51 protein-coding genes (2 of these 51 running past the window's edge) are annotated in these 57,671 nt (G+C 52.3%); 23 read left to right on the top strand and 28 right to left on the bottom strand.

Annotated elements, in window-relative coordinates:
- A protein-coding gene (locus Q4563_RS09530) for a multifunctional CCA addition/repair protein (RefSeq protein WP_303604368.1) crosses the window boundary here: on the bottom strand, positions 1 to 461 show its start. Its footprint begins 778 nt before the window's first position; 461 of the gene's 1,239 nt are visible here — the first part of the coding sequence; it begins with the start codon at positions 459 to 461; its stop codon lies off the left edge, out of view.
- Between the two features lie 427 nt (positions 462 to 888).
- On the opposite strand from Q4563_RS09530, the gene Q4563_RS09525 reads away from it, so the two are divergent.
- A complete protein-coding gene (locus Q4563_RS09525; RefSeq protein ID WP_303604367.1) occupies positions 889 to 1,551 on the top strand; it encodes a TorF family putative porin in 663 nt (220 codons plus the stop codon).
- Positions 1,552 to 1,720: 169 nt separating this feature from the next.
- Here Q4563_RS09525 and purD read toward each other — a convergent pair whose 3' ends face one another.
- The 10 genes from purD to Q4563_RS09475 all read right to left on the bottom strand — a co-directional run bounded on the left by purD (position 1,721) and on the right by Q4563_RS09475 (position 13,171).
- Entirely contained in the window at positions 1,721 to 3,016 is a 1,296-nt protein-coding gene (gene purD, locus Q4563_RS09520; RefSeq protein WP_303604366.1) for a phosphoribosylamine--glycine ligase, read from the bottom strand.
- A 133-nt stretch (positions 3,017 to 3,149) separates the two neighbouring features.
- Positions 3,150 to 4,727, bottom strand: a complete 1,578-nt coding sequence (gene purH / locus Q4563_RS09515) for a bifunctional phosphoribosylaminoimidazolecarboxamide formyltransferase/IMP cyclohydrolase (RefSeq protein WP_303604365.1) — start codon at positions 4,725 to 4,727, stop codon at positions 3,150 to 3,152.
- 170 nt (positions 4,728 to 4,897) lie between these two features.
- Complete coding sequence (fis, locus tag Q4563_RS09510; protein WP_215976066.1) at positions 4,898 to 5,197, bottom strand: DNA-binding transcriptional regulator Fis; 300 nt, start codon at positions 5,195 to 5,197, stop codon at positions 4,898 to 4,900.
- Positions 5,194 to 6,183, bottom strand: a complete 990-nt coding sequence (gene dusB, locus Q4563_RS09505) for a tRNA dihydrouridine synthase DusB (protein ID WP_442903750.1) — start codon at positions 6,181 to 6,183, stop codon at positions 5,194 to 5,196. The genes fis and dusB overlap by 4 nt, the downstream gene beginning before the upstream one ends.
- Before the next feature lie 170 nt (positions 6,184 to 6,353).
- Positions 6,354 to 7,721 carry a DUF3426 domain-containing protein gene (locus Q4563_RS09500; protein WP_303604363.1) on the bottom strand — a complete coding sequence of 456 codons (1,368 nt, stop codon included), beginning with the start codon at positions 7,719 to 7,721 and terminating at the stop codon, positions 6,354 to 6,356.
- 62 nt (positions 7,722 to 7,783) lie between these two features.
- The gene (gene prmA / locus Q4563_RS09495) at positions 7,784 to 8,665 is read right to left on the bottom strand and encodes a 50S ribosomal protein L11 methyltransferase (protein ID WP_215976064.1); all 882 of its coding nucleotides are present in this window, start codon (positions 8,663 to 8,665) and stop codon (positions 7,784 to 7,786) included.
- Positions 8,666 to 8,707: 42 nt separating this feature from the next.
- Complete coding sequence (gene accC / locus Q4563_RS09490; RefSeq protein WP_215976063.1) at positions 8,708 to 10,051, bottom strand: acetyl-CoA carboxylase biotin carboxylase subunit; 1,344 nt, start codon at positions 10,049 to 10,051, stop codon at positions 8,708 to 8,710.
- Positions 10,052 to 10,134: 83 nt separating this feature from the next.
- The gene (gene accB / locus Q4563_RS09485; protein ID WP_215976062.1) at positions 10,135 to 10,599 is read right to left on the bottom strand and encodes an acetyl-CoA carboxylase biotin carboxyl carrier protein; all 465 of its coding nucleotides are present in this window, start codon (positions 10,597 to 10,599) and stop codon (positions 10,135 to 10,137) included.
- A gap of 41 nt (positions 10,600 to 10,640) precedes the next feature.
- Complete coding sequence (gene aroQ / locus Q4563_RS09480) at positions 10,641 to 11,081, bottom strand: type II 3-dehydroquinate dehydratase (RefSeq protein ID WP_215976061.1); 441 nt, start codon at positions 11,079 to 11,081, stop codon at positions 10,641 to 10,643.
- A gap of 314 nt (positions 11,082 to 11,395) precedes the next feature.
- Positions 11,396 to 13,171: a protein-disulfide reductase DsbD family protein gene (locus Q4563_RS09475; RefSeq protein ID WP_303604362.1), complete on the bottom strand. Its 1,776-nt coding sequence runs from the start codon at positions 13,169 to 13,171 to the stop codon at positions 11,396 to 11,398.
- Between the two features lie 158 nt (positions 13,172 to 13,329).
- On the opposite strand from Q4563_RS09475, the gene Q4563_RS09470 reads away from it, so the two are divergent.
- From Q4563_RS09470 to Q4563_RS09455, 4 genes are read left to right on the top strand one after another with little or no spacing between them, the layout of a single operon-like run.
- The gene (locus tag Q4563_RS09470) at positions 13,330 to 14,037 is read left to right on the top strand and encodes a hypothetical protein (protein ID WP_303604361.1); all 708 of its coding nucleotides are present in this window, start codon (positions 13,330 to 13,332) and stop codon (positions 14,035 to 14,037) included.
- A gap of 17 nt (positions 14,038 to 14,054) precedes the next feature.
- On the top strand, positions 14,055 to 14,519 hold the full coding sequence (locus Q4563_RS09465; RefSeq protein WP_215976059.1) for a copper chaperone PCu(A)C: 465 nt from the start codon (positions 14,055 to 14,057) through the stop codon (positions 14,517 to 14,519).
- A 17-nt stretch (positions 14,520 to 14,536) separates the two neighbouring features.
- Positions 14,537 to 15,610, top strand: coding sequence for a DUF2333 family protein (locus Q4563_RS09460; protein ID WP_303604360.1), 1,074 nt, complete (start codon positions 14,537 to 14,539; stop codon positions 15,608 to 15,610).
- Between the two features lie 27 nt (positions 15,611 to 15,637).
- Positions 15,638 to 17,995 (top strand): DNA polymerase II, encoded by a 2,358-nt coding sequence (locus tag Q4563_RS09455; RefSeq protein WP_303604359.1) that lies wholly within the window; start codon positions 15,638 to 15,640, stop codon positions 17,993 to 17,995.
- 23 nt (positions 17,996 to 18,018) lie between these two features.
- Here the strand turns inward: Q4563_RS09455 and Q4563_RS09450 are convergent, their stop codons facing one another.
- Positions 18,019 to 19,107, bottom strand: a complete 1,089-nt coding sequence (locus tag Q4563_RS09450) for a CAP domain-containing protein (RefSeq protein ID WP_215976056.1) — start codon at positions 19,105 to 19,107, stop codon at positions 18,019 to 18,021.
- Here Q4563_RS09450 and Q4563_RS09445 point away from each other — a divergent pair.
- The 3 genes from Q4563_RS09445 (at position 19,079) to Q4563_RS09435 (ending at position 21,556) form a co-directional block, all read left to right on the top strand.
- Positions 19,079 to 19,729 carry a hypothetical protein gene (locus Q4563_RS09445; protein ID WP_303604358.1) on the top strand — a complete coding sequence of 217 codons (651 nt, stop codon included), beginning with the start codon at positions 19,079 to 19,081 and terminating at the stop codon, positions 19,727 to 19,729. The two genes, Q4563_RS09450 and Q4563_RS09445, sit on opposite strands and share 29 nt — an antisense overlap.
- Positions 19,730 to 19,930: 201 nt before the next feature.
- Complete coding sequence (locus Q4563_RS09440; RefSeq protein ID WP_215976054.1) at positions 19,931 to 20,332, top strand: SMI1/KNR4 family protein; 402 nt, start codon at positions 19,931 to 19,933, stop codon at positions 20,330 to 20,332.
- A gap of 153 nt (positions 20,333 to 20,485) precedes the next feature.
- Positions 20,486 to 21,556, top strand: coding sequence for a hypothetical protein (locus Q4563_RS09435; protein ID WP_303604357.1), 1,071 nt, complete (start codon positions 20,486 to 20,488; stop codon positions 21,554 to 21,556).
- Between the two features lie 32 nt (positions 21,557 to 21,588).
- Here the strand turns inward: Q4563_RS09435 and Q4563_RS09430 are convergent, their stop codons facing one another.
- From Q4563_RS09430 to Q4563_RS09400, 7 genes are all read right to left on the bottom strand, one after another.
- Entirely contained in the window at positions 21,589 to 23,658 is a 2,070-nt protein-coding gene (locus tag Q4563_RS09430) for an FG-GAP repeat protein (protein WP_303604356.1), read from the bottom strand.
- Positions 23,659 to 23,794: 136 nt separating this feature from the next.
- Positions 23,795 to 25,675, bottom strand: a complete 1,881-nt coding sequence (locus Q4563_RS09425; protein ID WP_303604355.1) for an FG-GAP repeat protein — start codon at positions 25,673 to 25,675, stop codon at positions 23,795 to 23,797.
- A 166-nt stretch (positions 25,676 to 25,841) separates the two neighbouring features.
- Complete coding sequence (locus Q4563_RS09420; protein ID WP_215976050.1) at positions 25,842 to 26,399, bottom strand: PA14 domain-containing protein; 558 nt, start codon at positions 26,397 to 26,399, stop codon at positions 25,842 to 25,844.
- Positions 26,396 to 27,847 carry a phospholipid carrier-dependent glycosyltransferase gene (locus tag Q4563_RS09415; RefSeq protein ID WP_303604354.1) on the bottom strand — a complete coding sequence of 484 codons (1,452 nt, stop codon included), beginning with the start codon at positions 27,845 to 27,847 and terminating at the stop codon, positions 26,396 to 26,398. The genes Q4563_RS09420 and Q4563_RS09415 overlap by 4 nt, the downstream gene beginning before the upstream one ends.
- 115 nt (positions 27,848 to 27,962) lie before the next feature.
- Positions 27,963 to 29,846 carry a di-heme-cytochrome C peroxidase gene (locus Q4563_RS09410; protein ID WP_303604353.1) on the bottom strand — a complete coding sequence of 628 codons (1,884 nt, stop codon included), beginning with the start codon at positions 29,844 to 29,846 and terminating at the stop codon, positions 27,963 to 27,965.
- A gap of 92 nt (positions 29,847 to 29,938) precedes the next feature.
- Positions 29,939 to 31,105 carry an FAD-dependent oxidoreductase gene (locus Q4563_RS09405; RefSeq protein WP_303604352.1) on the bottom strand — a complete coding sequence of 389 codons (1,167 nt, stop codon included), beginning with the start codon at positions 31,103 to 31,105 and terminating at the stop codon, positions 29,939 to 29,941.
- A 145-nt stretch (positions 31,106 to 31,250) separates the two neighbouring features.
- The gene (locus Q4563_RS09400) at positions 31,251 to 31,583 is read right to left on the bottom strand and encodes a DUF1820 family protein (RefSeq protein WP_215975106.1); all 333 of its coding nucleotides are present in this window, start codon (positions 31,581 to 31,583) and stop codon (positions 31,251 to 31,253) included.
- A gap of 200 nt (positions 31,584 to 31,783) precedes the next feature.
- Between Q4563_RS09400 and miaB the strand changes: the two genes are divergently transcribed.
- The 5 genes from miaB to lnt all read left to right on the top strand — a co-directional run bounded on the left by miaB (position 31,784) and on the right by lnt (position 37,201).
- The gene (gene miaB / locus Q4563_RS09395; RefSeq protein ID WP_215975107.1) at positions 31,784 to 33,145 is read left to right on the top strand and encodes a tRNA (N6-isopentenyl adenosine(37)-C2)-methylthiotransferase MiaB; all 1,362 of its coding nucleotides are present in this window, start codon (positions 31,784 to 31,786) and stop codon (positions 33,143 to 33,145) included.
- 134 nt (positions 33,146 to 33,279) lie between these two features.
- A complete protein-coding gene (locus tag Q4563_RS09390) occupies positions 33,280 to 34,314 on the top strand; it encodes a PhoH family protein (RefSeq protein ID WP_303604351.1) in 1,035 nt (344 codons plus the stop codon).
- 1 nt (position 34,315) lies between these two features.
- Positions 34,316 to 34,822, top strand: coding sequence for an rRNA maturation RNase YbeY (gene ybeY / locus Q4563_RS09385; protein WP_215975175.1), 507 nt, complete (start codon positions 34,316 to 34,318; stop codon positions 34,820 to 34,822).
- Entirely contained in the window at positions 34,819 to 35,673 is an 855-nt protein-coding gene (locus Q4563_RS09380; RefSeq protein WP_215975108.1) for an HlyC/CorC family transporter, read from the top strand. The genes ybeY and Q4563_RS09380 overlap by 4 nt, the downstream gene beginning before the upstream one ends.
- The gene (lnt, locus tag Q4563_RS09375; RefSeq protein WP_303604350.1) at positions 35,663 to 37,201 is read left to right on the top strand and encodes an apolipoprotein N-acyltransferase; all 1,539 of its coding nucleotides are present in this window, start codon (positions 35,663 to 35,665) and stop codon (positions 37,199 to 37,201) included. The genes Q4563_RS09380 and lnt overlap by 11 nt, the downstream gene beginning before the upstream one ends.
- Before the next feature lie 35 nt (positions 37,202 to 37,236).
- On the opposite strand, the gene Q4563_RS09370 is transcribed toward lnt, so the two are convergent.
- Positions 37,237 to 38,145 carry a DUF2971 domain-containing protein gene (locus Q4563_RS09370; protein ID WP_215975109.1) on the bottom strand — a complete coding sequence of 303 codons (909 nt, stop codon included), beginning with the start codon at positions 38,143 to 38,145 and terminating at the stop codon, positions 37,237 to 37,239.
- Positions 38,146 to 38,430: 285 nt separating this feature from the next.
- Here Q4563_RS09370 and Q4563_RS09365 point away from each other — a divergent pair, with 285 nt between their 5' ends.
- On the top strand, positions 38,431 to 39,447 hold the full coding sequence (locus tag Q4563_RS09365) for an aspartate carbamoyltransferase (protein ID WP_215975110.1): 1,017 nt from the start codon (positions 38,431 to 38,433) through the stop codon (positions 39,445 to 39,447).
- A gap of 16 nt (positions 39,448 to 39,463) precedes the next feature.
- Here Q4563_RS09365 and Q4563_RS09360 read toward each other — a convergent pair whose 3' ends face one another.
- Together Q4563_RS09360 and Q4563_RS09355 are read right to left on the bottom strand one after the other, a co-directional pair.
- Entirely contained in the window at positions 39,464 to 40,729 is a 1,266-nt protein-coding gene (locus Q4563_RS09360) for a diguanylate cyclase domain-containing protein (RefSeq protein WP_303604349.1), read from the bottom strand.
- An 85-nt stretch (positions 40,730 to 40,814) separates the two neighbouring features.
- Entirely contained in the window at positions 40,815 to 41,219 is a 405-nt protein-coding gene (locus tag Q4563_RS09355) for a YchJ family protein (RefSeq protein WP_303604348.1), read from the bottom strand.
- 129 nt (positions 41,220 to 41,348) lie between these two features.
- Between Q4563_RS09355 and Q4563_RS09350 the strand changes: the two genes are divergently transcribed.
- The 4 genes from Q4563_RS09350 to Q4563_RS09335 all read left to right on the top strand — a co-directional run bounded on the left by Q4563_RS09350 (position 41,349) and on the right by Q4563_RS09335 (position 45,739).
- Positions 41,349 to 42,509 carry a 1-acyl-sn-glycerol-3-phosphate acyltransferase gene (locus tag Q4563_RS09350; protein WP_303604347.1) on the top strand — a complete coding sequence of 387 codons (1,161 nt, stop codon included), beginning with the start codon at positions 41,349 to 41,351 and terminating at the stop codon, positions 42,507 to 42,509.
- Positions 42,509 to 44,644 (top strand): ATP-dependent DNA helicase DinG, encoded by a 2,136-nt coding sequence (gene dinG / locus Q4563_RS09345; RefSeq protein WP_215975113.1) that lies wholly within the window; start codon positions 42,509 to 42,511, stop codon positions 44,642 to 44,644. The genes Q4563_RS09350 and dinG overlap by 1 nt, the downstream gene beginning before the upstream one ends.
- Positions 44,644 to 44,973 (top strand): YqcC family protein, encoded by a 330-nt coding sequence (locus Q4563_RS09340; RefSeq protein ID WP_303604346.1) that lies wholly within the window; start codon positions 44,644 to 44,646, stop codon positions 44,971 to 44,973. Before dinG ends, Q4563_RS09340 begins: the two co-directional genes overlap by 1 nt.
- A 79-nt stretch (positions 44,974 to 45,052) precedes the next feature.
- A complete protein-coding gene (locus Q4563_RS09335) occupies positions 45,053 to 45,739 on the top strand; it encodes a DUF3313 family protein (protein ID WP_303604345.1) in 687 nt (228 codons plus the stop codon).
- On the opposite strand, the gene Q4563_RS09330 is transcribed toward Q4563_RS09335, so the two are convergent.
- Positions 45,736 to 46,950 carry a multidrug effflux MFS transporter gene (locus Q4563_RS09330; RefSeq protein ID WP_215975116.1) on the bottom strand — a complete coding sequence of 405 codons (1,215 nt, stop codon included), beginning with the start codon at positions 46,948 to 46,950 and terminating at the stop codon, positions 45,736 to 45,738. The two genes, Q4563_RS09335 and Q4563_RS09330, sit on opposite strands and share 4 nt — an antisense overlap.
- A gap of 474 nt (positions 46,951 to 47,424) precedes the next feature.
- On the opposite strand from Q4563_RS09330, the gene Q4563_RS09325 reads away from it, so the two are divergent.
- On the top strand, positions 47,425 to 48,999 hold the full coding sequence (locus tag Q4563_RS09325; protein ID WP_303604344.1) for a chitinase: 1,575 nt from the start codon (positions 47,425 to 47,427) through the stop codon (positions 48,997 to 48,999).
- Positions 49,000 to 49,094: 95 nt separating this feature from the next.
- On the opposite strand, the gene argS is transcribed toward Q4563_RS09325, so the two are convergent.
- Positions 49,095 to 50,828: an arginine--tRNA ligase gene (gene argS / locus Q4563_RS09320; RefSeq protein ID WP_303604343.1), complete on the bottom strand. Its 1,734-nt coding sequence runs from the start codon at positions 50,826 to 50,828 to the stop codon at positions 49,095 to 49,097.
- A gap of 169 nt (positions 50,829 to 50,997) precedes the next feature.
- On the opposite strand from argS, the gene Q4563_RS09315 reads away from it, so the two are divergent.
- The 3 genes from Q4563_RS09315 to Q4563_RS09305 all read left to right on the top strand — a co-directional run bounded on the left by Q4563_RS09315 (position 50,998) and on the right by Q4563_RS09305 (position 52,979).
- The gene (locus tag Q4563_RS09315; RefSeq protein ID WP_215975119.1) at positions 50,998 to 51,780 is read left to right on the top strand and encodes an enoyl-CoA hydratase; all 783 of its coding nucleotides are present in this window, start codon (positions 50,998 to 51,000) and stop codon (positions 51,778 to 51,780) included.
- A complete protein-coding gene (locus Q4563_RS09310) occupies positions 51,777 to 52,595 on the top strand; it encodes an SDR family oxidoreductase (protein WP_303604342.1) in 819 nt (272 codons plus the stop codon). Before Q4563_RS09315 ends, Q4563_RS09310 begins: the two co-directional genes overlap by 4 nt.
- A gap of 141 nt (positions 52,596 to 52,736) precedes the next feature.
- Positions 52,737 to 52,979, top strand: a complete 243-nt coding sequence (locus Q4563_RS09305) for a hypothetical protein (protein WP_215975121.1) — start codon at positions 52,737 to 52,739, stop codon at positions 52,977 to 52,979.
- 33 nt (positions 52,980 to 53,012) lie between these two features.
- Here the strand turns inward: Q4563_RS09305 and Q4563_RS09300 are convergent, their stop codons facing one another.
- Positions 53,013 to 53,549: a DUF2058 domain-containing protein gene (locus Q4563_RS09300; protein WP_215975122.1), complete on the bottom strand. Its 537-nt coding sequence runs from the start codon at positions 53,547 to 53,549 to the stop codon at positions 53,013 to 53,015.
- 136 nt (positions 53,550 to 53,685) lie between these two features.
- Here Q4563_RS09300 and dbpA point away from each other — a divergent pair, with 136 nt between their 5' ends.
- Positions 53,686 to 55,077 (top strand): ATP-dependent RNA helicase DbpA, encoded by a 1,392-nt coding sequence (gene dbpA / locus Q4563_RS09295; RefSeq protein WP_303604341.1) that lies wholly within the window; start codon positions 53,686 to 53,688, stop codon positions 55,075 to 55,077.
- On the opposite strand, the gene Q4563_RS09290 is transcribed toward dbpA, so the two are convergent.
- The 3 genes in view from Q4563_RS09290 to Q4563_RS09280 are tightly spaced (at most 25 nt apart) and all read right to left on the bottom strand, a layout consistent with a single transcriptional unit that may run on beyond the window.
- Positions 55,074 to 55,439 carry a VanZ family protein gene (locus tag Q4563_RS09290; protein WP_215975124.1) on the bottom strand — a complete coding sequence of 122 codons (366 nt, stop codon included), beginning with the start codon at positions 55,437 to 55,439 and terminating at the stop codon, positions 55,074 to 55,076. The genes dbpA and Q4563_RS09290 overlap by 4 nt on opposite strands.
- Positions 55,440 to 56,294: a universal stress protein gene (locus Q4563_RS09285; RefSeq protein ID WP_303604340.1), complete on the bottom strand. Its 855-nt coding sequence runs from the start codon at positions 56,292 to 56,294 to the stop codon at positions 55,440 to 55,442.
- Between the two features lie 25 nt (positions 56,295 to 56,319).
- On the bottom strand, positions 56,320 to 57,671 hold the 3' portion of the coding sequence (locus Q4563_RS09280; protein ID WP_215975126.1) for a SulP family inorganic anion transporter. The gene runs 133 nt beyond the window's last position; 1,352 of the gene's 1,485 nt are visible here — the last part of the coding sequence; its start codon lies off the right edge, out of view; its stop codon occupies positions 56,320 to 56,322.

Raw genomic sequence — 57,671 nt, 5'->3', positions numbered from 1 at the left:
CTCGCCACCGTAAAACCCAAATGATGGTAGCGCGCGGCAAAGCGGGCCACGCGCAGTATACGCACAGGGTCTTCGGTAAAGGCTGCGCTGACGTGGCGCAGAACCTTTTGCTGAATATCTTGTGCTCCGCCGTAGGGGTCGATCAGTTCGCCCGACTCTGATTTAGCAATCGCGTTGATAGTGAGGTCGCGCCGTATTAGGTCTTGTTCAAGACTTATGTCAGGGGCGCAGTGAAATTGGAAGCCGGTATAGCCCTGGCCTGATTTTCTCTCAGTGCGCGCCAGTGCGTACTCCTCTTTGCTCTCGGGGTGGAGAAAAACGGGAAAGTCTTTTCCTACCGGTGTGAAGCCCAGTTGCTGCATGGCCTCGGGTGTGGCCCCTACGACGACCCAGTCTTGTTCACTATAGGGATAGCCCAGCAACTGATCGCGGACCGCTCCGCCCACAAGAAATGTCTGCATAAAGAGTATTCGCAATGCTGTTTAGGTGGTTAGTTAAGAGTAGGTGATTGTCGCATTAAATACCGATGGAGTAATACAGCGAGTGTAGCTGGTGTGAATTGCTCCCGTGGTTTCTTCAGGTGGAATCGGGTGAGTTGGGTGCCCACATTGGCGCTTATTTGATTGTATTTTACCTATTGAAATCGGGTGTTTCAATTTGGTGCGACCTGCAATGTTTGGCGATTATAAATGCACGTCTTTGGTGCTCTGACGCAGATGAAAGAATTGAATATTTTGTTAAATTCTCTCTATGTTGCTGAAAACATTGGAATTTAATAAGTTGGCGCGGTCTTCGCTATAACGTCAGCAAGCTTGTTCGGTGTGCTAATCGAGACAGCTAACAAAACAACATATTCGTTACTGCCATTAGAAACTAGAGGAAGATTTCATGAAGATGATTAACAAAAAAGTATTGGCCAGTGCTGTTGCCGCTACTGCTATTGCCCTGAGTGCTGCTGTACCAACCGCCAGTGCAGCCGAAGTGTCAGCATCGGTAGGCGCAGCCAATATGTACTACTGGCGTGGTCTGGACTTAGGTAATGGCGATCCAGCAATTTCTGGTGACCTGAGTGTTAGCGCTGGTGGCTTCTATGGCGGCATCTGGGGTTCTTCTGGTGATGCATCAGGCGGCCAAGAATATGACTTATTTGTGGGTTACGGCGGTGAAGCGGGCAGCTTTACTTACGACGTAAGCCTGTGGAACTACAACTACCCAAGTGCTACTGATCCTGTAACTGGCGACGACACTTCACCAGATATCGGTGATTCAACCGAAGCGGTTGTGTCTTTAGGATTTGGTCCTGTGGCAGTGACCTACTACCACGGCCTGGAAGATTTGGAAGATTACTGGTACACCACCATTGGTGCTACTTTTGACAAATTCAGCGTGACTTACGGTTTGCACGAAGACGACCTAGCCCATGTTGACCTAGGCTACTCGTTCAACGATAACGTGAGCTTCACCATTGGCCAAGTGGTTGATGATGTAGACGGTACTTTTGATGACGATACTAAGTTTATCTTGTCTCTGAGCCTGCCAATCGAATTCTAAGTCAGTCTTAGAACTCTGTTTCGCTGACAGATTAAACAGCGAGCATGAAGCGTTAGGGGCAAACCATAGGTTTGCCCCTTTTTTTTTGTGCGAGATGTGAGCGGTCAAAAAAAAGCGGGCATAGCGCCCGCTTGAGAGTTGCTTTACTGCTTGCGACTCTACTTTTTGTCTATGACTTTGCCGCTTGTTCGCGAGCAATGGCGCGATAGGCAATGTCACGGCGCAGAGAGACGTCTTTCCATTGGATTTTATCGGCCAATTGGTAGGCGCGCGCCTGAGCTTCGCTGACAGTATTGCCGAGCGCGGTAGCGCAAAGCACGCGACCGCCGTTGGTCACGATGGCTCCGTCTTTGTCGGCGGTGCCGGCATGGAAAACCTTTTCGCCGTCGACTTCGGTAGTGGGTAGGCCGCTGATGACATCGCCCTTGTTGTAGGCGCCTGGGTAGCCGCCGGCCGCGAGCACTACGCCGACACTGGCGCGCTCATCCCACTCGGCAGTGGCTTTATCCAGTTCCCCGCGGGTAGCCGCTAAACACAGCTCGACCAAATCAGATTTTAAACGCAGCATTATGGGCTGAGTTTCCGGGTCGCCAAAGCGGCAGTTGTATTCGATGACTTTGGGAGTGCCTTCGTCGTCAATCATTAGGCCGGCATATAAAAAGCCCGTGTAGCGATTGCCTTCGGCCTTCATGCCTTCGACGGTGGGGCGAATCACTTCATCCATAATGCGCTGATGCACCGCGTCGGTCACCACCGGTGCCGGTGAGTAGGCACCCATGCCGCCAGTGTTGGGGCCGGTATCGCCTTCACCCGCGCGCTTGTGGTCTTGGCTGGTGGCCATCGGCAGAATATTATCGCCGTCCACCATCACAATAAAGCTGGCTTCTTCACCGGTCAGAAACTCTTCGATCACTACGCGGCAACCGGCATCGCCAAAGGCGTTGCCCGACAGCATGTCTTTGACAGCTTCTTCGGCTTGCTCAAGAGTCTCGGCGACAATAACACCTTTACCCGCGGCTAGACCGTCGGCCTTCACCACGATGGGTGCGCCTTTCTCGCGTAAGTAAGCCAACGCTGGCTCCACTTCGGTAAAGTTTTGGTAGTCGGCGGTGGGAATATTTTGGCGTTCGAGAAAGTCTTTGGTAAATGCCTTCGAACCCTCTAATTGAGCTGCGCCTTTACTGGGGCCAAAACAGGTCAAACCGCGCTCGGCAAAAAAGTCGACCACGCCTTCCACCAGGGGGACTTCCGGGCCAACAATGGTGAGCTCGCACTGCTCAGCCTTGGCAAAGTCGGCGAGTTTGGCAAAGTCGCTGACACCGATGTCGACGTTTTTAAGTTTATCGTCCAGTGCGGTACCGGCGTTGCCGGGGGCGAGAAAAACGGTATCCACTCGTTTGCTTTGGGCCGCTTTCCAGGCCAGAGCGTGTTCGCGGCCACCGCCGCCAATGATAAGAATGTTCATAAACTTATGCCGTTACTTTGAGTCTCTGAAAGGGTGGTTATGCTATCGCTGAACGCTGAACGCTGAACGCTGAACGCTGAACGCTGAACGCTGAACGCTGCGTTTTGCGTGCCGCATTCAGCGTCCTGTGTCTTTAATGCCGGAAATGACGCATGCTGGTAAAGACCATGGCGATGCCGTGCTCGTCCGCCGCAGCAATCACTTCTTCATCGCGCATGGAGCCGCCGGGTTGAATCACCGCAGCAATTCCGGCCGCAGCGGCGTTGTCGATTCCGTCGCGAAATGGGAAGAAGGCATCGGAAGCCATCACTGAGCCAGGCACGGCCAGCCCGGCGTGCTCGGCTTTAATGCCGGCAATACGGGCGGAGTTGACGCGGCTCATTTGGCCGGCACCGACGCCCACAGTGGCGCCGTCTTTACCGTAGACAATAGCGTTGGACTTCACCATTTTGGCAACTTTCCAGGTGAACAACAGGTCGAGCATTTGCTCTTCAGTGGGCACCTGTTTGGTGACGACTTTTAAATCGGCTGCGGTAACGGTGCCATTGTCGCGGTCTTGTACCAGCAGGCCACCGGCGACGCGTTTGTAATCAAAGTCGCTCGGCGCAGCGCCCCATTCGCCACATTCAAGCAGGCGCACGTTCTTTTTGGCGCTAACGACTTCAACCGCTTCGCGGGCAATGCTGGGGGCAATAATCACTTCGACAAATTGTTTGTCGACAATGGCTTTCGCCGTGGCTGCATCCAGTGGGCGGTTAAAGGCGATAATGCCACCGAAAGAAGATTCTGGGTCGGTGTCGAAAGCGCGCTGATAGGCGGCTAATAAATTATCGGCGCTGGCCACACCGCAAGGGTTGGCGTGCTTGACGATGACGCAGGTGGGCGCGTCAAACAGTTTGACGGTTTCCAGTGCGGCGTCGGTATCGGCGATATTGTTGTAAGAAAGCTCTTTGCCCTGCAATTGCTTTGCGGTGGCAATGGTGCCGGGGGCTGGATTTTTCTCGACAAAGAACGCGCTTTTTTGATGCGAGTTTTCACCGTAGCGCAGGGTTTGTACCTGCTGGAATTGGCTATTGAAAGTGCGTGGAAAGTTTTCATTACCACCTTCGACCATACGGCCGAAGTAGTTGGCGATGGCACCGTCGTAGGCGGCGGTGTGCTCATAGGCTTTAATCGCCAAGTCGAAGCGTGTTTTATAAGTGGTCGAGCCGTTGTTGGCGGCGAGCTCACTCAGCACTGTTGCGTAATCGGAGGCGTTGACCACAATGTTGACGTGGGCATGATTTTTCGCTGCGGCGCGAACCATGGTGGGGCCGCCGATATCGATATTTTCAATGGCGTCGGCCAGCGAGCAATCGGGGTTGGCAACGGTGTTCTCAAACGGGTATAGGTTGACCACAACCATGTCGATGCCGCCGATGCCGTGCTCTTGCATGACGGCGTCGTCCTGACCGCGACGGGCCAAAATGCCGCCGTGTACTTTGGGGTGCAAGGTTTTTACCCGGCCATCCATCATTTCCGGAAAGCCGGTGTAGTCAGAGACTTCCACGGCGGGAATGGCGTTGTCTTTTAATAGACGAAAAGTGCCGCCCGTGGATAAAATTTCAACACCTTGCTGGTGCAGTGCGGTGGCAAATTCGACTATGCCGGTTTTGTCGGAAACACTAATGAGTGCACGTTTTACCGGTGCGAGGTCGGTAGGGTGGGTCATGGAGCTACGCATCCCGTTAAGTGTGGGCTGTTGTTCTGTTAGGCTGGAGGTCGTTGGGTTGGTGTCTGTTAAGACGCACAGGTCCAGTTAAGCTTGAGCAATCAGTCCGGTTAAAATAAAAGGGGTGGTAAAAACCACCCCAATCCCAAAATTTTCGTTGTACGCAACGCTTACAGTAGGCCGTACTGCTTGAGTTTTTTGCGCAAAGTGCCACGGTTTAACCCCAATACTTGAGCGGCGCGAGTTTGGTTGTGGCGGGTGTATTTAAGTACAACTTCTAAAAGCGGCGCTTCGACTTCGGCCATTACCATGTCGTAGACATTGCTAACCGATTGGCCGTCCAGGTGCTGGAAGTAATTTTCCATTGCCTGTTCAACGCTGCCGCGCAGGGATTGTCCCTGGGCGGGTTGTGCAACCTGTTCTTGGGGTGTGATAGGCGCATCAGTAATAAATGTTTCTGCTGAGTTCATGCCGCTTTTTCCTCTCGTTCTATCAGCGGTTCGAAGTATTGTCGAACGCTGGCATGTTGATCTTGTGGCGTTGCCAATTGGTTAAAATTGGCTCGAAAATCTCCTGTGTCGGCCAGTGTTTTTAGGTACCAGCCCAGGTGTTTGCGTGCTATTCGCGGCCCCATAACTGGGCCGTAAAAATTTGCCAACTCGGTGAGATGGCTTAACAGAATATCTCTGATTTCAATCAAAGACGGCTCCGGCAAATGTTGACCTGTACGTAAGTAATGGTCTATTTGCCGAAAAATCCAAGGGCGCCCCTGTGCGGCGCGGCCAATCATGACCGCTTGGGCCCCGGTGTGGCGCAATACCTGATCGGCCTTGTCGGCACTGTCGATATCGCCATTGCAAAACACAGGTATGCGACTGTGTGCGACAACATCCGCTATAGTGTCGTACTCGGCATTGCCTTCGAAGCGACAGGCTCGGGTCCGACCATGAATCGCTAAAGCGGCGATGCCTGCGTTTTGAGCAATATCGGCAATGCGACGGGCATTGCGTTGCTCCGGGCTCCAGCCTGTGCGTATTTTCAGTGTGACAGGCACCTCGACAGCGCTTACGACTGCCTCGAGAATATCCCCCACTAATTTTTCGTTCTGTAGTAGCGCTGAACCCGCGGCTTTTTTACAAACCTTTTTTGCCGGGCATCCCATATTTATATCGATGATTTGTGCGCCGTTGATCACGTTTAAACGCGCGGCATCGGCCATCATCTGTGGGTCACCGCCGGCAATTTGTACCGAAATTGGACCCACTTCCCCTTTGTGGTCGAGTCTCATTTTACTTTTGCGGCTGTGCCACAAACTGGTGTCAGAGGTGACCATTTCTGAAATAACCAGTCCCGCTCCCATGCGCCGGCAGAGCTGGCGAAAAGGTCGGTCCGTCACACCAGCCATAGGGGCTAAAATGACTTTGGAGTCGATTTGATAAGGGCCAATTTGAAACACTGTCAATTACCTAGCCGACTGTTACTTGAATGCTGATTTGGTCGCTTCTATACCGACATGGCCGGCCAAAAAGGGGGAGCTATGATACCTTTTTGTGGCGCGGTTGGGAACGCAGAAATTACACAGATTGGGCTTTTTTTAACCTAAATAATCCTTGACTTATGGGGGGATTATTGAATCTCTAGTCGATAGTTTACCGCCGCCTCACCCGGATCGGCCAGTTCTAAAGATAGGTGGATAGGTTGGTTTTTAGGCATAATCTTGCTGCCTGATAGTTCACCTTTTAAATATTCTTGCGGCTTGAAGATTCTGGACGCTACAGGCTTGTTGTTGATGTCGGTAAATGTAAGCTGCAAGTTGGGGTAAGCCTGATTGTATGTGGCGCCGTTGAGTACAATGGCATCCACTACCAGTGCGCGAGGGACATCGGGGTGGTTACGCACCACTAAATTAAACGTGCGAATGCTTTTATGGTCGCTCATTGCCGGCAGTTGGCAGCCCAGTAGTTCACAGGCGCTACTGTAGTAGGCGCGGTATGGTTCTTGTCGGCTGAAGCGGTCGAATTGCAGCCAGGCGACTTGTGCAAACAAGGTTAGCAGGGCGAGTACGATAGCGCTGCTCCACAGCAATTGTTTTTTCCAGTGTCGGGCGCTGGCCCCAGCCATTTCCACGGGCTCGGGGTCAATGTTGTACAACATACTGCTGCGATTGGAGTCAAAGGCGCTGAGCATTTCGTTGAAGTTGTCGTCCGGCTCTTCTTCACGGGTTAAGTGAAATTTAGGTGGAGGTGGCGCTTGATGTTGCGAGGGCTCGGATGACTGGGTGCCGTCCAGCGAGTCGTCGCCGGTTATAGTTTCGCTCTGCCAGGCGTCCTCATCGGTCTCATCTTCGGTTAGCGGGGCATCGTCAGTAGGTGGTTCGCCCTTGATTTGACTGATGGCGTTGGCGGCGTCCAGCGGTTGGTCATCGAGGTGTTCGTCGCCGACAATACTCAGGGGTGAGTCAAAGGTTGATTGGGCCGAGGAGCGAGGCTCTGGGTCGCTTTCGAGTAAGTTCTCTGCCCAGGACTCGTCGGTATCATCGATAAAATCGTCTGGCTTGTCGTCCAGTTTACGGTCAAACAGCGAATGGCCAGACTTTTTCTCTTCGATAAAGAACATCTCTTCATCTTCGGTGTCTTCGGCATCCATGTTGTCGCTAATCAGCTGGTTATCGTCCAGCTCGCTTTCGCGATTGATTTGCTCTTGGTCGAAGGCCAGCCCAGTTGAGGGGGTCGCCTGCTTGGTTGTTGGTTGTGGTGGCTCAGGCGGAGTGATGTCTAAGTGTTCTTGCTGAGGTGCGGGCTGTTTTTTGGTTTTGACTGTTTTGGCGCTGGCTTTTTTCGCCGCCGTTGGTTTGCCGTCCACCAAATGTTTTTGCGCATTAAAAATATGCAAACAAGAGCCGCAACGAACCGCACCACGCGCTTTTTGGATTTGCGCTTGGGTAATGCGAAAAGATGTGCTGCATTCTGGGCAGCGGGTCACCATCTCGGCCATTGGGCGTTTTGCGTCCTTTATGGGTGTCGGTTTGTCGGTTTTAAAGCGGACTAGCCACTATATTACTGTTTTTTTTGGCCTACCAGTCGAACCCATTCTTCCTTTTGTGCAATGGGTTCAAATTCAAAGTGTTCAGTATAGGCGTCCATAACAGCTTGTGCTTGTGTGTTCAGTATACCCGATAGGCAGATTTTGCCGCCGGGCCGGGTGAGTTGGGTCAGCTCTGAGGCGAGCTCTGCCAGTGGGCCGGCTAAAATATTGGCCAGAACGATATCGGCGCTGTTTCCCGGCGCTTTTTGCGGTAGATAAACAGGCATGGCGGTGTCGGCAAGTCCGTTGCGCTCGGCGTTGTCGGCCGTGGCTAGTAGCGCTTGAGGGTCAATATCCACCCCGACCACATGTCGAGCACCAAGCTTGAGAGCCGCAATACCCAAAATACCCGAACCACAGCCAAAGTCGATTAGTTCAAGATCGGTCAAGTTTTGCTGGTCGAGCCACTGCATACACAAAAAGGTTGTGGGGTGAGTGCCAGTGCCGAAGGCGAGGCCGGGGTCGAGCAGGATATTGATCTTGTCGGGCTCGGGTGGTTCGCACCAGCTGGGGCAAATCCAGAGGCGTTCGCCGCAGCAAATAGGGTGGAAGTTGCTCATCCACTCTCGCTCCCAGTCTTTGTCTTCTAGTTGCTCCCACTGTAGATGACTCAGGGAGTGCCCGAGCTGTTGTTGCAGCTCGCGACCTGTGCTCTGGGTGTCGATACCCGCTTCGTACAAGCCGGTGATTTTCACCTGATCCCACAGAGGGGTTTCCCCCAAGGCCGGTTCCAAAATAGGTTGGTCGGCGTTGTCTTCTAGGGTGACGGAGACGGCACCGCATGCCATTAAGGCGTCCTCAATGGCGGCGGTGTCGGCTCTGTTTGCAGTCAGTTTTAGTTGCAGCCAAGGCATAGAATGTTTGCACTGATGGCCCGGCTGGCGCCGGGCGTTAGATTAGTTTTCCAGCTTTTTTTCAAGGTAGTGAATATTGACACCACCTTCGCGAAAGGCCGTGTCACGCACCAGTCGTTGCTGCAAAGGAATGTTGGTGCGGATTCCGTCGATCACGGTCTCTTCCAATGCGTTGCGCATCCGGTTGAGGGCAATCTCGCGGTCTTCACCATGGGTAATCACTTTGGCGATCATGGAGTCGTAGTTTGGCGGTACGGTGTAACCACTGTACAGGTGTGAATCAACGCGTACGCCAAATCCGCCTGGAGCGTGGTAATTCTTGATCGTGCCGGGGCAGGGCATAAAGGTTTTTGGGTCTTCGGCGTTGATACGACACTCGAAGGCGTGGCCGCGAATGACAATGTCATCTTGAGTTAGCGATAATTTCTCGCCTGCGCAGACGCGAATTTGCTCTTTAATAATGTCGACACCAGTGACCATTTCGGTTACCGGGTGTTCAACCTGAACACGAGTGTTCATTTCAATAAAGTAGTAGTTGCCGTCTTCGTAGAGAAATTCAAAAGTACCCGCGCCTTTATAGCCGATATCAATACACGCTTGTACGCATGATTGAGCGGTGGATTCACGCACATCTTCGGGTATGCCCGGTGCTGGCGCTTCTTCCAGGACTTTTTGGTGGCGGCGCTGGAGCGAACAATCGCGGTCGCCCAAATGGATGGCGTTACCTTGTCCGTCGGACAGCACTTGTATTTCTACGTGTCGTGGATTTTGTAGAAATTTTTCCATGTACACAGTGTCGTCACCAAAGGCGCCTTTGGCTTCGCTTTGGGTGATGTGTATCGAGCTCATCAAGGACGCTTCGGTATGGACGACTCGCATGCCGCGACCACCACCACCGGCGGCTGCTTTGATAATAATGGGGTAGCCGATACGACGCGCAATTTCTTGGCAAGTGTCGCGATCGTCGGTTGGCAGCGGGCCGTCGGAGCCGGGCACAGTAGGGACGCCTGCCTTTTTCATGGCGGCAATGGCAGCCACCTTGTCACCCATGGTGCGAATAACGTTTGGATCTGGGCCAATAAATACAAAGCCACTTTTTTGCACTTGCTCGGCAAAATCAGCATTCTCTGCTAAGAAACCATAGCCTGGGTGTACCGCAATGGAATCGGTCACTTCCATGGCGCTGATAATGGCCGGAATGTTTAAGTAGCTTTGCGGCGACGGGTTGGGGCCTATGCATACGGACTCATCCGCCAGGCGCACGTGTTTTAAATCGCGGTCCACCTGGGAGTGGACGGCCACCGTCTTAATGCCCATTTCTTTACAGGCGCGTAGAATACGAAGCGCAATCTCGCCGCGATTGGCGATCAGGACTTTTTCAAACATAAACCAATTCCTCGAAATCTGTCAGCACGTTATTAGTGCTTTAGCCATTGGGCGTAAAGCATGCGTTAGTGGCAGATAAATATTTATACAATGGTCACTAGAGGTTGGTCGAATTCTACGGGTTCACCGTCATCTACGAGGATGGCTTCGATCACGCCAGACTTGTCGGCTTCAATCTGGTTCATCATTTTCATCGCTTCGATGATGCAGATAACGTCGCCCGCTTTAACGTGCTTGCCTACTTCGATAAAAGTCGGTGAGCCGGGGCTAGGTGAGCGGTAAAAGGTGCCGACCATGGGTGATTTCACCAGGTGGCCGGTGGGGGTGTTATCCGCTTCGCTGGCGCTCTCGGTGGCAGGTACTGGCGCGGCTGGCGCAGGGGCGGGCGCGACAGGCGCCTGCATAGGGGCGTAGGCTGGAGCGTTAAAGGCTACTTGGCCTGAGTTGCGGCTAATGCGCACAGACTCTTCGCCCTCTTTAATTTCCAGTTCGCCGATATCGGATTCTTCCAGAAGTTCGATCAGTTTTTTAATTTTACGAATGTCCATTGGACCCTCTCTTTATTTCGGGTGTTACTTTAATAGTTAGTTTATTCGCTTAAATGCGAAAGAGCTGCCGACAGTGCTAGTTGGTAGCCCTTAGGGCCAAGGCCGCAAATAACGCCCTCGGCTATATCAGAAAAATAGGATTTATGGCGGAATGCTTCACGTTTGTACACATTGGACAGGTGCACCTCGATAAAAGGGATGGCAACTCCCAAAAGTGCATCGCGCAGGGCGACACTGGTGTGCGTGAAGGCGGCCGGGTTGATGATAATGAAATCAACCCCTTCAGTGCGCGCATCGTGAATGCGTTCAATCAGTTCGTACTCGGCATTGCTTTGCAGGCACATCAAATGGTGGCCGTCATTGCGACACTGCTCAGTCAGGGCGCCATTGATGTCGTCCAGTGTATCGGCGCCATAGTGAGCGGGTTCACGCGTGCCCAATAAGTTCAGGTTTGGGCCGTGCAGCACTAATATGCTCGCCATGCTTTAATCCCTCGTTTGAACAGTGTTTGCCAAGTCAATCGGTTTGTTGGTCTGCGTTAATGCAGGTACAGGCCGCGAGTGTGCCGCAAAATCTTCGCGCTGTCCATGTAAAAGCCGCTTTTTCTCTACTTCGCCGACAATGGCTACACGTTTGCGGTTTTTTAAGGACTTTTACTCGCTCTAAAACATGCTGCCCGCTGCTGAGGTGAAGTTAAAATGACACGTTCGATACATATTCGCTGCCATTTCCTTCAAGTTAGCCGTTAAGTTAGCAAAACTCGCAGATTTTTCCACTAACATCGTAAAAAATGTCGCTATTTGTCTGTAAGTGGCGAAAACTTTTCCCGCAGATGCTCTTTACGTAACAGTTGTGGCAGTATTTCCCCAGGGCCTGAGCTGTTGGGAGAGAACCACAGATACAAGGGGACACCGCTGCGGCTGTAGGATTCGAGTACGCGGGTGATTTCTGGGTCCCTATTGGTCCAGTCGCCTTTTAAGGTAGCGATGTCTAATCGCTCAAAGGCTTCTTCAATTTCTTGAGTGTCGAGGGTAATACGTTCGTTGGCCAAACAGGTTATGCACCAATCGGCGGTAAAGTTCACGAAGACGGGGCGTCCTTGATCGCGCAGCTCTTGTAACCTTTGGTCGCTGTAAGCTTCCCAGCGCGAAGGCTCCGCTTGGCGGGTTAGACCCAGATAGGGAATCAGCAGCGCCGCGCACAGCGATAGTGTGCTGGTCAGCAGAATTAGGCCTCGCCACAAGGGTTGCTCTGGCCGGTACTGACGTAGCCAGAGGCCAAAGGCAAAGCAAACCAAACCCAGCATTAATAGAGCGATGGCATCGCTGTCTAATTGGCGGCCCAATACCCAGAGCAGCCAAACGGCCGTTAGGTACAGTGGAAAAGCAAGTGCCTGTTTAAGTACGTCCATCCAGCGGCCGGGCTGAGGCAGGTGCTGAATAAAGTAGGGGAAGTAGCACAGTAGCAATAAGGGCAGTGCCATGCCCAGCCCTAGGGCGACAAACACTGCCAGCGCTGCTGCCGCTGGTTGAGTGAGGGCGTAGCCCAGTGCGACCCCCATAAAGGGAGCTGTACACGGGCTGGCGACAACCGCGGCCAAAATGCCGGTAAAAAAGGAGCCGCTCAGTCCGCCACTCTCCGTCAGGTTTTGTCCGAGGCCCATCCAGCGATTACCAAAATTCAAAAATCCCGATAGTACGAGCCCCATCAGTAAAAACAGGTAAGCCAGTGCTGCCACTAATAGAGGAGATTGCAATTGAAACCCCCAGCCAATCGCCTCACCACCAGCTTTGGCAATCAACAGAGCGGCGGCAAAGCCAACAAAGCAGGTCACAATGCCCAGAGTGTAGGCCCAGCCGTGGAGGGGCAGACGGGAGCGGTCGGCGTGAGTAAGGCTGAGCACCTTGATCGATAGCACCGGGAATACACAAGGCATTAGGTTGAGAATAACCCCGCCAAGTAGGGCGAAGATTAAGGCAGTCATTAACATGCCGGAGTCTTTATTGATGGTGGCCGTCGCCGCCTGGTGTTGTTCAAAGGTTTCGCGGTCGATACTTTCGGTTAACTCGCGAGCCGGGTCGATGGTTAAGAAGTCATCGTAGGGTGGGTAGCATAAACCTGCATCGGCGCAGCCTTGCGAGCGAATTTTGAGGTTAAACGGCGCTTCAGAGGCGGGCAGAGCGACCGTTAGTGTGGCTTGTCCGTAGTGAACGGCCATATTTTTCTCAAAATACTCATCGAACTTCTCGATGCTGCTTGAGAATATAGGGGTAAGCTGGGTGCCATCACTGCGTATAAGCTGGAATTGCTCTTGGTACAAGTAGTAGCCGGGCTCAATGTCCCAGTGAATAATGAGGTTGCCGTCTCTGACCCAGGTTGAGAGGAGATAGGCCTCGGTGACCTCTAAAAACTCCTGCGGTGCATCGTCAGTCAGATAATTTGTATTTTGAACCGGTGACGACTCGGCATTGGTGCCGGGTATAAGGCTGGCGGAGTTTTTCGCGTTTACGGCCATTGGCAGGGTGCAAATGGCAATAATCAGAAGTAATAACAGGCGGTGCAATTTGGGCATGGTGTGTCAACGCTTGAGAGTGTGGGGGTATTTTGGCGATTATGCCTGATCTTTACAATTACTTTGAGACTTTGGCCTCAGTGATGAGTTCCCGATTGCTCATGCTTTCGCTATCACGATAAACTGGTCGGTGGCAGGTTGTTGAATTGGGGAGAGGTATGTTTACAGTTAAGAAAACGCTAGTGTGGGGCTGGATGTTGTGCGCCGCTTTAGCCGGGTGTGCAACCTCGCCACCTGAGCCAGTCGACCGGCCAGCTCCAGAGCCCAAGCCACAGCTGACAGAAGCGCAAAAGCGCGAGCGGTATATCGCCGACCTCTTGTATGGGGCGGAGCGAGCCCTTTCTCGTGATCGCCTAATGATGCCCGGCTACGATAATGCCTACGACCGTTACAGCTCGGTGTTAGCGCTGGAGCCGAATAACAGCGAGGCAAAGCTGGGTATGCAGGCCATTGTTTTGCGCTATTTAGACATGGCTCGCAATGCGGCTCAGCGCAGCTATTTTGACAAGGCGCAAGCGTATCTGGATCGTGCCTCTGGTGTATTACCGGATAATGCAGCGGTTCAATCGTTGGTCGATCAGCAGCGCGAGGCTTTGGCGAAGCCCGAACCGCGCCTTGAAGCGCAGAACGCTCACCGACTGAGCACCACAGCGTTGGCCAAGCGAACAGATGAAATTAAGCAGCAACTGGCGCACTTGGCGCAAACGGCAAAAGAGCATAACCATATGGTGCTTATTGTCACCGGCTCAGACGGTCAGGGGCGGTGGGTGTACCAGACCATGCGTAAAGCGGTTCCCGGCTATTTATTGCGCGGCGATATTCAAGTGGGGGCACCGGCTCGAATTGAGCTATTGCCCCCTTTGTAATTCATAAGGAGTTAAGTGTGACATTAAAGCTTTGGTTAGGTGTGTTGCTGGGGGTGTCTATGACACTGCCAGTTTTGGCTCAATCTCCGCTGCAGGTCAGCGACGGGCATGTACGTTTACCTGTGCCCGGGCAAACAAAAGCCGCCGCTTTTATGCAGATTCATAACGCAACTGCGAACGATATAGAGCTGAGCTCTATTCAGTGCCAGTGCGCCTCGCGGGTGGAAGTACATTCTCATCGGCACGAAAATGGTTTAATGAAAATGCGACGCGAAGAGTCCTTGCCCCTACCTGCCAATGCATCGGTCACTTTGGCCCCGGGTGGTTGGCATCTTATGCTGTTGGATTGGAATACCACGATTCGCACTGGAGAAGATGTGCAATTGCAGCTGACTTTTAGTGATGAATCTACCCAGTTGATAACATTGCCGGTAAAAAGTGTGTTTGATGGCGGCGAGCACCGTCACTCTCACCATCACTAACGCACAACGGAGGCCTTATGGCGCTGGAAAAAATTAAACAAGGTTGGCATAACATTACTCATCGAAAGAAAGCACAAGCTTATGGTGACAGCGGAGATTCCGAGTCGACGGCACGCTGGGGTTGGCTGCTGCTTCCTATCGTTTTACTTGGTTTAGCGTTGGTGGTGTTGGGTTGTTATTGGAGTTTTACCCCGACACTGTTTAATGTATCGGCTCGGACCGAGGCGGCCTTAGTTGAGTATGAACGCAAGTCGGTAGTGGGCGCGGCTACCACGGTAAGTTTAATTACTGTAGCCGATACCTTGCTGAACAAACCTGGCGGCTACCTAAGTAACGATGTCACTCCGCCCAGCTTGTGGCTGGATAATATGCCTCACTGGGAGTATGGCGTGATCATACAAGTGCGGGATATGAGTAAAGCAATGCGTGAGGCCTTCAGTCGCTCACAATCGCAATCGTTAGAAGATGAAAATTTAGCCACGGCCGAATCGCGTTTTAATTTTAATAATGACAGCTGGTTATTCCCGGCCACTGAAAAACAATACCGTGAAGGTATTACCCATTTAAATCGCTATTTGCAACGTCTGGCAGACCCAGCCGATAAAAACGCCCAGTTTTTCGCGCGAGCGGATAATTTACGGTATTGGCTTTCGACCGTTGAAACACGACTTGGCAATTTATCTCAACGCTTAAGCGCCAGTGTTGGCCAGCAGCGTATTAATACCGACTTGGCTGGTGACTCGGTCGCCAGCCAGGCTACCCCCGCGCCGGGTGATGACTTTGTGAAAACGCCCTGGTTGGAAATCGATGATATTTATTTTGAGGCGAGAGGCTCGGCCTGGGCGCTGATTCACTTTTTGCGGGCAGTGGAGCACGATTTTGCCGATGTGCTGGAAAAGAAAAATGCCCTGGTAAGCTTGCGTCAAATTATTCGCGAGCTCGAAGCGACTCAGCACCGCATTCACAGCCCCATGATTTTAAATGGTAGTGGTTTTGGTTTATGGGCTAACCACTCACTGGTGATGGCGTCTTATATTTCACGTGCCAATGCGGCGATTATCGATTTGCGCGAACTTCTGGCTCAAGGATAAGTGCCTGGGGCCAAATAGAGGTAGCGTGTGCACAACGCATTTTTATTAACTCGTCACTGGCGCGACACCCACCGTGGTTTGGAGTTAGATTTGTGGTGGTCCACCGATACCGGGCCACTACAAACCCGTCACACCGCGCAAGAGGCGGTGTTTTTTATTCCTGAGCATAAACTGCAGTCGGCCCGCCAAATTCTCGCCACGCTGACCGGTTGGCACAGCAAAAGCGTGGCTTTAAAAAATCGCGATGGCAAACCGGTTGCGGCTCTGTATTTTCGTACGGTAAGCCTGGCTCGCGAAGCTGAAAAGCGCCTAACTTCTCATGCCATTCCTTGTTGGGAGGCCGATATACGCCCGCCTGAGCGTTTTCTTATGGAGCGCTTTATCAATGCCAGTGCTTGTATTGATGCATCGGGTGAGTCAGCTACCAAGCTGGTTAACCCGCGCCTGATGCCGACACAATATCACCCGAGCTTGCGGATGGCCTCGATTGATATAGAAACCTCGATGGATGCCCAGTCGCTGTATTCAATTGGTGTCTGGTCCGATCAAACCCAATGCGTTTTTATGGTGGCTTCTTACTCCACAACCCATGTGCTGAAGTCTGGGGTCGATGTGGTGGTTTGTGACAGCGAAAGAGCGTGCCTTGAGGCTTTTTTAAACTGGCTTGCGCGCGAAGACCCAGATGCTTTAATTGGCTGGAATGTTATTCAGTTTGATTTGTGGGTGCTGCATAACATTGCCAAGCGCTTAAAAATTGAGCTGCGTTTGGCGCGAGGTGGCGGGCGCGTGTACTGGCGCGAAGAGAAAGGCGAAGGAGGGCGGCGCTTTATCAGTGTTCCCGGGCGGGTAATGCTCGATGGCATTGACTTGTTAAAAGCTGCCAACTATCAGTTTGAAAGCTTTAGCTTGGATTTTGTCGCCAGCCAGCTTTTGGGTGAGGGCAAGTTATTGCACGGCGCCGGTCGCGGTGAAGATATTACCCGTTTATTTGAGCAAGATAAATTGCAGCTCGCGCGTTATAACATCAAAGACTGCGAGCTGGTGTGGGACATCTTTGTGCAACAGCAACTGCTTGCATTTGCTGTTGCACGCAGCCAACTGACCGGTTTGTTGCTGGATCGGGTGGGTGGATCGGTAGCCGCTTTTGAATACAGCTACCTGCCGAGGCTGCACCGGCAGGGTTACATTGCCCCCAATTTAGGTGAGTTGCACACAGACATTGTCAGTCCCGGCGGTTATGTAATGGATTCCAATCCTGGGCTATACGATCATGTTTTGGTCTTGGATTTTAAAAGTCTGTACCCGAGCATTATCCGAACGTTTTTTATCGACCCCTGCGCTTTTTGGTCTACTCAGCAAACTCAATATAAAGGTAAAGATACCGTCCCCGGTTTTAATGGCGCTGAGTTTGATCGCCAGTGCGCTATTTTGCCCAGTATGATTGAAACCTTATGGCAGGCACGGGATGAGGCTAAAAAATCTGCTGATCTTCCGCTGTCCTATGCCATTAAAATCATTATGAATTCTTTCTATGGTGTCTTGGGCTCCAGTGGGTGTCGTTTTTTTGATCCACGGGTTGCCAGCTCCATCACTTTGAGAGGGCATGAGATTATTCAGCGCAGTAAGCAATGGATTGAATCTCAGGGGTATCAGGTGATTTATGGTGATACCGACTCGGTATTTGTTTGGCTGGCTACAAACGAGTCCGAATTGACCGATGACGCGGCTCGGAAAATTGGACATACTTTGGCCGAGGGGTTAAATCAATGGTGGCAAGACCTTTTATTGGCAGATTTCAAATTGCAAACCGCGTTAGAAATTGAGTTTGAAACCCATTATAAAAAGTTTCTAATGCCTACGATTCGCGGTTCGGAGGAAGGCAGTAAAAAGCGTTATGCCGGAATGGTCGCGGAGAGCGGACAGCAAACGTTAGTGTTTAAAGGCTTGGAGTCGGTGCGCACCGATTGGACTGAGTTAGCGCGCAAGTTTCAAACCCAGCTGTACGAAAATATTTTTTTAGCCAAGCCCTACAAAGATCTGGTAGTGAACACACAGCAAGCATTAATGGCCGGTGAACTGGATGAACAGTTGGTTTATCGTAAACGACTGCGCCGACGTCTTAATGAATATGAAAAGAATATTCCCCCCCATGTGCAGGCCGCGCGCAAGTTAAAAGAATGGACCGGTGAAACCGTGCAACGTGGCGATTGGATTCGCTATGTGATTACCACCCAAGGGGCGGAGCCGGTCAGTGCCAGACACCACCCGATTGATTACGACCACTACCGCGAGCGGCAATTGGCACCGGTGGCCGATGCCATTCTTTACTTTCTCGATGATTCTATGGCGGCTATTACCGATCAGCAGTTGTCTCTGTTTGGCTGAGCACTAGATTCACGGATAGGCTATTACCAAGTGTTGATAGTTGCATTGGCACCGTCGACGATAACATCAAACTTAATGTTGGCTCCGTCAATTTCGATAGTGTCCGAGACGCTGCCGCCGGGAATGCCAGTACCGGTAACTGTGACGGTATAGGAACCATCGCTTTTGGCAATGCTATAGGCACCCGTGCTGGTGGTGGTTTCATCATCTCCGCTGACATCTACGTCAATATTATCCAAGCCTTCACCCACATCGTAAAAAGAATCGCCGTCGCTGTCATTGTAAACGACACCGGTAACAAAATAGTTATTGCCCGATTTGGCAAAATTTTGCGTCATCATGGACGATAAATACCAATCTTCACCGGTACCACTAAAGTCAAAAGTACCCACCATTTGCCCGGTGCCAACCTCGCGAAATTCAGGCCTAAGGATGTTTTCCCGATGGTATGCGGATTGAAAGAGCCCGGTGTTAGTCGGAGGGTTTCTACCCTCGTGGTGGAAGGTGATTTGCTGGGTTAAATTAATGCTCGTGCCACTGGTGCCACTGACGGCGATATTCTCCCCCGAGCGCCAGCTGCCAGAAAAATTGTAGCCCGCGGCGTTCATTCTTTGGGTGGCGCTACTACCACTTTCACCGGTGTGGGAGAAGGTGTCGGCATTAAGCATCCACTGACTGTGGTCGCGTGCGGCGTGCATCAAATCGGTGTTGAATGCCAGGGGCTGTTTCTGGTCGGGGCTTATTGTTCCCGGGGCTAAGTCATCGTTAAGGTCGATGCCATAGCGATCGGCCTCAGCCTGCGGGTCAAATCGAGCGCGGTTAATGAGCTCTACCATTAGCACTTCTTGGGCGGTAAAGGCATTTCTTTGGCTGCTGGTGCGCGGTGTTGCTGAGACTTCGGCGCTGTCGTCCGATTCCAGCGAGTCGGTGGTGGCTGTGACCACAAAGTAGTAGGTTGAATTGTTGGTTAGTCCGGTCACATTATGGGGTGAACTAACGTCTTCTTCCCAGTCGCCTCCGGTATAGGCGCCAATATTATCACTGGCAATATAGGGCTCGCGGGCCCAAAAAATATTGTAGCCAGTGGCGCCAGCGACATTTTCCCACTCCACGGTTACCGCTGCTGAGCTGGCATCAGTAGCGAGACTTGCTACGGCTGCCAAGCTGGAAATGGAGCTGGAGCTGGCTGAGCTTAAAGACGAACTACTGGGGCTGGAAGAACTGTTTGAGCTTGATGATGAATTGCTGGAGCTGGAAACGTCACTACTGCTGCTAGAGCTTTGCGCGCTCGATGACGAATTGCTGGAGTTACTGGAGGCAATACTGCTCGATGAGCTACTGGAGATCGGCGCACTGCTAGCGCTGGATGAGGCAGGCTCGCTGCCTGCGGAGCTTGAGCTGCTAGGCACAGCGGTATTTGTCGAGCTGCTACTCGAGAGATTCGACGTGCTAGAGGCGCTGGCAGAGCTGGGCGTTGAGCTGGCGCTCGAACTCGGAGGTGGGTTTGGTGTGGAATTGGCCGTCGAACTAACACTGCTGCTGGAGACCACTGGGCTGGAAGAGCTACCTAGGCTGCTAGAGGAAATGACAGAGGCAACACTGGATGAGCTGGTTACAGGAGTCGATGAGGCAGAGGGGGAGTCGTCACCCTCATCCTGTGCACCGCCACAAGCGCTGAGCAGTAGCAATAGGCCGATACCGGCGATGTTTTTCATTGTGATCAATACCTTTTAAGCCTCAGAGTCTATTGATTCAGATTAGTACGTCTCGGCTCAAAACTAAAGCATCATTTCAAAGTTCGCTGGCAGGGTGTGAAATGCGACAATCTATTTAATATGGCGTTATATCCAGCGGGGATAATTGGCTAAGGGGCTTGTCACATTGGAAGCTCAGGGGTAGTCTAGACGGCCCTATTTTTGTGAGTATGAAAAATCGATGGAAGAGGTCATAGACGAGCTTAAAAGCAGCGCCGAGTCCGTTCCGGTACCTTTAGAGTTGCCCGAGGAAGAGACTTTGGTGACGGTAGAGGAGGAGATTCTCCTGCCTATTCCGCGGGAAATGCGTCAATTTTTGCTTCATGCCAGCGATGTGGTTTACGGCTCCATCGAGCCGGTAACCGCGGCCGACCCTTATTCACACACCTATTTGCCTGAGGTGGCAGCGCAAGCTTGGGCCAATGGCGTGCCGCGTCATTTGGTACCACTGTGCGAAGCTAACGGGCACTATTACTGCGTTGAGCCCGAAGGTGAAGTGGTTTTTTGGCGCGATGGCGACTTAACCGATGAGCGTTGGCCCTGCGTTTGGGATTGGGCTCGAGAGGTTTGGCTGGAAAGTTAGTCATAGCAACGGTTAACCAAGTTACCTCTAGCAGCCTGCTAGAGGTACTCTTAGAATAAATTGATCTTAACGCGGCGCATATCCCGGTCGAAAGCCTGAGTAGATAATGGTTTTTTAACCGCCTGCTAGGTGTAGCTGCCGTCGAGATCAGCCATGTATATTCGCGATGCCAATCTGCAGCTTGAGGCGAGCCATAGTGCTCGCACTCGGGTTGAGACTCAGGAACATTTTGCTCTGCACTTTGCCAGTCCTGGCAAGGCCCCCGAGCGAATACCGAATCCATCAGCCATTTCTGCAAGCTCACCTTTACCTGCCTCCCCGCCTGATTTATCCCGAGCTGGAGCCTTGCTGCGGCTGGAGCGTCAAGAACTATCCTTTACAAACAGGCCCCTAACCGCTCAAGATCAATTACAAATTCTGGTTGTCGAGCAGCTTTACCGGCAAGCGACCGGCCGAGAGATGACTCTCAGTTTGCCCGAGCTGACTCAGCCTGGAGCCACTTTCACCCTCGAGATTCCCATCGTTGCCCCTCGTGTAGCCGATACACAAAGCGCCCAGTTTGGCATGATCTACCAGAGAACGCAGCTCACCCAGGAGTCTGCCAATCTGCAGTTTCGTGCCACCGGTGAAGTGACCACACGGGAAGGGCGAACCATCAATATTGAAGCTGTACTCACCATGCAGCGCGACTATATACGGCGCGAGTCAGTGACCGTACGCGCTGGTAGTGCTGCTTTAATTGATCCTTTAGTGATTAATTTTGATGGCTTGGGAGCACAATTGAGTGATCAGCGTTTTGCATTTGATCTCGACAATAATGGTACTCGGGAGCAAATTGCCAGCTTGCATGCCGGCAGTGGCTATCTCGCCTTAGATCGCAATCAAGACGGCAAGATTAATCATGGTGGTGAGCTGTTTGGGCCGAGTAGCGGCCAGGGGTTTAGAGAGCTGGCTGAATTTGACGCGGACGCAAATGGATTTATCGACGAGGGTGATGCGATTTACGATAAATTGCGAATCTGGCGGCGATTTGACGATGGCACTGAGCAATTAATGGCGCTGGGACAAGCCGGCGTCGGAGCTATTTATTTGGGCCATGTTACCTCGCCATTTAGCCTTAAAGGTACCGATAATCAAACCTTGGGAGAAGTTGCCAGTACAAGTATTTACCTGCGTGAAGACGGCAGTGTGGGGGCGGTACAGCAGGTGAATTTGGCGGTGTAGGTTAGGCCCCGCGTTGCGGGGCCTGTTGCCATTTAATACAGCAGTACTGCCCCTGAATCGGGTGCACTGTTATCGGCAGCATCACCGTCGACACCTGTTGCGGCACTGTCTTCGCGAATGCTTGCAATCGCGAGCGTGGCGCTTATGCCGTCCATCGCCAGTGAGTCGCCCCAACGATCGTTCGACTCGGCAGTTTTCCCCTTAATGTAGCGGGCTTGCTGCCAGCTGGTGTCAGTGCGTTTAAAGAGATAAACCGCGCCGCTGTTCGTGACGCTGTTGTCGGCCGCATCGCCCTCAATGCCGGTGGCCTGGCTGTCTTCAAGGTGTGCGCTGACCGCTAAGTATTGCCCATCGGCGGTCATGGCCAGGTCGTGGCCAAACTCGTCGTAAGCATCGGGGTGGCTGGCCTTGAGGTAAGCCGTTTGACTCCAGCTGTCACCCTGGTAGCTAAACACGTGTACCGCGCCGGATTTGTAGGCTGTATCTGGCTGTGTCTCTCCATCGCTGAGGTCTACCAACTCGGCGTAGTCTTCCGGGTCGCCATCAATACCGGTGGCACGGCTGCCATCACCCGGGGCCGCGGCGGCCAAGGTGTTGCCATCCGCCGATATGGCTAGAGCTGAGCCCAGAAACTGGCTGGTGTAGGTAAATGTGCTTTTGAGGTAGGCCTCTTGCGCCCAGGTTGTATCACTGCGGCGGAAGACATAGACCGCCCCCGAGGAAGATGCAATAGTGTCTTCGGGGGGCTCTTGGTTAATGCCGGTAGCGGCGCTGTCTTCACCGATGGCGCCCACTGCCAGTACATCGCCCGCTTGCGACAGCGCAATGCTGGAGCCAAATCGGTCGCCTGCCACGGGTGTTTCTGCTTTGACAAAAGCTTGCTGAGTCCAGTTGCCGTCGGTTTTGCTGAATACATAGACCGCACCCGCTTGGGGTAAGGTATTGTCGCTCTCATCTCCGTTGATTCCGCCCAAGGCACTGGCTTCATAGAGGGCGGCTACCGCCAGAGTGGTGCCGTCACCCGACAACTTTACCGCGTTGCCAAAGCGGTCTCCGGTGGTGTCGGAGTACTCGCTGGAGCTGGAGCTGCTGGTATTGGAGGCTGAGCTTTCACTGGAAGATGAACTGCTCTCCTCCTCTGGGGTGTTGGACGCCTTAATATAAGCCGACTGTACCCACGTGGCTTGGGAGCGCTCAAACAGGTAAACCGCCCCGGCATCTGTAGCAGAATTGTTATCCTGCTCGCCGTTTATGCCGCGTGCGTTACTGTCTTCACGAATAGCGCTCACCGCTAGCGTATTGCCATCATCGGAGAGGTCAATGGAGTAGCCAAAGCGATCTTGAGTAATATAAAAATCGAGCTGGTTGCCGCTATCATCTTCCAATGAGCGCTGTTGTTCAGTATTTGAAGCTTTAATATAGGCCTGTTGGGACCAACCCGCATCGGATAAATTGAAAACATAAACAGCACCGGTAGATACGTTGTTGTCGTTATTTTGGTCGCCATTAATACCGCGGCTGACTGAGTCCTCTTGGGTGGCACTAACCGCCAGAGTCATGCCGTCAGCGGACAAGGCGACATCCCAGCCGAACCAGTCGCCGGCTTCTGTATTAGACGCTTTTGCGTAGCCAATACTGTCGGCCATGGCATTGATGGCAATAGATTGGTCAGAGTTAGTGCAGTCGTTAGCACTGACGCAAGCCTCGACCATATAGCGTGCATTGGCCCAGTCGTGCAAATGAACGCTGACAGTATCAAACAGTTCGGGCGCGGTGGTGTCAGCTCCTACTTGGGTGTAACCGCTGTTGCCGTCCGGGTCTTTGTATACCCGGTAAAAAGCGGCGTTCTCGACGGCGTCCCAGTGTATACGCAGCGTTTTGGCCGCAGCCCCTTCAATATTAATGCCGGGCCAGGCGGCTACACTGCTACTCGAAACACTGGATGAAACTGAGGAGCTGGACGAGGTCGTTGTGCTACTGGACGCGCTGGATGAGGTTTCTGAGTCGTCGCTGTCACTGCCGCAACCGGTTAGCGCCAGACAAAGTAGTAGGCTTGTCGTGACACTTGTGTATTTGGTGGGGGTGAAAAACTCGTCTCTCATGCAGCTCGATTCCTGAAATTGAAGGTAAGCGGGGGATTCTGTCTGCGTTGGCCTCGCGTGTCAACGCTATACCGGCCTAAGACCACGAGAAGAGGGAAGAATTCCCCCGCAATAAAGTATTACGGGGGATGCTGGGCTAGTAGAGGTAGACCGCACCAACATTGTCACCGCTATTGTTACTTTGATCACCGTCGATATCAGTTGCCGTGCTGTCCTCGCCGGTGGCGGCGCCTATTAGCGTCTGGCCATCGCCAGACAGAGCAATCGAGCGGCCGAAAGTATCATTGGCATTGGTATTGGGCGCTTTGAGATAGTTGGTTAGTTGCCACTGCTCATCCTGTGTGGTGTAGACAAAAACACTGCCTGATGCGGGTGCTCCGACGCTGTCCCATAGCTCGCCAATACCAGCCCCCTCAGAGTCATCCCGCGGCGCGCCGACAGCGAGCGTATCACCGGAGGCACTGAGCGATACTGACCAGCCAAATAAGTCCATTTCGTCAGCGTTTTCCGCCTTGATATAAGTGGATGGGCTCCACTGGGTGCCGTCAAACGCGTACAGATAGACCGCCCCGGAGTCCTCTTCACCTAATTCCGGGCTGGAGCCTTCAAAAAACTCGTCTCCGAGTGAGCCGCTGGTAATGCCCGTGACTGTGGCATCCTCCCTCGGGGCACCAACAGCTAAAAGATTGCCTGAACGAGAAAGACTGAGGGAGTAGCCAAATTCATCTTCCTCTTCTGTATTTAGCGATTTAATGTAGGCGCTGTAGCCCCATCCGCTGTCGCCATTGGTAAGAATGTGCACCGCGCCTGAGTTTTTGGCTGTAATGTCAGTCGGATCGGCGCCTATCCCAGTACCGGAGGCGTTATCGCCCGGTGAGCCAATGGCCAGCATGCCCCCGTCATTGGCAAATGCCAAGCTATAACCAAACCGAGCGGGTGTTGCATCGTTACAGATGATACCTGGGGGGCGAGGACTAAAACACGGTATTTCTCTTTCGGAGCCAAGTGGCGGTTTTATATAGGCATCGAAGATCCAGTTGGCGTTGTCTTGCTGGTAAACATACACTGCGCCGGCGAGCTTAATACTGTTGTCGGTTTGATCGCCGTTGATACCGTCGGCGTTGCTGGCCTCATAGGGGGCCGATACCGCTAGAGCACTGCCGCTGTTATTCAGTGCCACCCGCAAGCCAAAATAATCTTTGCTGTCCGCATTATCGGCTTTAATATAATGTTGCTGTTGCCATGTATCCGAATCGGCACTGCGGTTAAAGGTGTACACAGCACCTGAATTTTCTTTGTCGTTGTCATTGATGTCGCTGTTGAGGCCCGTGCCTGAGCTGTCTTCAAAGGGAGCGCCAACGGCTAAGGTGTTGCCGTTTTCGGACAAGGCTAGCGTGTAACCGAATAAGTCACCCTCGCCACCGTCGGTGGCGGGGTTGTCAATTCGCTGCTGCAATTGCCAGCCGCTATCGGACAGCGTGTAAATGAAGGTCGCTCCGGCTTCTTCATTGTCGCCATTATTTAAGTTGGGCATACCGACCGCTGCGGTTGCGCCATCGCCAGATAGGGTTACGGCAAAGCCAAATAACCCTTCATTTTGCGCTTCGCCAGGTTTTAAATAACCTATCGCCTGTGTAATTTGATCTTGCAGGGATACTGAATTAGATTCAGTGCAGCCATCGCTGTTGCATGCTTCAACCAAATATAGGCCGTCATGCCAGTTTGTTAAATGTGCAGCCAGTGGGTGAGAAAAGGATGTGCTAGTGAGCTCGTTACTGATGGCCTCGAAGCCAGAGTTACCATCTTTATTGGCATATACTCGGTAGTAATCGGTGTTAGAGGTGGACTCCCAATTTAAAGTGAGTTTTTTTACTGCCACCTCAGAGGTTAATTGCGGCGCGGCTGGGGGCTCTTGCGCGGTTTTATTGGTGCTGTCACTGCCACCACAGGCTGTGAGTGAGGTCGCAATACCGGCTATTATCCAAGGTGCGACTTTTGAGGTCAGTAAGTCAGCCATATCCTTCTCCATAAAGTCATTAGGTCAGGTTTAAACTTAACAGAGCCGGCTGGAGAATGAACGCTGTAATTTGTTAAAAATCTTTACCTGTTGGGATTGCCTGCGGCTGGGTAGCAGTGCAGGGTCAATGTATAGGCGTTGTTACAGGGGCCAGCGGTGGCGTGGTTTAGGGTTGGATATACTCAATTCCCTCGATCTTCTCGCCCCAAAATTGTGGAGATTTAACATCACTTTTTGTGACTTCTAGAGTTAACCCCGCATTGCCGTAACCCTGAAAATAATTGAGTTCGAGCAGGTGCTCGCCGACTTCTAATGTTTGGTAACACGCCTGCTTGCGATAAGGCCTGTCGCCTGGAAATTGGCAGAGTACGTTGCCGTCGATGGCGAGTCGAAAGCCGTCATCGCTACCCGTTAAAAACCGGTATCGGCCTGACTCGGTCACCTTAAAGCGTGATTCTATATCGGCAAAAAAGTTTTCTGACCAGCCTAGTGGGCCGAGCTTGGGGTGTTGGAAGCGACTGCGTTCATTTAATTCAATACGGTCAATGACCATCTCTCGCGATTCAGAAATAGTGCGAGGCTGATTGATTTTGACAATATTGTTGCGGCTTTTACTTAAGGTCAGAGTGAAGTTTGGTTCCACACTCGGTGGAATCAATCGGTAAATAATGACACTTACGGTCGCGGCGATAAGCACAGAGAAAATAGTATTGCGATTAATCAACGGACTAACTCCAATTGCCAGAAATCAAACCAGTTGCGTAATTCAAACTGAGCTTCGAATAGTGGCCAGCTGTAGGTAAACGGAGAGAAAAAAGCGAAGACGCCAAAGGCAAGTATTACATAGGCCGCTAGGTTGATCAGTGTGTGACGACTGCCGCGCGCGAGCTGATCGTAAAATACATACTGAAATATTAATGCCAGGTTCACCACCCCAAATATTAATGGCATCAGATAATGATACATATACATGACTCGTTCAATTTGCAAAATAGCCATCATGTAGCTGATGTACAGGGTGGTAAACGCCACAACCCAGTTAAAAAGAGCGGTGTCTTTGACGGGGTTTTGATAAATAAACCGGCTAATAATAAGCCCCACTGACAACACAATGCCGGCCAATACCGAGAACCAAACCACCGGATTGGCGACCAGATTGTGGTAGCGCACATAAGTAGTGCCATCAGTGGTGCGTTTAGACCAGCGATAGTTAATAGTTTTCGTGCCGAGTGGCCAGCCGAGCAATGAACTGCCGTTTTCGCCGACTTTGCAAACATCTAAACTGGGAACGCCATCGGCGTATTCAGACATAAAGCGCCAGTTATCGGGCAGCGCGGCAAAATAGGTCGTTAATGACCAGCTGCCGTTTTCTTCTAAGGATTGGCGGTATTCGGGGCTGGATTTATACGTGTTGTGGCTCGCAAGCTCTGAGCCGAGGCCGATATGCAGGTAGAACATGCCCAGCACCACCAAGATCATTGGGCTAACACCGCTCGGAACGGTAGTCGTAAGACGGCGAATGAGAGCGAGCCAGTCTTTATTGCACAGGTTTTGCCATTGGTCGGCGCCGTAGAGCATAACAAACAGCAGTAAAAGTACCGCGCCGTTGATTTTGACGGCAATAGCCAAGCCAATCCAAAGCCCTAGGTAAGCATAATGTTTGAGTCGGATCGGGTTGTTGTCACGATACTTACCCGTAATGGCACGGGTCATTTGGTAGAGCGCGCCAAGCACAAAAAACAGCTGTATCCCTTCCAGCATAGCGGCCCGAGAGTGTATCACCAGTGCATTGTCGAAGATCAGAAAAAAACTAAAGGCAAAAGCCACATGTAAATTGGCGGTAATACGGCGTACTGAACCGTAAAAAAACAGCACGGCTAAGCCCATCATTAGGGCCGAGGGAAGACGAAAGGCGGCATAATGTATGCCGCCTTCGGGCATATGGTTGTCTTTAATATAGTCAGTGGTTAAAAACTTCGACTTATCGGCCTCTCGGTTCAGACCTAGCAGCGCTTCACTGCCGGCGATCAGCAGCTTGCCCAACGGCGGATGCGGCTCCATATACATGACGCCATCAATGTATTTTTGCGCCGAGGCAATATGGTAATTCTCATCCCAAAACAGTGCGTTTGGATGACCTGGGTCGGTGGTGTAAACACTCAAAGAGCACACCAGCAAAATCCCAATATAAACTTTATGTAGATGTTTTTTTAATTGTGCGCGCATGGTACCGGTTTTGTTTATTGTATGGCCGCACCCAGAGCGAGTCTCGGAGTGCGGCTATAAATTACAGGGTTTTTAAATACTCTACCAGTGCCAGGCGTTGATTATGATTCATAGGTGGCATTTTTTGGGTCAGTGGTTGGCCGTTTTCGTTGCGTTTAATATCGCCCTCGGCGTTGCGAATCACCACCGGCGTATTGCCAGCTGCGTATTCGTGGCCCCGGTTGCTGTTGCCGGGTAGCGTTGTATTAAAGATGAATAATTCGGGGTAGCTGTCGGCCTGTTTTTGCTGGAATCCCACCTTAATGGGGTCGAGCTCCACCGAGCCCACGGTAAATTGAGAAGGGCGGCAGTTGGCCTCGCTCGCGCTTGCTTCACACGCGGGCAAGAACAAATCGTATAAAGTCGGAATGGATCCGTTGTGCAGGTAAGGTGCAGTCGCCCAAATACCGTTCAGCGGACGGGCCTTATAGGCTTGCAAGCCCACCGGCGAGCTCGCATCAACGGTGGTAAAATCCAGGTGTTTACGATGTTTCGTTAACCCCTCGGGGTTATCAATAACCGTTTCACCCAAATCTTCGGCGGCCTCAATGGCTTCTTTTAGTTTATTGTTGCTGGCGATGGCGCCAAGAATGACACCTTCCCCCGCTTTTTTCAGCGCAAACAATACCGGCGTTTGCAGACCAAACACGCCTTGTTCCGGTGCGGTTGGGTCGATTAGCTCCCCTTCAAAATAACCACTCAACCCTTCATAGGTAAGCGCATTGATGGCCATTTGCGGGTCGGTGCCAATATGTTGTAGTGAGCTCATTTGGGCCGTTACACGGCGCCCGGGGCTTGTCCTTTCAATGTTTTGGTGGCAGCTGTGGCATTCGTATTGGTAGTAGAGCGCTTGGCCTTGTTGGGCTAGTGCCGAGTCGATGGGGGGCAGTATGTTTCTTTCGGCCAGTTCAGCCCAGCTCGGTGACCAGAGCTCTGTCAGCCGTTTTTCCAATTGCACTAGGTTGTCGATGCGGGCCGAAGATGGGTAATGGTTATGGGGGTTAGGTGCTAAATCAAAGGTGGCAAACACTCCTAATACTTCGCCGGTATTACGCCCTAATGGGCCTTCGCCTTCGTTGTCGCCAACTCCGTTCCACTGCACAAAATCGTGCTGTGGTGTGTCCCATAGAAAGGGATAGCTAACGGGTGCATTGGGTGGGTTAGCATTGATCTGTCCCGGGGTTAGATGGGACAAAATACGGTTATAGATGCGGCCAAAGGCATCGAGCCGGGCATAACCATACGCGATGTTCTGTCCTTGGTTTTGGGATGTATTGCGAACATTATATTGCTGGATGGTTTGCCGGCTTTGCTCAAGCAGTGTTTTTAATTGCTCGGCGGGCAGGGCAGTTTGCGCCGTTTGCAGGCGAGCAAATTTGTCATCTTGGTGTAGGGTCGCTGTCAGTGCGCGCTCTAATTCGTGCAGCATGGTATTCATATCGGCCATGGCCGCGCCGCCATCAATGCGAATCCCTGTGCCGTTAAAGTTTACTTGACTGGTGTGGCAGGCCGCACACGTTAGGCCAACGTACTCTTCTTCCTGATACTGATTACTGACCCAGCCTAAGGGCAAGCCGTCGGGGTTGTCGGCAGTGGCATTTTGGGTAATGTAACGAAAGCGGCTCATATTGCGTTGGTTGCGAAATAGCTCGACGCTATCGGCCTGCTCTAAGTGGCGAAAAATGGTCAGAGGCAACAGGTTCGAGCCCTGAGTGGTATTGTAAAACCATTGGCTGTCTTCTCGGCTCCAGTTTTGCTCGGCGTACACAATGCGCTCGGCAGAGTCTCCAAACCAGTCGTTACTCAATGCTTGTTCGCTGACATTGGGGCTGTGTTCATCGGTGGTCGGTTGGCAGCCGAGCAAAATCAGCAGGCACAGAGAGGCGAGGCATATCCTATATGTCATGAGAGAGTCCCTAAGATGCGTTGGGTTATTGGGTTTATCGCAACTGCGGGTAGATTGTTGTACGGATCGAGGGATTTATCAAGTGCGGGAAATCAGCAGCCTACTAAAGGGAGTGTAGCGGTATCCGCCTTGGGGCGAGCAGTGGGTAGTGAGGGGTATAAATGCGTCATGGCGTCGACGGCCGTAGCGCGATAAGTGGTGAGTTTGCCTCCCATAATGGTCAATACGCGCGGGCGCCTGGGGTTGTCACTCAAAAGCATAACTTCCCGGCTGCGACCAAAAGCTCCTTGGTCGCTGCGCGGTAATACACGCAGGCCGGCGGTGGTGGTTGCGCTTGAGGGCAGCAGATGTAGGTGAGGGAAGTAGTGCTTTAGTACATTAAGCAAGTAATGGGTTTCGTGCGGATGACATTGCACGGATTCAGGTGAACCTTGATGCTCGGTTTCGGTGGTCCCCACTAACAGTTTACCCTGCCAGGGCAGGGCGAATACTGCCCGCCCGTCACTGGGGGATTCTAAGTAATAGTGTTGTTTTAATACCGGCGGCAGTAATAAATGACTGCCGCCGATTAAATCGACGGCGGGCAGAGCTGGCTGGGGAGTGATGGTTTGATTGAGTTTAGCCGCCCAAGGGCCTGCACAGTTGACCAATACCCGAGCCTGCAAGGTCTGTTGGCCGCGTGTATCCTGATAATGCACGTCGGTGAGGTCATCGCCGAGCTCCGCACCTAAAAAACGAGCCGGTAGCAATAGCTCCGCCCCCAGTGTTTGCGCCGAATGGACGACGGCGCGTGTCAGTGCTTGGTCGTCGGTTTGTGCTTCGTTATAGCGAAATACAGTCTGTAACCCTTCGGTGGTTAAACCGTCTAATTGCGACCATTGCGATTTCGCCAGCCGACTAAAACGTGTGTCTTTGCTGAAACCCGCCAGCAATCGATAAAGTAAGAGTCCGGTACCTATGGTTAAAGGTTTGCGGGAACTTTGGCGATACACTGGAATATGTAAGGGGGCCAGTTTGACCAGATCAGGAGCCAGTTTGAGCAACCTTTCTCGCTCGAGCAGCGACTCGCGCACTAAACCGAGCTGCCCCGACTCCAAATAACGCAGGCCGCCGTGAATTAATTTACTAGAGGCGCTGGAGGTTGCCCCGCCCACACTGCTGGACTCTAAAAGAGCGACTTTGTAGCCTGCTGCGGCGGCGGCTTGGGCGACGCCTGCCCCAGAAATACCTGCACCGATAATGGCGATGTCGTAGGCCACTGAAATATCCTTAATAAAGCCGCCAGGGTTGCTGGCAGTGATTGCTTATGCTCATCTTACCAGTGTAGACAAAACACGGGCAGGCGGAGTCTCAGTGCTATCCTAGCACCGAGATATTCAGTCGGATAGAGGGACGCTAACGGGGTTAGTTGTCTTCGCCGCGAGGACCCATATGGCCGTAGGGGAATGGGGTGACCGTATTTTCCGAAGCGTCACGCACCTTGGCGGCGCCCTCTTTTTCCACTTCGTCTATACGAATTATAGAATGCATCGGAATATACGAGCGTTTGACCCCCGCAAATTCATTTTTCAACTTCTCTTCACTCGGATCGACCACGACCGGGCTGCGCTCGCCGAATACAAACTCTTCTACTTCGATAAAGCCGTACATTTCGCTCTGGTAAATGGCGCGCGCGAAAACTTCAAAGACCTGGCTTTGATTGAGGAAAATGACTTTATAAATGGGGGTTAAGCTCATAGTCTTCCAGTGTGATGCCCACAGTAGGGCTAATATTACGGTTTGGACGGAAAATGGGCGCGAAGAATAGCATATTCACCCTCAAAGGGGCGATGCTCTGAGTAAAAAATAATCAATAGAGTCGGTAAGGTGTGGGATTTACCGAGTGACACCGCTATAATGCGCGGCCTTAATTTCGTACCACAGCAGGCTAAATCTCTATGTCAGCGACAGAAACACCGGTGAAAAAGCTCTATATCAAGACCCACGGCTGCCAGATGAACGAGTACGATTCCTCTCGCATGCGTGATCTATTGGGCGAATCACACCAAATGGTGGCCACCGAAAACCCCGAAGACGCTGATGTGGTGCTGATTAACACCTGTTCAATTCGGGAAAAAGCCCAAGACAAGCTGTTTCATCAGCTCGGTCGCTGGAAACAATTAAAAGAGAAAAATCCCGATATGATCATCGGTGTGGGTGGCTGTGTAGCCAGTCAAGAGGGCGCGGCTATTGCCGAACGCGCGCCCTATGTGGACCTTATTTTTGGCCCGCAAACATTACACCGTCTTCCCGATATGATCGAGCAGCCCCGCGACAATGGTGCTGTGGTGGTGGATATCAGCTTCCCGGAAATCGAAAAGTTCGACAACTTGCCCAAACCCGATGCCGATGGCGTTAGCGCCTTTGTTTCGATTATGGAAGGTTGCTCCAAATATTGCACTTTCTGTGTGGTGCCTTATACCCGCGGCGAAGAGGTCAGTCGGCCCTTAAACGATGTGTTGGCCGAAGTGGTCCATTTGGCCGGGCAGGGCGTGCGTGAAATCAACCTGCTGGGGCAAAACGTTAATGCCTACCGGGGTGAGTCCGACAATGGATTGGTCGATTTGGCCGAATTGATTACTCTGGTCGCGGCGGTGGATGGGATTGATCGCATTCGTTTTACTACCTCTCACCCGGTGGAGTTTTCCGATTCGCTGATTGATGTCTACGCCGAAGTGCCCGAGCTGGTTAGTCACCTGCACTTGCCGGTGCAAAGCGGCTCAGACCGTATATTGATGGCGATGAAGCGCGGTCACACCGCGCTTGAGTACAAGTCCAAAATGCGTCGTATTCGCCAGCATCGTCCGGAAATTAGTTTCTCCTCAGATTTTATTGTGGGTTTTCCCGGTGAAACCGAAGCCGACTTTGAAAAGACCATGGATTTGATCAGCGCTATTGGCTTTGATGTGTCTTTTAGCTTTATTTACAGTCAGCGGCCGGGCACTCCAGCATCAGATTTACCTGACGACACCCCGATGGAGGTTAAAAAGCAGCGCCTGAAAATTCTGCAAGACCGTATTACTCAGCAGGCGCAACACATTAGTCGCCGTATGGTAGGCAATGTCGAACGGGTACTGATCAGTGGTTACAGTAAGAAAGATCCCGGTCAGCTGTCGGGCCGAACCGAGAATAACCGGGTAGTGAATTTCCGCGCCGATGATCCGGCATTAATCGGGCATTTTGCCGATGTTCGGATCGATCAGGCCCTGCCCAATTCGTTATTGGGAACCTTGATCAGCTCAGAGTTGGATGAAATGTAACAATCTCAGTCTATAACCTGTGGTTAAATGGGGTGAGTTTCTAATAAGGAATTGGCCGGTTCACCCCCTTTTCACACTTGTGTGAATGGTTTAGGCTTAAATTTCGATATCGCAGCAAGAGTACAGATTTTTCCTTGAACAAACACGTGGTACCCGACCTCTCCCAAGACACCCGCGAGGTGATCTTGGAGCCCAGCGACAATCGCCGTCTCGCCAGCCTCTGCGGTCAGTTTGACCAGCATTTGCGCCAGATCGAAGAGCGTCTGCAAATCGAAATTCGCAATCGAGGCAATCAATTTGCGTTGATTGGTGACCCCGCTAAGCTCGACGCTGTGGCGGCGATACTGCGCGAGCTGTACCGCGAGACCGATCGTATTGAACTCACCCCCGATGAAATTCATCTGGCCTTGCAGAGCGCAGGAGTCGAACAACTTATGCAGGAACAACCAGCGGTTTGGGACGAGGCGGATGACGCTCCGGTTCCCGCAGGCACCGTACTGATTCGCACCAAAAAGTGCACCATCAAGCCGCGCGGTGTTAACCAGCAGCGCTATGTGCGCGCCGTGCAAACCCACGATATTAACTTTGGTGTGGGTCCGGCCGGTACCGGTAAAACCTATTTGGCGGTAGCCTGTGCGGTGGAATCATTGCTGCGCGATGACGTCGAGCGCATTTTACTGGTGCGCCCGGCTGTTGAAGCCGGTGAAAAACTGGGTTTTTTGCCAGGTGATTTGGCGCAAAAAGTCGATCCATACTTGCGCCCGCTGTACGACGCCCTGTTCGAAATGCTCGGTTTCGAGACCGTGGGTAAATTGCTTGAGCGCAACGTAATTGAAGTGGCACCGCTGGCTTATATGCGCGGGCGCACCCTCAATAACTCGTTTGTTATTCTCGATGAAAGTCAGAACACGACCTGTGAACAGATGAAAATGTTCCTCACCCGAATTGGCTTTGGTTCTACCGCGGTGATTACCGGTGACCCGTCACAAATCGATTTACCCCGCGGTCAAAAGTCGGGCTTAAAGCATGTTGTCAATGTACTCGATGGTGTGGAAGGTATAAGTTTTACCCACTTTGGCGCCAAAGACGTGGTCAGACACCCTCTGGTGCAGCGTATTGTAGAAGCCTACGATGCTTTTGAAGCGCAACAGCCGGACACCGATCACTGATATGGTCTGCCAAGTTGATATCAACGTCCAGGTGGAGGCCGACACAGCCCCGAGTGACGACGAAGTACACCGATGGGTGGCGGCGGCAGTCGCTGACAGGCGCGCGCAAAGCGAGGTCAGTGTCAGTATTGTCGACGCCGAAACCAGTCAACGCTTAAATGGCCAGTACCGCGGCCGCGATTATCCCACCAATGTTTTATCTTTTCCGGCCGACTTACCTGAAGAGCTGGGTTTACCCCTGCTCGGCGACTTAGTGGTTTGCGCCGCTGTGGTCGAACGTGAGGCGCGCGAACAGGGCAAACCCCCGCAGGCACACTGGGCCCATATGCTTGTACACGGCACCTTGCATTTGCTAGGTTACGATCACATCGAAGATTGTGAGGCTGAGCAAATGGAAGCGCTGGAAACAACCATTATTACCGGGTTAGGTTTCGCACCGCCCTACGAGGTAAGCACTACGGCTGCCTCTGACGAGATAATATTCAAACAGGAATCATCAACGCCATGACGGACGACCCCTCGAGTAGCAGCTTAACCCGACACCAAGAAAGGTCTTGGTTAGATAAGCTGATACACGCCTTCTCCGCTGAACCTAAGTCTCGCGATGACTTGATGGATATCATCAAAGACGCCGCTGAAAATAAGCTGCTGGACCAAGAAGCGCTCAATATTATTGAAGGCGCCCTGGATGTATCCAGCCTTCAAGCGCGTGAGATTATGATTCCCCGTACACAAATTGTAGCGGTAAAGATTGACGATAAACCCAAAGACTTTTTGCCCAAAATCATCGAGTCCGGCCACTCGCGCTTTCCGGTTATCGGCGACTCGATTGACGATGTCAAAGGCATTCTTTTGGCCAAAGACCTGCTGCGCATGATGCTGGAGGGCACCACCGATTTTAGCCTGGAAGAAATTCTGCGTACCGCCAATATTGTGCCGGAAAGTAAGCGGGTTAATGTATTGCTGCGCGAATTTCGCGAGCAACGCTACCATATGGCGTTGGTGATCGATGAGTACGGTGGTATCTCCGGATTGATTACTATTGAAGACATTCTGGAAGAAATTGTCGGTAATATCGAAGATGAGACCGATGAAGAAGTGAGCGATGAGCACATTAAGCGTGTCAGCGATACGGACTTTGTGATTAAAGCACTGACGCCGATCGAGGATTTCAACGATTACTTCGAGGCCGGTTTATCCGATGATGATTTCGATACCATCGGCGGTATTTTGATGCAAGCGTTTGGCCATTTGCCCAAGCGCAATGAAACGGCGGAAATTGATGGGTTTAAATTTCGCGTACTTTACGCCGATAACCGGCAAATTCATTTGGTGCGATTAACCCTTGGTGACCTCTGAGACCATCATCACCGGGCAGGTGAAGTCCGGTATTCACAAACTCCCTCCCTGGCTTGCCACCGCCCTCACTTTGTTGTGTGGCGTGGTTCAGCCTTTGGCTTTGGCCCCGTTTAACCTTTGGCCTTTGGGGTTTTTGGGGTTGGCGGGCTTTGCGTTACTGTTGTTTAAATCGTCCCCTGGCCGCGCGTTTCGATTGTCGACGGCCTTTGGTATTGGCCTATACGGTGTGGGCGCCTCTTGGGTGTATGTCGCCATCAATCAATTTGGCAATGCATCATGGTGGTTGGCTGCACTGTTAACAGCGCTGTTTGTTTTATTGCTTGCGCTCGTTTTTGCAGCGCCTTTTGCCCTGTGTACGCGTTTAATTGGCCACGGCCGACTAGGCATTTTGCTGGGATTTCCCGCCTGCTACCTATTGGGTGAGTGGGTGCGCACGTGGTTTTTAACCGGTTTCCCTTGGTTGTTTATTGGCTACGGTCATTTATCGACCCCGCTGTCGGGTTGGGCACCGGTGCTGGGTGTATTGGGGGTCGGCTTTTTGGCCACCTTCAGTGCGGCCTGTTTGGCCAGCTGGGCGTTCTTTATGCGGCCTTCTGCCAACTTGTGGATGGCGACTGTGCTGAGTCTCTGTCTTTGGCTGGGTGGCTGGTGGCTGCAAGGTATATCTTGGACGCGGGTGAACAGTGATCAGCCGGTGAAAGTCGCCATGGTGCAACCCAATATCGCGCAAGAGGTGAAGTGGCACCCGGCCCAAGCACAGCCTACCTTAGATTTATTAATGCAGATGAGTGAAGGGCACTGGAGCAGCGACTGGCTGATCTGGCCTGAGGCGGCAGTGCCTTTAACCTATCATAACGCGTTGGATTTTCTCGATGAGGTGAACCGCAAAGCCAGCGACACTCAAACCGGAGTGATTACTGGCATTATCTTTGATGAGCGCCAAACACGGAGATTTTACAATTCTCTGGCGGGTTTTGGTGAGGCGTTGGGGATATACCACAAGCAGCGTTTGGTGCCATTTGGCGAGTATGTTCCCCTAGAAAGTTGGCTGCGAGGGGCGATTGAATTTTTTGATTTACCCACCTCTTATATTCATCAGGGCCGTGACGGACAAAGTGGTCTGCAAATAGGCGATGTTAGTATTGCGCCCAGTATTTGCTATGAAGTGGTCTATCCCTCTTTAGTGGCTCGGGGCGCGCGCCATCGCAATGTGTTGCTTACGGTCAGTAACGATGCCTGGTTTGCCGACTCTATTGGCCCGCTGCAGCATCTGCAAATGGCGCAAATGCGCGCTTTGGAGACGGGGCGCTATTTAATTCGCAGTACTAATAATGGGATCAGTGCGATTGTTGACCCCAAAGGTGAGATCGTGGCCAAGAGCGAGCAATTTGTCGCCACCACATTGAGTGGGGTGGTCTATCCCGCCTACGGCGGTACACCATTTATGCGCTGGGGCAGTTGGCCGATGGTGGTGTTAAGCGGGGCCATGTTAGCCGGTTTGTTGGCTGCCAGGCGTCGGTTTCACTGAATCTGGTTAGGCCCTAGCGATGCCTCGCAACTTGTTTAGCTATTGAGGGTAATACGGGTAAATTCAATTTCATATTTGCCCGCCACCGGTTCGGCCTGAAATATTTTGGTGTTCGGGTACTTTTTACTGACCAATTCTAAAAATTGTTTTTTCGTTTCCACTGGCATAAATGCACCTAAATAAACCGAGCGCAAATGCTCCGAAGCAAAAGGGACCTCGGTGAACCATTGCTTTTCATCGGTTGTTTTCACCGCGTCCTCGGGGCTCACATTCATTAGGCAGCGCCATTCCTGCTCGTTTTTAGAGCTGGGTTGTTTGAGTAAAAATTTATCCTCAAAATATTCCTGTGGTCTTAATTTTTCGTTGTACAGCACGACATTGAGTTGCTCTTTTAACGTCGTGATTTCGGGTCGCGTCTGGTTATAGCGCACCGGCTTGGGGTGGGGTAGACAGGAGTCGTCGCCGCACTGAAATTTCAATACCGCGCCGCGATGTTCGTCGGCAAAATATTGCCAGGCCGTGAGGTTGTCAGCCTTGGCGCTAAAGCTGCATATACGCAAGCTGCGGGTGTACAGGCGCCAGTGGCCCATAGTCTCATCAATTTCCTCCTGGCGCTGATCAACCATGCGCGCCATTAACTCGCCCAGTACTTCTTCGGCCTCCTCTGGTGAAGAAAACCTCTCTTCGTCGCGCCAGCGGCGGATAACAGTGGCCAGTGGCGAGTTGCCTCTGGGTTCTTCGCGGGCAAAAATCATTCCGCAAGAAGTACGAATGACGCTCTGTAGCAGCGTTTGAGGGTCAAAAGCCAGCGCAGTGCGGTGATTGAGCTCGAACGGGTCGCTGAACAATACCGGAGCGCTCCAGCGCAAGGACTGCTGATCTAATATTTTATAAGCACATTCGGCCTGGGCAAATTTGGCCAAAGTATCTGGGTGGTCGGGCACAGCTTATCCTTAAATGAAAATCATGCCTCAGAGCTATCGGCTAAGGTCTCGATTTATAAAGTTTTTATTAGCGCAATGATTATTTCAACGGCCTGCTAGTATTTAATAGCGGCTCTGGGGTTAAGTTGCAACAATAAATGTTACATTTTACGCCACCTGTCTTACTAAGCATAGCAGCTTGTGAGTAAAGAGCAGTTGGAAAAGTGCCCTTTGGGCACTGTTCAAAGTGTGATTGTAGGCCTAAAATAGCGCCACTGCTCCCACCTTAGACCGCAAGGAAATGTCGTGATTTTCACAGGTTCTCATATTCTCTCCGTCGAACAATTTGATCGCCCAGATATTGAACGTATTTTCCAGGTGGCGGATGCGATGCAGCCCTACGCGCTGCGGCGCAAGGTCACTCGAGTACTGGAAGGCGCCATTTTAGGGAATATGTTCTTCGAGCCAAGTACCCGTACCCGCATTAGCTTTGGTTGCGCTTTTAATCTACTGGGGGGGGAGGTTCGCGAAACCACCGGATTTGAGAGCTCGGCCATTGCTAAAGGCGAATCACTGTACGATACCGCCCGAGTGTTGTCTGGTTTCTCCGATGTCATTTGTATGCGTCATCCAGCCGAGGGATCGGTGGCAGAGTTTGCCGAAGCCAGCCGCGTTCCGGTATTAAATGGTGGGGACGGGGCCAATGAACACCCCAGCCAGGCTCTGCTGGATTTGTACACTATACGCAAAGAGTTAGCTTCCAAAAATCGCGGGATTGACGGCCTGAGGATTGCCTTAATCGGTGATTTAAAGCACGGCCGTACGGTGCATTCACTGTGTAAATTGATGCGTTTATTTAAAAATGTTCATATTACACTGGTGTCACCGGCCGAGCTGGCTATGCCAGAGCATATTGTCGATGATATGCGCAGCGCCGGCCATACGGTGGCGGTTACCGAGGATTTAACCCAGAGCATCACTAACGTCGATATTGCCTATTCAACCCGTATTCAAGAAGAGCGCTTCGCCTCCAAAGCCGAAGCCGATACCTACCGTGGGCGCTTTCGCCTCAACCAGTCTATTTACACTCAGTATTGCGAGCCCAATACGGTCATTATGCACCCCTTGCCCCGCGACTCGCGCGCCGAGGCCAATGAGCTAGACAACGATTTAAATCAGAACCCCAATTTAGCTATTTTCCGTCAGGCAGATAATGGTGTGTTGGTGCGAATGGCGCTGTTTGCGTTAGTGTTGGATGTGGTGGATCAAGTGGATAAATACGCCCGAGACGTCAACTGGTATAACTCGGCGCGCACCTTGTGAGCCCCAGCGTGGCGGGTTAAATGCTGAGCAATTGGCTGGCCATTCGCAGTAGGTCGTCTTGGTTTAGGGGCAGAGTCACACAGGGCTGAACATCGGTGGTATCTGCTTGAGGCTGCCCCAGAAACAACTGAGCCGTGGTACTGGTGCGCTTGGTAGTGCTGAGCCGGTTGCTGAGCAATCGCCCGTGGTGATCAGCCATAGCGGGGCTCAAAATAATCAAGTCGGGGCGAATTGTCAGGGACAATTCCAAAGCTTCATCGGCGGTTTCGGCCGTCACTAAATTGTAGTACTGCTGCAATTGCTGGCTGGCTTGTTGCTGTATCTCCACATCGGGGTGAGCGATCACTACAGTGCGATGGGCGGTCATTTCATCAATATTGTACTGATTGCGCCCCGAGTGTTTGGCGCGGTATAGCGCTCTATCGGCGGCTTTAATCAATCCCTCTAGGCTGTGGCCGGATGTTTGCGGGCAGCAGGCTCCGCCGACGGATACCGTCACCGTTTCGGCGGTGGGTGATACCTCGTGCAGTATCGACTTATTGGCGATGCTTAGTTTGATGCACTCGCTAACGCGGGCGATACCGGCTTTATCGGTGTCTGGCAGCAGCACAACAAACTCTTCACCGCCGTAGCGTCCCAATAGGTCGTAAGGGCGGTGCAGACATGATTTGATGGCGTCGGTAATGGCAACCAAGCAGGCGTCACCGGCAGGGTGACCGTAGTGGTCGTTGTACAGTTTGAAGTGATCGACATCGATCATTAATGCGCTGATACAGGTGGCTTGCCGGCTGGCTAATAGCCACTGCTTTTGGGCTTGTTCGTTAAAAGTACGGCGGTTGTATATTTGGGTTAAGCTATCGAGCTGGCTGATGGCTTCCAGCTCGCTATTGAGCGCATTGAGCTGATCGCGCATCTCTGAAATACGTTCCATCGCCCGAATTTTGGCGGTAATAATCATTTTACTGACGGGTTTGATGAGATAATCATCCCCCCCGGCCTCGATACCCTGCCGGTAGTCTTCGTCTTCGCTCATTCCGGTGACGAAAATAATCGGAATCCAGTGATCCCCCAGCCATTCGCGAATCAGTGCGGTGGTTTCAAACCCGTTTAAGCCGGGCATTTCTACATCCATGATGATCATATCGACGGGGTTGTCTTCTAGCAGTTGCAGCGCTTGCTCGCCACTTTCTGCCACCAACGGCGTATGGCCTGCGTCAGTAATATACTGACTCATGGCGTGGCGCAAGGTGGCGCTGTCTTCGACTAAAAGAATTTTCATCATGTAGGCTATAAGCTAGAGTTGGGCAGGTAACAGTTTATCGACAATTGGCGCTAAATACATCATGTGCGTCACAGTTTGACGAATATTAGGCGCAGTGATCAACATAGCGCCAAAAAGATTGCTCGCGCCGAAACAGCGATTTCTCTAAGTGTTGATGTGTCTTCTGCCCGAGCCGGTACTGGGCGATAAAAGTAACCGTGCCTTCTTGGTCAGACACGCCCCCCTTATGCCAGTCGAGAATCTCCAATCCTAACCACTCGCAACGGTTGGCCCACTGGTGAATTGCCTCCGGGGAGGTGCTGTGCCGGCTGGAGGTGCTCCAAGTCTGCCACAGATAATCGATGGCGCCATACACATGAGCGCTGTAGCGCGAGCGCATTAACTCCACCGCTGTGCTCGCAATTTGCCCCTGATAAATAAAGCGGGCACAGCACTGAGAGGCCGGTGCCATCGAGCCACAATAGCAGTTAATATCAGTGTTTAGTGGCATTTTTCACCTCTTTTGGGTATGTTGTGCGGCTGAATATTTTGCCAGTTGCTAAAGCATTGGCTTAACGTTGAGCGGGACTAACTGTCACCTGCCAAACCCTCTATTTATTGACCGTGTGTGAACCTACTAATGACCGATTTTGACGACATTCGCCCTTACCACGATGCCGAAGTTCGGCCCGCCTTAGACCGTATTTTGAACGATCCTGAGTTGGCCGATGCTGTTGCCAGACTCAAGTTTCCCCGCTTGGCGGGGCCTTTGGGTTTTATTATACGGCCAATGGTGTCGCGGGCAATGAAAAGGCAGCTGGCCTGTGTTGATACGGTGGATAAATTTCAGCAGGAGGTGGTTGAGAAATATCTGCGTCATATGATTGAAACCACCACCACAAAATTGACCACATCCGGGCTCGATCAGTTGGACTCCGACGGCGGCTATTTGTTTGTCAGTAATCACCGCGATATTGCCGTAGATCCGGCTTTTGTGAACTGGAGCATTTATTACGCCGGCTTTAAAACATTGCGCATCGCTATTGGTGACAATTTGTTGACGAAGCCTTATGTGTCGGACCTGATGCGATTGAATAAGAGTTTTATCGTCAATCGCTCTGCCAAGGCTCCACGGGAAAAACTCAAGGCGGCGAAAAAATTGTCGGCGTATATCCACCATTCTTTGACAGTGGATCGAGCCAATATATGGATTGCACAGCGTGAAGGGCGGGCCAAAGATGGCAAAGACCTGACCAACTCCGCTGTGATTGGGATGCTGACGTTGAACCGACCTAAAACCCAAGATTTCTCTGAATATGTTAGGTCTTTGAAAATCGTGCCGGTTTCTATCTCGTATGAGCAGGACCCCTGTGATAGCGCCAAAACCCACGAGCTCTATGCCCAGCGAACCACCGGCAGCTACGAGAAAGGCGATCAAGAAGACATTCAAAGTATTGCGAAAGGTATCGCCGGGCAAAAGGGCAATGTGCATGTTGCCTTTGGCACACCCTTGAGCGGCGAGTATGAAGATAACGTCGCGGTGGCCGCCGAGATCGACCGGCAAATCTGGAGCCAGTACGTGTTACATCCGAGCAATTGTTTTGCCTACGACGCGCTGGGCAATGAAGCTCGGTCACTGCCATACTCTGCCCAAGGGTTGCCATTCGAACCCGGTAATTTGCGTGAAGAGCGGGCCGCGTTTGATTTACATGTGGCTTCGATTCCCACCGAGCAGCGTGAAATCTTGCTGGAGATGTACGCCAATCCGGTTCACAGTAAATTAAATGCTCGACAAAATTAATGCTAACTGACGATATAAAACGCAACATCCAAGAGAGTTATTCGGCTTTCTTACAGTCGCGCGAGCTCGGCTCAAGGCACGGGCAAAAAATGATGATTGCTGAAATTGCTCGCACTCTGGGGTCGATTACCTCCGATGCCGAAGGCGTGCGCAACAGCGATGGTCATGTTTGCGTGGTGGAAGCGGGCACAGGCACGGGTAAGACTATCGCCTACCTATTGCCGAGTATTATTATCGCCAAAGCTCTGGGAAAAAAATTGGTGGTATCCACAGCCACCGTTGCTTTGCAAGAACAAATCATTCACAAAGACTTGCCCGAGTTAAAAAATCATTCAGACCTCTCGTTTAGTTTCGCCTTAGCAAAGGGGCGGGGGCGCTATTTGTGCCTGTCTAAGTTGGACAACTTAATGAGCGAGTTTGCCAGTACCGTCGATCCGACTCGTGCTCTCTACGAAGATGAACTGCCCAGTGTTGATGAGCAGGGCGTGCGTTTATACGAGTCGATGATGGACGCACTGGCTGCCAATAAATGGGATGGCGAACGCGACTCTTGGCCCAGTGCATTGGAGAGCGCCGATTGGCAGCGCGTCACCACCGATCACCGTCAATGCACCGGGCGGCGTTGTTCAAATGTCTCGGCCTGCAGTTTTTTTAAAGCGCGCGATGCATTGCACAATGCCGATTGCATTGTCACCAATCACGACTTGGTGTTGGCCGACTTGGCTCTGGGGGGCGGCGCTATTTTGCCCGATCCGGAAGAAACTATTTATGTGTTTGATGAGGGCCACCACCTGCCCGATAAAGCGCTCAATCATTTTGCCCACCACACGCGTATGCTCTCCACTAGTCGCTGGCTAGAGCAATGCAATAAAGGTTTGTCGACGGTGTTGGGGCAAATCGGTGGCGCGGGTAGGGTCGATCATTTTGCCGAGCAATTACCCGGTCAGTTTATCGAGTGTAAGCGTGAGCTGGATATGCTGTACCCGGCTTTAGATGAGCTGGTGCAGTCGGTGGCAGAGAGTAACCGCGATCGACGTTCGAACCATTATCGTTTTGACAATGGGGTAGTACCAGATGGTATCCAATCGCAGGCAGAGCAACTACACGCCAGTTTTGATCGTCTGAGTGATTTATTAAGTAAAATTAGCGCCGAAATTAATGAGGCGATGGAAGATGCCCACTGCCCGGTCCCTAAAGTGGATTTGGAAAATAATTATCCTGTGGTTGGCGCTTGGCAATCGCGTGCCGAAGCCAGCGCCGAACTCTGGTTGAGCTACGCCCGCACAGATAACGACGCCAGTGTGCCGCGCGCGCGCTGGCTGACATTGGTGGATTTTTCCGGCAACTACGATATTGAAGTTTGTTCGAGCCCCATTTTGGCGGCTCGTACTCTGGAATTTAGTTTGTGGAATCGAGCTTACGGGGCGGTCGTTACCTCGGCGACTTTGACCGCGCTGGGTAAGTTTGATCGTTTTAAAATGCGCGCCGGCACGCCAGATAACAGTCGCTATGCCGTGGTGCCCAGTCCCTTTGATTTTTCCCGAGGCGAGCTTATCGTGCCGCGCGATGCAGTGGACGCGGGTAACAGTGCCGCCCATACTCAATCGGTGATCGAACAGCTTCCTGTTGTGTTGGATCCGGCTGCAGGCTCCCTAGTGCTTTTTTCCTCGCGTCGTCAAATGCTCGACGTGTTCGATGCAATGCCCAGCGCATGGCAGGATAAAATTCAGGTGCAGGGCGAAGCCTCCAAGCAAGAGATGTTATCGGCCCATAAAAAACGTATCGACCGCGGCGAGGGTAGTGTCTTGTTTGGCCTGGCAAGTTTTGCCGAAGGCGTCGACTTGCCAGGTGATTACTGCGCCCATGTGGTTATTGCTAAGCTACCTTTTGCGGTGCCCGACGATCCAATCGAGGCCGCCGTATCGGAGTGGATTGAGTCTCGCGGTGGCAATGCGTTTATGCAAATCACCATTCCCGATGCGTCTTTAAAATTAATTCAAGCCTGCGGCCGACTACTGCGTACCGAAGGCGATGATGGCCGTATAACGTTGCTCGATCGTCGGGTTGTCACAAAACGTTACGGTAAGGCCATCTTAGATTCACTACCGCCTTTTGCACGCAAAATTGACGCCTAATGAATAGCACCGCCACACATCAAACTCTCGCAGTAGCGCTCGACGATCTTGAGGTCAGTTTGCGAGCCCTGCAATGGTGGCAAGAGCAATCGCCTCCGGCACAGGCTTTAGCCAGCACTCAACCCTTTGCGCTCGACACCTTAAGATTTCCCCAGTGGTTACAATTTTTGTTTATTCCGAAGTTAAAGGCTCTTGCAGATAACGCCAACCCACTGCCGGGAAACTGTAGCGTAGCGCCCATGGCAGAAGAGTATTGCCGGGCACAGGGTGTCTCAGCGCCGGCACTTGTCTCGCAATTGCAGATGATTGATCGGTTGTTGACACAATAATTTACAAACAACACCTTGAGGCAATGACGTGTAAGCGCTACCGTGAGATATAGCGGATTAATAGCAATAGGGCTTAGTGATGAAAGTACTCGGAATTTGGATCATGTGTGGCGGCTTATTTCTGGCCGGCTGCGCGACACCCCCCGCACCGGTATCCCACGATGGCTTACACTTAGTGCAAGATAAGGGCTGGGATCAGCTCTATGTTAAGCCGGATATTGATATCGCTGATTATCATGCCTTTGCTCTGCAACCGTGTACCGTTGCTTTTCGCGATAACTGGATGCGCTCGCAAAACTCGGGCCGTAATATTGGGGGGCAGAGGGTCAGCGAGCGTGATATGCAGGAGATACAAGAACGCTTGGCCGCCGTGTGCGATGAATACTTTGAAAAGTCGCTACGCCAAGAGCCCGCCTATCGTTTAGTGGCAGAAGGTGAAACACCCGAAGCTGCTCAATACGACACTCAAACTCAGGTGTTAGAGCTCAAGCCCGCGATTATCGATTTGGATATACACGCGCCTGATATCGATGGCGCCACTAAGGTGCGAAGCTACACCACAAGTTTTGGGGAAATGACATTATTGTTAGAAGCCTACGATGCTCGTAGCGGCGAAATAGTGGCTCGTATTGTCGATCGCAAAGTGGATCAAGACAGCTTGAATCACTTACAGTGGACCAACCGAGTGACCAATATGGCCGATGCCAAGCGTTATATGCGCAGTTGGACTCGCTCTTTGCGTAACCATTTGGATGCTTCGCGTTAACGGCGGGCTTTTGGTACTTGTAACCGGCGCAGTGGAATCAGCAATACCGAGCTAAGGGCAACGGATAACAACATAGTGTGGATCATGGGTTTCAAGCTGCCATCGTGCCAATGACTGGCCAACGCCCCCATAGCTGAGCCGAGAACAAACATCGCCACCAACTGAATGGCCGCGGCACTGCCTCCTTGTTGAGGGGTAAACATGGCCATAAAGCGCGCAGCACCGGCTGGGTTACTAATGCCTACGCAACTGACTATAAACACTATCAACGGAACGGCCAGAACCAGCGACAAAGCGTCGATGTAAACCAGCAATGCCAAAATCAAAACTGCCGCTGCCTGCGCCATCACCACCACACGAAAAATCTGCAGCGGATCAATAAACTTCAATAAACGCGCACTCAACCAGTTGGCTGCAATTAGACCAATAGCGTTGAGTCCAAACAGCAAAGAAAAAACTCCTTCACTGACCCCAAAATACGTCATATACGTAAACGAGGCGTGAGTGACAAATATCAATAACACCCCCGCGGCGCAGCCAATACTCAAAGCAAACACAGCGGCTAAAAAACGCCCTTGATGTCGGTGCAAAATGATAGCCGCGTACTGCTGAACAATACGCCCTAAAGAGAGAGCGGTTTTTTTGTGTTGCAAGGTTTCTGGGCTTACTCGCCACATAATGATTAAGAGCAGTAAGGCATAGATAACCTGAAAAATAAAAATGGCCTGCCAGCCCCAGTGAAGCAGCCCAGTACCCACTATTGGTGCGATGACCGGGGCGGTCATCATAACCATCATTACCGTAGCGAAACGACTGCCAATTTCTTCGGCCGGGTACACATCACGCACTTGCGCCATGGCGGTAATTGATGCAAATCCGCCACCGAAAGCCTGCAATAGGCGCAAGCTGTTAATCACCGAGGCCGATTCTGAGGCCGCAATAGCCGCACTGGTAACGATAAACAACCCAGTGCCAAATAAACACACAGGTTTGCGGCCTATTTGGTCGGAGATGGGGCCACCCAGTAACTGGCCAAAGGCAAACCCGACTAAAAAAGTACTGACCGACGCACTGAGTGTGGCGATAGAGACCCCGAGCTTGTCTGCCATGGTGGGCAGTGCGGGCAAGTATGCATCCATCGCCACCGGCCCCAAAGCGACTAATGCGCCGAGATACAGGAGAAAATAGCGGGGCAACGAGCGATTGGTCATGGGCGTAAGGCAGCACTAGCGGCGTAGAGTGAGTGGGCAAAATCAACGGCTCACTATACACAATTTATATGTGTTGGGAGGTCGCGAAAGGCAAGTATTTGTGAAATTTCCCGTGCCATCTGGCGCGTACTTTAGGTGTATATGGCCGTATATAACAAAATGGGCAGAGATCTGAATACCCGATCCAGCAGTAATTTATGCATTAAAAAATCTATTTATATGCTTACAGGGTTTAAAAAACGGGCGTGAGTCACGTTTTTCCGTGTTGGCTTTGAGTTGACGGGTGCTGCGTGGTACACCTTCTAACCAGCTTGACAACGTTGTCTCTGTTGTTGGGCTGAAATCTACCAATCCGCTGATAGGGCACGGGACTGACGATGGTATATCGATAGGGAGCAGACAAGCGGGGTTGAAACAACAATAAAACTTTGCCCGGGCGCGTGCGCACTGGGAGAGTACAGCGAGGAGATTAGAATGAAAAAGACATTATTGGCTGGAACCGGACTGCTTGGCGCGGTGATTTGCGCCAGTCCCGTTCAGGCGTACGATTGCTCCAGTTTATCCACTTGGGACGCGGCTACTGCTTATCTCGGAGGTGATCAGGTTGAAGACTCGGGTTTCGCTTACGAGGCAAAATGGTGGACTCGCGGTGATCAACCGGCACAGAGCTCGGGTGCGTGGGATGAGTGGCTCGGCTTAGGTGCTTGCGACGGCTCACCCGCAAGCAGCTCAAGTTCATCCAGCAGCTCCTCCCTGTCATCGAGCAGTAGCTCCTCCAGCTCTAGTAGCTCGCAGGCCCCGGTGGGGGATTGCTCTTCCCCGGTATACAGCGCCGGAAGTGCTTATTCGGTAGGTCAGCTGGTGCAAAATGCCGGTAGCGAATATCGCTGTGATATTAGCGGTTGGTGTTCATCCAGTGCCGACTGGGCCTATGCCCCGGGTACGGGTGCCCACTGGAGCGATGCCTGGACCGAGCAGCGCTCTTGCAGCGCGAATTCATCTAGTTCTAACAGTTCGTCGTCGAGCTCTAGTTCCAGTTCGTCCAGCTCTAGTCCAGGTGGCGGTTACAGCGGTAACTTCCCCGATCATGCTTTGGTCGGGTATTGGCATAACTTTATGAACGGTGCGGGCTGTCCAATTGCACTGTCAGAGATTCCGGATGCCTGGGATATTATCGATATCGCTTTTGCCGACAACGACCCGGCCAGCAATGGCACGGTGCACTTTAATCTGTTCGACGGCTCCGGTACTAGCTGTCCCGGTTTGGACGCAACTCAATTCAAACAGGATATGGCGGCCATGCAGGCCGAAGGAAAAATTTTCGTGCTGTCTCTGGGCGGCGCCGAGGGCACCATTACACTTAATACCGATTCGGATGAGGCGAACTTTGTGGCCAGCTTGACCGGCCTGATCAACGAGTGGGGGTTCGATGGTGTCGATATTGACCTGGAAAGTGGCTCGCAGCTGGTACACGGCTCGCAAATCCAAGCGCGCTTACCTGGGGCTCTGCGTCAGATTGATACCAATGTGGGCGGCATGGCGCTGACCATGGCACCGGAGCACCCATATGTGCAGGGTGGCTTGACCGCTTACTCCGGTGTTTGGGGAGCGTACTTACCTATCATTGACCAAACGCGCGACTTGCTGGACCTGCTGCATGTGCAGCTTTATAACAATGGTGGATTGCAAACGCCTTATGCTAATCAATCATACCCTGCCGGCTCGGTGGATATGATGGTGGCTTCGGCGCGGATGTTGATTGAAGGTTTCCAGACAGCCGGTTCTTTGTACTTTGAGGGGCTCGACCCGCAACAGGTGTCGTTGGGCTTGCCTTCCGGGTCTTCGTCAGCGGGTTCTGGTCTGGCCACCAATCAGGCCATTATCGATGCGCTCGATTGCATCACGGCTGGCACCGCTTGTGACTCGGTAAATGCGGGTGGGGTGTATCCGGACTTCAGCGGGGTGATGACCTGGTCGATTAACTGGGATATTCACGACGGTTATATCTTCTCTGGCCCAATTGGCGACAAGGTGCATAGCTTGCCTTAATCGCCGGGCTGATTCGATAGCGCAAACAAAATAGCGCAAACAAAAAAGGCGCCCCATTGCTGGGGCGCCTTTTTTACGTCTTGCCGGGCAACATATTACATTTGCTCTGAGACTTCGATGCCCAGCATATCTAAGCCGGTTTCCAGTGTGCGGCTAACCGCGTGGCAAATACGCAGACGGCTGGCGCGCATCGCCGGATCTACATCCGACTTAAGAATCGGGCAGGCCTCGTAAAAGCGCATAAACAAGCTGGCGACATCGTATAAGTAGGTGCAGAGCACATGGGGTAGGGCATCGTCGGCAACTTGCCCTAATACCTCGCCCAACTGCAACAACTTGATGGCGAGTGCTTTTTCTTGTTCTTGTGCAAGAACGATCTCGCCGCTGACCGCCACAGGTTCGATTTCTGCCTTGCGGAAAACACTGCGCACGCGGGTGTATGCGTACTGCAGGTAGGGCGCGGTATTGCCCTCAAAGCTCAGCATGGTGTCCCAGTTAAAGACATAATCGTTGGTGCGGGTTTTACACAAATCTGCGTATTTTACCGCGCCAATACCCACCTTGCGCGCGACATCGTCAGCATCAGCCAGGTCTGGGTTTTTATCGGTAATGACTTTCGCGGCGCGTTCAATAGCTTCGTCCAGCAGAGCGGCTAGTTTAACCGTGCCCCCCGAGCGGGTTTTAAACGGCTTGCCATCAGCACCCATCATGGTGCCAAAGGCGTGGTGCTCAAGGCTCACATGCTCGTCGACAAAGCCTGCCTTGCGCGCCAAGGTAAACACCTGCTGCATATGCAGAGACTGGCGGGCGTCAATAAAGTAGAGAATACGATCGGCGTGCAGCGTATTGGCGCGATAGCGAATAGCGGCTAAGTCGGTAGTGGCGTAGAGAAAACCACCGCCTTGCTTTTGCACAATCACCGGCGAGGGGTTGCCCTCTTTGTCGGCCAGTTCGGGCAGGAAAACCACTTGCGCGCCCTGATCTTCCTGACATAAGCCCTGTGCTTGCAGCTCGCTAACCAGCGGTGCTAAATCGTCATTGTAAAAGCTTTCACCGCACACATCCTCATCGCTTAACGTTACGTTGAGCTTGTTGTAAATGTCGGCGCTATGAGCGAGAGAAACACGCTTAAACGATTGCCACAACTCCAGTGTTTTGGCATCACCGGATTGCAGCCTTACTACATAGTCGCGCGCCTTATCGGCGAACGCCTGCTCGCGGTCGAAATGCGCTTTGGCCTGCTGATAAAACACTTCCAAATCCGATAGCGCCATACTGGCGCTGTCGCTATCGGCCATTTGTTCTTCGAGTTCGGCGATCAGCATGCCGAACTGAGTGCCCCAGTCGCCCACGTGGTTCTGCCTAATGACCTTATGACCCAGGCGGCTGAGGATGCGTACCAGTGCGTCGCCAATAATCGACGAGCGCAGGTGGCCGACGTGCATCTCTTTGGCAAGGTTGGGGGATGAGTAATCCACTACAACGGTTTGTGGTTCAGCGGCGGGGCGAATCGCCAGAGCCGGATCGCGCTCGGCGTTGCCCAGTTGTTCACTCAGCCAGGCCGGGTTGAGGTGAATGTTGATAAAACCCGGGCCTGCGATCTCTACTTTATCCGCGATTGAGCCGAGCTCAAGCTCGTCTGTGATCTTACCGGCCAGCTCGCGCGGATTGGTGCCGACTTTCTTGGCCGCAGCCATGGCGCCATTGGCCTGATAATCGCCAAAACCGGCTTTTTTGGCCGGCGCCACCATGGGTTGGCACTCGGCGGGAATGCCGGCTGCGTTCATAGCGGACTTTACTTTTTCGCTCAGAAGTTCACGGATGTTCATAGGGCTCAAACAGTCAGATTAGAAAACCGTGAATTGTAGCATGCCGAGGCAGGCAGAGCCTGTGCTCAAGAGAAAATTACCGGTTTATCATCCGCCATACACAGGTAATCTCTCTGAGCTACACTTTACCCGAGTGTTACAAACGATAGTCAGTGAAAGAGGAGTCGCTATGACAATGCCTTTTGAGGTGTCCGAACAGGTAAAGGCCAATATAATGGATGGCGTGTTGCGCTTGCAGCTTAACCGCCCACAACAGAAAAATGCCCTGTCGCTGGCCATGTATCAATCCCTGGCCAATGCGTTGCAGTGGGCGGCCACGAGCGATAATGTGCGTGTGGTGTGTTTGGCAGGCTCCGAGGACAGCTTCACCGCTGGTAATGATTTGGCTGATTTTCTTCGGGCTGGGCAAGGTGGGCCGCCCGTATTGTCGAAAGAGCATCCGGTTATACAATTTATGCACTCCCTGCGTCACTTGCCGCAGCCGATTGTGGCCGAGGTTAATGGTATGGCTATTGGTATCGGCACCACCTTGCTGCTGCATTGTGATTTTGTGTATGCAGCCGATGACGCTTATTTTCAGTTGCCGTTTGCCCGCCTGGGGCTGTGCCCCGAATTTGCTTCCAGTGCATTGTTGGTGCGCCGGGTAGGGGAGGCTCGGGCCAAGGAAATGCTGTTGTTGGGCGAGGCAATTAGCGCTGGGCAGGCGCTGGGTTACGGTCTGCTCAACGGCGTGTTCCCGCGCGAGCGTCTCGGCACCGAGGTGGACAGTGTGTGTCAGACTCTCGCCCTGCGCCCCCCGCAAGCACTGCGCCGCAGTAAAGCCCTGATTAACCAGGTGGTGGGCTGGCCGGTGGATCGAGTTATTGAACGTGAACTCGAAGTGTTTAGCGAGTGTCTAGGAGGCGAAGAAGCCCAATTGATTATCAAACAAGCGACAGAGGAAAAAACATGAATCTTAATGGCGATTTTTCGGGTAAAACCGTCTTGGTTGTGGGGGGTACCAGCGGTATTTGCCGCGCTGCAGCGGAGCGTTTTGCCGGGCTGGGGTGCAGTGTTTGCGTGATCAGCCGCTCGCAAGAAAAAATCGATGCCACTGTTGCCGCGTTGGCAGAGTTGGGCGCTCAGGACAGTTGTGGTTACAGCGTCGATGTGCGCAATGGTGAGGCTTTGCGCGAAGCGCTGCGACAATTGCACGCGCGCTGGGGCGCTTTGGATATTGTGGTTTCCGGTGCGGCGGGTAACTTCCCAGCGCTTGCCAGTAACCTGTCCGATAATGGTTTTGCTGCGGTGGTAGACATTGATCTAAAAGGCACCTTTCATGTGATGAGCGCGATCTACCCCTATTTGCGCAAACCCGGCGCCTCGGTCATTAATATTTCCGCGCCGCAAGCGCAGCTGGCGATGGCCGGGCAGGTGCATGTCTGTGCGGCTAAAGCTGGGGTGGATATGATTACCCGCACATTGTGTATTGAATGGGGCGCTGAGGGAGTGCGGGTGAATTCGGTGATTCCGGGCCCAGTAGAGGGAACCGAGGGCATGGAGCGCTTGGCTCCGGATGCAAAAATCCGAGGTAAAATTGCCGCTACCGTGCCATTACAGCGTTTGGGGCGAGGCCGTGATATTGCCGATGCCTGCGTCTTTTTAAGTTCAGATTTAGCCAGTTATATCAGCGGGGTGGTACTTCCTGTCGATGGAGGTTGGAGCTTGGGCGGAGCCGCCACTATTGGTACCGGCCTTGCGCAGATGTTGCAACAACAGCAGCAATAAAAGCATGTAGACACGGCATCTATTAGGCCCCAATTGCCCACAGGAATAACAAAGCCTAGGGGTTAATAACACAATGATCTACATGCCAAAAAAGCAGCTGCTATGCTTGTAGTAAGACAGAAGCATGGGGGGTATCCCGCTATGACGATCCGTAAACGAGGTGTACAAGCTGCAGTGCCAGATAATATCAAAGCCTTTTTAAATGATATACAGCTATTGGCACTGCACCATATGGAATCCTACGGGTGGCAATTGTGGTTTGTGCGCAGGCCGCTTTTTCAGGTGCCCGTGGCAGTAGTTAAAGACGCAGAAGGCGAGCGTGTAGGCGTGTTAGAAATAGATGGCCAAGTTAACATGCAGCCTGGCTTACAGTTGCGCCCTTAGCGAGTTGCAGGCTAAGGGCGATTGATCAAATCGCTACCACATAAGGTCATCGGGAATAACATAGTCCGCGTAGGGATCGTCTTCATCGGGCGCGTCGGCGGCTTTGCTCGCTTGCGAAATCACTACAGTTTCATCGCGCAAGGCGATTTTCTCGGCAATGACTGCGGGTACCAGTTCGTAATTTTCTTCCAGGCGAACAATAGCCAACAAGCCACGACTTAACTGCTCGACCTGCTGCGCTGAGGCGTAAAGTGATTTCACCGCACTGCCATCGGTAAAATTATAGGCTGTGTCGCCTTTTTTAGGCTGCAAGTTGAGGCTGATTAATTGTTTAATTTGGGCCTGAATGGCTTTTTCCTGCGCCGCGGCGTTGCGCTCGGCGTTTAGCTGACGGTCGCGCTCGGCTTTTTCTTGGCGGGCAAGTTGTGCCGCAGCTTTGGTTTCGTCAATGCTAGGCTCTTTGCTGCGGTGTTGGACGCGCGCTTGTTTGGCTTTCTCCTTTTTGGTCTGCTTGGCTTTTTTGTTGTCGATTAAACCAGCTTTAAGAAGTTGATCTTGCAGGCTGCTCATGGATTCTCCGCATTGAATATCAATTTGGAGCAAAATGTAGCAGATCCCCCGCGCATTGAACAGTATAATGCCCCGCTGGGTGTGCTCTGTATTGGCAGTGGACTCCCCCCATACACACAGCCATAGGTATTGAATTTTGACCGAACACGCCCAGGATAGCTTTTCCACTTTGCCGCTGCGCCCACCTTTGCTGCAAAGCCTAGAGTCACTGGGGTTTGATTCTATGACCCCCATTCAAGCCGAGTCACTGCCCTTAGTGTTGGCAGGTACCGATGTCATCGGCCAGGGTAAAACCGGTTCCGGTAAAACCGCCGCTTTTGCTTTGGGGGTGTTGAATAAATTGGATGTGAAACGCTTCCAGATTCAATCTTTGATTTTATGTCCCACCCGCGAGCTGGCCGACCAGGTAGCCAAAGAGATTCGCCGTCTGGCACGAAATATTCATAACATTAAAGTATTGACCTTGTGCGGTGGTATGCCTTTTGGCCCGCAAATAAACTCTCTGGAGCACGGTGCGCATATCGTGGTGGGGACACCGGGGCGAATAGAAGAGCATGTTCGCAAACAACACCTGCAGCTAGGTAAGGTTACCACCTTGGTGTTGGATGAGGCCGACCGCATGTTGCAAATGGGTTTTCAACAGGCGCTGGATGCGATTATTGGCCAGGTGCCGCAACAGCGCCAAAGCTTATTGTTTAGCGCCACCTACCCCGAGGCGATTGAAGCCATGGCGACGCGCTACATGCGCGAGCCGGTATTTTTGAAAGTGGCCTCCACTCACAATGCCACCAGTATTAAACAGGTTTTTTATTCGGTTAAAAACGATGATCGCTCAGGTGCGGTGAAAACGTTGCTGCTGCATGCCCAGGCGGCATCTGCAGTGATTTTTTGCAACACCAAGCGCGAAGTGAAAGAGCTGGCCGAACTATTGAACGGCGCGGGCTATTGCGCCGCCGCCCTGCATGGTGACTTAGAGCAACGCGATCGCGATCAGGCGTTAGTGCGCTTTGCCAATGGCAGCGTCAATGTGTTGGTAGCCACTGATGTCGCCGCACGCGGTTTGGATGTGGATGATCTGGAGCTGGTGGTTAATTATCAAATTCCGCGTGATCCTGAAGTGTATGTACACCGAATTGGTCGTACCGGCCGGGCTGGAGCCAAGGGACGTTCTTTTACCTTGTGCAGTGATAAAGAGCTGCATAAGTTGGCCGCCCTCGAATCATTACAGGATGATCGCTTTGTGCTGGAGCAATTGCCTAAGGCACCGGCTAAGGTACCCGCCGAGCAAGCGCCAAAGATGGTGACCTTGCAAATAGATGGTGGCAAAAAGCAAAAGGTTCGCCCTGGGGATATCGTTGGCTGCTTAACGGGAGAGGACGGTGTGACTCAAAACGACATCGGTAAAATCAATGTGTTTGATTTCAGTGCTTATGTCGCTGTAGATCGTTCGGTATTTCGCCAAGCACTGAAAAAGATTCAAACCGGTACGTTAAAAGGCCGCCGCTTTCGGGTGCGTTTGCTCGATTAGCCGATAGGTTTAAAGCGCTGAACTAACATCTTTAGCAGTAACGCCAGCACCAAGCCGCCGATAAGCCCGGCAGTGTTGGCGAGCATGTCCCATAAGTCGAAACTGCGCCAAGGTAGGAAGTATTGAATAACTTCTATGCCGGTAGAAAATAGCCACAGGGCGATGGCGCGAGCCCACCAAGAGCTGCGCGGGTAGGCAATACTGATTGAAATTCCCGCGACTAAATAGCCGACAAAATGCATCAGCAAGTCGTTGTAATCGCCCACGACCTGCTGTGGTTGTTTGGCGGTACCGGCCACTACATAAACCGCTAGCATAAACCAGTACTGACCGATTAGGGCAAAACGCCACAGGTTCGCCATCTAGCGCAAAATCAGCATAGACGTTTGGCAGCGGCAGATCATGGCGGTGGTCGTGCTGCCGACAATAAAGTGGCGAATGCGCGAATGGCCGTAGGCCCCCAGTACCAAAAGCTCGATGTTATTTTGGCTTTGATACTCTACTAAAGCGGTTTCTGGGTCGCCGGAGATAATGTGGCTTTCGACGGTTAAACCGGCCTTTACCAATAGCTCGTCTGCCCACTTAAGGGATTCGCGATTGGCGTCCAGATCGGCGCCGACCATCACCAGATGACAGTGGCAGCCTTTAAGCAGAGGGCTGGCGGCAATCATTTCGATGCCTTTGCGAATAGTCGCACTGCCATCGTAGGCAATCATAAGCACCTTGGGTGCGGTAAACTCGGGCTGCACAATTAAAATGGGTTTGTGCATGGCGCGAATGATTTTTTCAATATGGCTGCCGATATGACCATGGGCACTGGCGCTTTCGGCGCCGCGCTTGCCAACCACCAGCAGTCGCGTTTCTTTTTCTAAGTCCATTAATGTATCGGTTAGCTCACCGTGGCGCTGGCGTGTCTCAATCTCTGGCAGACCTGCGGCGGATACTCGCGCTTTGGCGGCGACCAGCAATTGTTTACCTTGCTCCATGGCGATCTTGGCTCGTTTCTCATCGAGCGAGGCCAGCTCTTCGAGCAAAGTCTCTTGCGCGCCAAAACCTAAAGTGCCGGACAAATTTTGCTCGCCCGCACCGTGCACATAATCCAACACATGCAATAAATGGAGGGGGGCAGTTAACTGCTGGGCTGCCCACGCGGCACCGTCACAGACGGATTCGGCGTAGTGTGAGTCGTCGATACAGGCAATAACATTAGCGGCCATAGGGTAACTCCTTGTGATCGATGGCTCAGTGGCCCATCAGCTTTTCAACTTCTTCGGGTTTGTCGTGCACCGCAAAACGGTCCACGAGTGTGGCACTGGCTTTGTTAAGGCCGATTAATTCGACCTCGGTGCCTTCGCGGCGAAATTTCAGAACAACCTTATCCAGTGAGCTGATTGCGGTAATGTCCCAAAAGTGGGCTTTTGATAAGTCGATAGTGACACGTTCAATCGCCTCTTTGAAGTCGAATCCAGCAATAAATTGCTCAGCGGATGAGAAGAAAACCTGGCCGACAACCGTATAGGTGCGGCTACTTCTCTCGGCATTAATGTCTGAGCCCACATATAAAATTTGCCCCACCTTGTGAGCAAAGAATAAGGTGCTAAGCAGAACCCCGAGTAGAACACCCAGCGCTAAGTTATGGGTGGCGACAACCACGGCGACGGTGGCCACCATAACCACCGAGGAGCTTTTGGGGTTGGTTTTAAGGGCTACCAGTGACGACCAACTGAAGGTGCCAATAGACACCATGATCATTACGGCCACCAGCGAGGCCATCGGCATACGCGCGACCCAGTCGCCGAGAAAGACAACCAATATCAGCAAAAACACGCCGGCTACCAGTGTGGATAAACGGGTACGGCCGCCGGATTTTACATTAATGACCGATTGACCAATCATGGCGCAACCGGCCATGCCGCCGAGAAAGCCCGAACCAATATTGGCCACGCCCTGGCTGACACACTCGCGGTTTTTATTGCTATCAGTATCAGTGAGATCATCGACGATTGTCGCTGTCATCATTGACTCCAGCAGGCCGACCACAGCGAGGGTAGCGGAAAAAGGAAAGATGATTTTCAACGTCTCTAAGTTGAGCGGCACATCGGGTAGCAAAAATACTGGCAAACTATCGGGCAGCTCGCCCATATCGCCCACGGTGCGCACGTCAATACCGAAGTAGACGGTGATAAAGGTCAGGCTGACAATACAGACCAGCGGCGATGGAACGGCGCGGGTGATGTAGGGAAATAGGTAAATAATAGCAAGTCCCGCGGCCAGCAATAGGTAAACCGGCACGGTAAAGTTGCCCCCGGTAATTTCGGGCAGCTGGGCCAGAAAAATTAAGATCGCCAGTGCGTTGACGAAGCCGGTCACCACCGAGCGCGACACAAAACGCATCAGGCTGCCGAGCTTTAGCGCACCGGCAATCATTTGCAACACCCCGGTTAACAAGGTGGCCGCCAATAAGTATTCCAGCCCGTGGTCTTTGACCAAATCCACCATCACCAGTGCCATGGCGCCTGTCGCGGCGGAAATCATTGCCGGGCGACCGCCGGTAAAGGCACTGATAAAGGCAATACAGAAGGAGGCGTAGAGCC

The sequence above is a fragment of the Gilvimarinus sp. 1_MG-2023 genome, assembly GCF_030548285.1.
The sequence above is the reverse complement of the archived record's forward strand: the minus strand, read 5'-3'. Positions and strand labels throughout refer to the sequence as shown.

Coding starts and splice junctions, on each gene's coding strand:
- Q4563_RS09440 (WP_215976054.1), top strand. CDS start 19,931: ATGGAAGAGGTCATAGACGAGCTTAAAAGCAGCGCCGAGTCCGTTCCG.
- Q4563_RS09360 (WP_303604349.1), bottom strand. CDS start 40,729: ATGATGAAAATTCTTTTAGTCGAAGACAGCGCCACCTTGCGCCACGCC.
- Q4563_RS09310 (WP_303604342.1), top strand. CDS start 51,777: ATGAATCTTAATGGCGATTTTTCGGGTAAAACCGTCTTGGTTGTGGGG.
- Q4563_RS09285 (WP_303604340.1), bottom strand. CDS start 56,294: ATGGCCGCTAATGTTATTGCCTGTATCGACGACTCACACTACGCCGAA.
- Q4563_RS09290 (WP_215975124.1), bottom strand. CDS start 55,439: ATGGCGAACCTGTGGCGTTTTGCCCTAATCGGTCAGTACTGGTTTATG.
- Q4563_RS09460 (WP_303604360.1), top strand. CDS start 14,537: ATGGCGCTGGAAAAAATTAAACAAGGTTGGCATAACATTACTCATCGA.
- Q4563_RS09305 (WP_215975121.1), top strand. CDS start 52,737: ATGACGATCCGTAAACGAGGTGTACAAGCTGCAGTGCCAGATAATATC.
- Q4563_RS09350 (WP_303604347.1), top strand. CDS start 41,349: ATGACCGATTTTGACGACATTCGCCCTTACCACGATGCCGAAGTTCGG.
- Q4563_RS09425 (WP_303604355.1), bottom strand. CDS start 25,675: ATGGCTGACTTACTGACCTCAAAAGTCGCACCTTGGATAATAGCCGGT.
- Q4563_RS09500 (WP_303604363.1), bottom strand. CDS start 7,721: ATGGCCGAGATGGTGACCCGCTGCCCAGAATGCAGCACATCTTTTCGC.
- purD (WP_303604366.1), bottom strand. CDS start 3,016: ATGAACATTCTTATCATTGGCGGCGGTGGCCGCGAACACGCTCTGGCC.
- Q4563_RS09470 (WP_303604361.1), top strand. CDS start 13,330: ATGTTTACAGTTAAGAAAACGCTAGTGTGGGGCTGGATGTTGTGCGCC.
- Q4563_RS09435 (WP_303604357.1), top strand. CDS start 20,486: ATGTATATTCGCGATGCCAATCTGCAGCTTGAGGCGAGCCATAGTGCT.
- fis (WP_215976066.1), bottom strand. CDS start 5,197: ATGAACTCAGCAGAAACATTTATTACTGATGCGCCTATCACACCCCAA.
- Q4563_RS09330 (WP_215975116.1), bottom strand. CDS start 46,950: ATGACCAATCGCTCGTTGCCCCGCTATTTTCTCCTGTATCTCGGCGCA.
- purH (WP_303604365.1), bottom strand. CDS start 4,727: ATGACCCACCCTACCGACCTCGCACCGGTAAAACGTGCACTCATTAGT.
- prmA (WP_215976064.1), bottom strand. CDS start 8,665: ATGCCTTGGCTGCAACTAAAACTGACTGCAAACAGAGCCGACACCGCC.
- dinG (WP_215975113.1), top strand. CDS start 42,509: ATGCTAACTGACGATATAAAACGCAACATCCAAGAGAGTTATTCGGCT.
- argS (WP_303604343.1), bottom strand. CDS start 50,828: ATGAACATCCGTGAACTTCTGAGCGAAAAAGTAAAGTCCGCTATGAAC.
- Q4563_RS09300 (WP_215975122.1), bottom strand. CDS start 53,549: ATGAGCAGCCTGCAAGATCAACTTCTTAAAGCTGGTTTAATCGACAAC.
- ybeY (WP_215975175.1), top strand. CDS start 34,316: ATGGTCTGCCAAGTTGATATCAACGTCCAGGTGGAGGCCGACACAGCC.
- accB (WP_215976062.1), bottom strand. CDS start 10,599: ATGGACATTCGTAAAATTAAAAAACTGATCGAACTTCTGGAAGAATCC.
- aroQ (WP_215976061.1), bottom strand. CDS start 11,081: ATGGCGAGCATATTAGTGCTGCACGGCCCAAACCTGAACTTATTGGGC.
- Q4563_RS09525 (WP_303604367.1), top strand. CDS start 889: ATGAAGATGATTAACAAAAAAGTATTGGCCAGTGCTGTTGCCGCTACT.
- Q4563_RS09410 (WP_303604353.1), bottom strand. CDS start 29,846: ATGACATATAGGATATGCCTCGCCTCTCTGTGCCTGCTGATTTTGCTC.
- Q4563_RS09340 (WP_303604346.1), top strand. CDS start 44,644: ATGAATAGCACCGCCACACATCAAACTCTCGCAGTAGCGCTCGACGAT.
- Q4563_RS09380 (WP_215975108.1), top strand. CDS start 34,819: ATGACGGACGACCCCTCGAGTAGCAGCTTAACCCGACACCAAGAAAGG.
- Q4563_RS09315 (WP_215975119.1), top strand. CDS start 50,998: ATGACAATGCCTTTTGAGGTGTCCGAACAGGTAAAGGCCAATATAATG.
- miaB (WP_215975107.1), top strand. CDS start 31,784: ATGTCAGCGACAGAAACACCGGTGAAAAAGCTCTATATCAAGACCCAC.
- Q4563_RS09335 (WP_303604345.1), top strand. CDS start 45,053: ATGAAAGTACTCGGAATTTGGATCATGTGTGGCGGCTTATTTCTGGCC.
- Q4563_RS09430 (WP_303604356.1), bottom strand. CDS start 23,658: ATGAGAGACGAGTTTTTCACCCCCACCAAATACACAAGTGTCACGACA.
- Q4563_RS09355 (WP_303604348.1), bottom strand. CDS start 41,219: ATGCCACTAAACACTGATATTAACTGCTATTGTGGCTCGATGGCACCG.
- accC (WP_215976063.1), bottom strand. CDS start 10,051: ATGTTTGAAAAAGTCCTGATCGCCAATCGCGGCGAGATTGCGCTTCGT.
- Q4563_RS09400 (WP_215975106.1), bottom strand. CDS start 31,583: ATGAGCTTAACCCCCATTTATAAAGTCATTTTCCTCAATCAAAGCCAG.
- Q4563_RS09325 (WP_303604344.1), top strand. CDS start 47,425: ATGAAAAAGACATTATTGGCTGGAACCGGACTGCTTGGCGCGGTGATT.
- Q4563_RS09475 (WP_303604362.1), bottom strand. CDS start 13,171: ATGCCCAAATTGCACCGCCTGTTATTACTTCTGATTATTGCCATTTGC.